This window comes from Agrobacterium tumefaciens (assembly GCA_025559845.1).
Taxonomy (GTDB): domain Bacteria; phylum Pseudomonadota; class Alphaproteobacteria; order Rhizobiales; family Rhizobiaceae; genus Agrobacterium.
In genome coordinates this window covers 114,466-172,136 of record CP048472.1, presented here as the reverse complement: position 1 = coordinate 172,136, position 57,671 = coordinate 114,466, and the positions used below count along the sequence as shown (strand labels likewise).

At 52.7% G+C, this 57,671-nt stretch carries 44 protein-coding genes and 6 pseudogenes (1 of these 50 running past the window's edge); 26 read left to right on the top strand and 24 right to left on the bottom strand.

Features of this window, described 5'->3' with window-relative positions; genetic code table 11:
- The 7 genes in view from trbJ to trbI are tightly spaced (at most 17 nt apart) and all read left to right on the top strand, a layout consistent with a single transcriptional unit that may run on beyond the window.
- Positions 1 to 470, top strand: the 3' portion of a protein-coding gene (gene trbJ, locus FY156_30040; GenBank protein UXS05782.1) for a P-type conjugative transfer protein TrbJ. It extends 340 nt beyond the left edge of the window; the window shows 470 of its 810 coding nt (coding positions 341–810); the start codon falls outside the window, past its left edge; its stop codon occupies positions 468 to 470.
- Positions 467 to 685, top strand: coding sequence for an entry exclusion protein TrbK (trbK, locus tag FY156_30035; protein ID UXS05781.1), 219 nt, complete (start codon positions 467 to 469; stop codon positions 683 to 685). Before trbJ ends, trbK begins: the two co-directional genes overlap by 4 nt.
- On the top strand, positions 679 to 1,875 hold the full coding sequence (gene trbL, locus FY156_30030) for a P-type conjugative transfer protein TrbL (protein UXS05780.1): 1,197 nt from the start codon (positions 679 to 681) through the stop codon (positions 1,873 to 1,875). The genes trbK and trbL overlap by 7 nt, the downstream gene beginning before the upstream one ends.
- A gap of 14 nt (positions 1,876 to 1,889) precedes the next feature.
- Positions 1,890 to 2,552, top strand: coding sequence for a conjugal transfer protein TrbF (locus FY156_30025; GenBank protein UXS05779.1), 663 nt, complete (start codon positions 1,890 to 1,892; stop codon positions 2,550 to 2,552).
- 17 nt (positions 2,553 to 2,569) lie between these two features.
- Positions 2,570 to 3,424 carry a P-type conjugative transfer protein TrbG gene (gene trbG, locus FY156_30020; GenBank protein UXS05778.1) on the top strand — a complete coding sequence of 285 codons (855 nt, stop codon included), beginning with the start codon at positions 2,570 to 2,572 and terminating at the stop codon, positions 3,422 to 3,424.
- Positions 3,424 to 3,900: a conjugal transfer protein TrbH gene (locus FY156_30015; protein ID UXS05777.1), complete on the top strand. Its 477-nt coding sequence runs from the start codon at positions 3,424 to 3,426 to the stop codon at positions 3,898 to 3,900. Before trbG ends, FY156_30015 begins: the two co-directional genes overlap by 1 nt.
- A 12-nt stretch (positions 3,901 to 3,912) precedes the next feature.
- Positions 3,913 to 5,226, top strand: a complete 1,314-nt coding sequence (gene trbI / locus FY156_30010) for an IncP-type conjugal transfer protein TrbI (protein ID UXS05776.1) — start codon at positions 3,913 to 3,915, stop codon at positions 5,224 to 5,226.
- 94 nt (positions 5,227 to 5,320) lie between these two features.
- On the opposite strand, the gene FY156_30005 is transcribed toward trbI, so the two are convergent.
- From FY156_30005 to FY156_29985, 5 genes are all read right to left on the bottom strand, one after another.
- Positions 5,321 to 6,643 (bottom strand): MmgE/PrpD family protein, encoded by a 1,323-nt coding sequence (locus FY156_30005; GenBank protein UXS05775.1) that lies wholly within the window; start codon positions 6,641 to 6,643, stop codon positions 5,321 to 5,323.
- Between the two features lie 83 nt (positions 6,644 to 6,726).
- Entirely contained in the window at positions 6,727 to 7,812 is a 1,086-nt protein-coding gene (locus FY156_30000; GenBank protein UXS05774.1) for an ABC transporter ATP-binding protein, read from the bottom strand.
- Entirely contained in the window at positions 7,809 to 8,615 is an 807-nt protein-coding gene (locus tag FY156_29995; GenBank protein ID UXS05773.1) for an ABC transporter permease, read from the bottom strand. The genes FY156_30000 and FY156_29995 overlap by 4 nt, the downstream gene beginning before the upstream one ends.
- A gap of 4 nt (positions 8,616 to 8,619) precedes the next feature.
- Positions 8,620 to 9,504 (bottom strand): ABC transporter permease, encoded by an 885-nt coding sequence (locus tag FY156_29990; protein ID UXS05772.1) that lies wholly within the window; start codon positions 9,502 to 9,504, stop codon positions 8,620 to 8,622.
- A gap of 12 nt (positions 9,505 to 9,516) precedes the next feature.
- Entirely contained in the window at positions 9,517 to 10,560 is a 1,044-nt protein-coding gene (locus FY156_29985) for an ABC transporter substrate-binding protein (GenBank protein UXS05771.1), read from the bottom strand.
- Positions 10,561 to 10,764: 204 nt separating this feature from the next.
- On the opposite strand from FY156_29985, the gene FY156_29980 reads away from it, so the two are divergent.
- Entirely contained in the window at positions 10,765 to 11,721 is a 957-nt protein-coding gene (locus FY156_29980) for a LysR family transcriptional regulator (GenBank protein ID UXS05770.1), read from the top strand.
- A gap of 77 nt (positions 11,722 to 11,798) precedes the next feature.
- Here the strand turns inward: FY156_29980 and FY156_29975 are convergent, their stop codons facing one another.
- The 3 genes from FY156_29975 to FY156_29965 form a co-directional block, all read right to left on the bottom strand.
- Positions 11,799 to 12,812 carry an asparaginase gene (locus FY156_29975; GenBank protein ID UXS05769.1) on the bottom strand — a complete coding sequence of 338 codons (1,014 nt, stop codon included), beginning with the start codon at positions 12,810 to 12,812 and terminating at the stop codon, positions 11,799 to 11,801.
- Positions 12,813 to 13,106: 294 nt separating this feature from the next.
- Positions 13,107 to 15,092 (bottom strand): hydantoinase B/oxoprolinase family protein, encoded by a 1,986-nt coding sequence (locus tag FY156_29970; GenBank protein UXS05768.1) that lies wholly within the window; start codon positions 15,090 to 15,092, stop codon positions 13,107 to 13,109.
- A 4-nt stretch (positions 15,093 to 15,096) separates the two neighbouring features.
- Positions 15,097 to 17,211, bottom strand: a complete 2,115-nt coding sequence (locus tag FY156_29965) for a hydantoinase/oxoprolinase family protein (GenBank protein ID UXS05767.1) — start codon at positions 17,209 to 17,211, stop codon at positions 15,097 to 15,099.
- Positions 17,212 to 17,839: 628 nt separating this feature from the next.
- On the opposite strand from FY156_29965, the gene FY156_29960 reads away from it, so the two are divergent.
- The gene (locus FY156_29960; protein UXS05766.1) at positions 17,840 to 19,399 is read left to right on the top strand and encodes a polyamine ABC transporter substrate-binding protein; all 1,560 of its coding nucleotides are present in this window, start codon (positions 17,840 to 17,842) and stop codon (positions 19,397 to 19,399) included.
- Positions 19,400 to 19,460: 61 nt separating this feature from the next.
- Here the strand turns inward: FY156_29960 and FY156_29955 are convergent, their stop codons facing one another.
- Positions 19,461 to 20,363, bottom strand: a complete 903-nt coding sequence (locus tag FY156_29955) for a LysR family transcriptional regulator (GenBank protein ID UXS05765.1) — start codon at positions 20,361 to 20,363, stop codon at positions 19,461 to 19,463.
- Positions 20,364 to 20,445: 82 nt separating this feature from the next.
- Here FY156_29955 and FY156_29950 point away from each other — a divergent pair, with 82 nt between their 5' ends.
- The 9 genes from FY156_29950 (at position 20,446) to FY156_29910 (ending at position 30,796) form a co-directional block, all read left to right on the top strand.
- Positions 20,446 to 21,567 carry an FAD-binding oxidoreductase gene (locus tag FY156_29950; protein ID UXS05793.1) on the top strand — a complete coding sequence of 374 codons (1,122 nt, stop codon included), beginning with the start codon at positions 20,446 to 20,448 and terminating at the stop codon, positions 21,565 to 21,567.
- Positions 21,548 to 21,847: a (2Fe-2S)-binding protein gene (locus FY156_29945; GenBank protein ID UXS05764.1), complete on the top strand. Its 300-nt coding sequence runs from the start codon at positions 21,548 to 21,550 to the stop codon at positions 21,845 to 21,847. Before FY156_29950 ends, FY156_29945 begins: the two co-directional genes overlap by 20 nt.
- Positions 21,844 to 23,223, top strand: a complete 1,380-nt coding sequence (locus FY156_29940; protein ID UXS05763.1) for an FAD-dependent oxidoreductase — start codon at positions 21,844 to 21,846, stop codon at positions 23,221 to 23,223. Before FY156_29945 ends, FY156_29940 begins: the two co-directional genes overlap by 4 nt.
- A complete protein-coding gene (locus FY156_29935) occupies positions 23,220 to 24,341 on the top strand; it encodes an FAD-binding oxidoreductase (protein UXS05762.1) in 1,122 nt (373 codons plus the stop codon). Before FY156_29940 ends, FY156_29935 begins: the two co-directional genes overlap by 4 nt.
- Complete coding sequence (locus tag FY156_29930) at positions 24,338 to 25,279, top strand: ABC transporter permease (GenBank protein UXS05761.1); 942 nt, start codon at positions 24,338 to 24,340, stop codon at positions 25,277 to 25,279. The genes FY156_29935 and FY156_29930 overlap by 4 nt, the downstream gene beginning before the upstream one ends.
- Positions 25,276 to 26,154: an ABC transporter permease gene (locus tag FY156_29925; GenBank protein ID UXS05760.1), complete on the top strand. Its 879-nt coding sequence runs from the start codon at positions 25,276 to 25,278 to the stop codon at positions 26,152 to 26,154. The genes FY156_29930 and FY156_29925 overlap by 4 nt, the downstream gene beginning before the upstream one ends.
- Positions 26,151 to 28,013 (top strand): ABC transporter ATP-binding protein, encoded by a 1,863-nt coding sequence (locus FY156_29920; protein ID UXS05759.1) that lies wholly within the window; start codon positions 26,151 to 26,153, stop codon positions 28,011 to 28,013. Before FY156_29925 ends, FY156_29920 begins: the two co-directional genes overlap by 4 nt.
- Positions 28,014 to 28,113: 100 nt before the next feature.
- Positions 28,114 to 29,211 (top strand): NAD(P)-binding domain-containing protein, encoded by a 1,098-nt coding sequence (locus FY156_29915; GenBank protein UXS05792.1) that lies wholly within the window; start codon positions 28,114 to 28,116, stop codon positions 29,209 to 29,211.
- A gap of 517 nt (positions 29,212 to 29,728) precedes the next feature.
- Entirely contained in the window at positions 29,729 to 30,796 is a 1,068-nt protein-coding gene (locus tag FY156_29910; protein ID UXS05758.1) for a D-lysopine dehydrogenase/D-octopine dehydrogenase, read from the top strand.
- 700 nt (positions 30,797 to 31,496) lie between these two features.
- Here the strand turns inward: FY156_29910 and FY156_29905 are convergent.
- From FY156_29905 to FY156_29895, 3 genes and pseudogenes are all read right to left on the bottom strand, one after another.
- Positions 31,497 to 32,057, bottom strand: a complete 561-nt coding sequence (locus FY156_29905) for a hypothetical protein (GenBank protein ID UXS05757.1) — start codon at positions 32,055 to 32,057, stop codon at positions 31,497 to 31,499.
- 514 nt (positions 32,058 to 32,571) lie between these two features.
- The gene (locus tag FY156_29900; GenBank protein ID UXS05756.1) at positions 32,572 to 33,294 is read right to left on the bottom strand and encodes an isopentenyl transferase; all 723 of its coding nucleotides are present in this window, start codon (positions 33,292 to 33,294) and stop codon (positions 32,572 to 32,574) included.
- A 696-nt stretch (positions 33,295 to 33,990) separates the two neighbouring features.
- A pseudogene (locus FY156_29895) lies at positions 33,991 to 36,191 on the bottom strand (NAD(P)-binding protein).
- Between the two features lie 405 nt (positions 36,192 to 36,596).
- On the opposite strand from FY156_29895, the gene iaaH reads away from it, so the two are divergent.
- Positions 36,597 to 38,000 carry an indoleacetamide hydrolase gene (gene iaaH / locus FY156_29890; GenBank protein ID UXS05755.1) on the top strand — a complete coding sequence of 468 codons (1,404 nt, stop codon included), beginning with the start codon at positions 36,597 to 36,599 and terminating at the stop codon, positions 37,998 to 38,000.
- A gap of 506 nt (positions 38,001 to 38,506) precedes the next feature.
- Here iaaH and FY156_29885 read toward each other — a convergent pair.
- The gene (locus tag FY156_29885; protein UXS05754.1) at positions 38,507 to 39,172 is read right to left on the bottom strand and encodes a hypothetical protein; all 666 of its coding nucleotides are present in this window, start codon (positions 39,170 to 39,172) and stop codon (positions 38,507 to 38,509) included.
- Between the two features lie 613 nt (positions 39,173 to 39,785).
- Here FY156_29885 and FY156_29880 point away from each other — a divergent pair.
- Positions 39,786 to 41,042 (top strand): agrocinopine synthase, encoded by a 1,257-nt coding sequence (locus tag FY156_29880; protein UXS05753.1) that lies wholly within the window; start codon positions 39,786 to 39,788, stop codon positions 41,040 to 41,042.
- Between the two features lie 461 nt (positions 41,043 to 41,503).
- On the opposite strand, the gene FY156_29875 is transcribed toward FY156_29880, so the two are convergent.
- The 3 genes from FY156_29875 to FY156_29865 form a co-directional block, all read right to left on the bottom strand.
- Positions 41,504 to 42,448 (bottom strand): E protein, encoded by a 945-nt coding sequence (locus tag FY156_29875; GenBank protein UXS05752.1) that lies wholly within the window; start codon positions 42,446 to 42,448, stop codon positions 41,504 to 41,506.
- A 478-nt stretch (positions 42,449 to 42,926) separates the two neighbouring features.
- On the bottom strand, positions 42,927 to 43,622 hold the full coding sequence (locus tag FY156_29870; GenBank protein UXS05751.1) for a D protein: 696 nt from the start codon (positions 43,620 to 43,622) through the stop codon (positions 42,927 to 42,929).
- 705 nt (positions 43,623 to 44,327) lie between these two features.
- Positions 44,328 to 45,044, bottom strand: a complete 717-nt coding sequence (locus FY156_29865) for a C' protein (protein ID UXS05750.1) — start codon at positions 45,042 to 45,044, stop codon at positions 44,328 to 44,330.
- Positions 45,045 to 46,099: 1,055 nt separating this feature from the next.
- On the opposite strand from FY156_29865, the gene FY156_29860 reads away from it, so the two are divergent.
- The 6 genes and pseudogenes from FY156_29860 (at position 46,100) to FY156_29835 (ending at position 51,455) form a co-directional block, all read left to right on the top strand.
- On the top strand, positions 46,100 to 47,677 hold the full coding sequence (locus FY156_29860; GenBank protein UXS05749.1) for a C protein: 1,578 nt from the start codon (positions 46,100 to 46,102) through the stop codon (positions 47,675 to 47,677).
- A gap of 890 nt (positions 47,678 to 48,567) precedes the next feature.
- Positions 48,568 to 48,852, top strand: coding sequence for an agrocinopine phosphodiesterase (locus FY156_29855; GenBank protein ID UXS05748.1), 285 nt, complete (start codon positions 48,568 to 48,570; stop codon positions 48,850 to 48,852).
- Positions 48,845 to 49,621 (top strand): inositol monophosphatase, encoded by a 777-nt coding sequence (locus tag FY156_29850; protein ID UXS05747.1) that lies wholly within the window; start codon positions 48,845 to 48,847, stop codon positions 49,619 to 49,621. Before FY156_29855 ends, FY156_29850 begins: the two co-directional genes overlap by 8 nt.
- Positions 49,622 to 49,824: 203 nt before the next feature.
- Positions 49,825 to 50,351, top strand: a pseudogene (locus FY156_29845) (NUDIX hydrolase).
- Positions 50,352 to 50,374: 23 nt separating this feature from the next.
- Positions 50,375 to 51,108, top strand: a pseudogene (locus tag FY156_29840) (sugar phosphate isomerase/epimerase).
- Positions 51,084 to 51,455: a hypothetical protein gene (locus tag FY156_29835; GenBank protein UXS05746.1), complete on the top strand. Its 372-nt coding sequence runs from the start codon at positions 51,084 to 51,086 to the stop codon at positions 51,453 to 51,455. The pseudogene FY156_29840 and the gene FY156_29835 overlap by 25 nt, the downstream one beginning before the upstream one ends.
- On the opposite strand, the gene FY156_29830 is transcribed toward FY156_29835, so the two are convergent.
- The 8 genes and pseudogenes from FY156_29830 to FY156_29795 form a co-directional block, all read right to left on the bottom strand.
- Entirely contained in the window at positions 51,263 to 51,520 is a 258-nt protein-coding gene (locus FY156_29830) for a transposase (protein ID UXS05745.1), read from the bottom strand. The two genes, FY156_29835 and FY156_29830, sit on opposite strands and share 193 nt — an antisense overlap.
- Positions 51,517 to 51,905: pseudogene (locus FY156_29825) on the bottom strand (IS66 family insertion sequence hypothetical protein). Before FY156_29825 ends, FY156_29830 begins: the two are co-directional and overlap by 4 nt.
- Positions 51,906 to 51,988: 83 nt before the next feature.
- Positions 51,989 to 52,063 (bottom strand): annotated as a pseudogene (locus FY156_29820) (cupin).
- A 212-nt stretch (positions 52,064 to 52,275) separates the two neighbouring features.
- A complete protein-coding gene (locus FY156_29815) occupies positions 52,276 to 54,330 on the bottom strand; it encodes a virA/G regulated protein (GenBank protein UXS05744.1) in 2,055 nt (684 codons plus the stop codon).
- Between the two features lie 66 nt (positions 54,331 to 54,396).
- Positions 54,397 to 56,067: a type IV secretion system single-stranded DNA binding effector VirE2 gene (locus tag FY156_29810; protein UXS05743.1), complete on the bottom strand. Its 1,671-nt coding sequence runs from the start codon at positions 56,065 to 56,067 to the stop codon at positions 54,397 to 54,399.
- Positions 56,068 to 56,080: 13 nt separating this feature from the next.
- Positions 56,081 to 56,272: a type IV secretion system effector chaperone VirE1 gene (locus FY156_29805; protein ID UXS05742.1), complete on the bottom strand. Its 192-nt coding sequence runs from the start codon at positions 56,270 to 56,272 to the stop codon at positions 56,081 to 56,083.
- Positions 56,273 to 56,387: 115 nt separating this feature from the next.
- Positions 56,388 to 56,638, bottom strand: a pseudogene (gene virE3, locus FY156_29800) (VirE locus virulence protein VirE3).
- A 452-nt stretch (positions 56,639 to 57,090) separates the two neighbouring features.
- Positions 57,091 to 57,657: a virA/G regulated protein gene (locus tag FY156_29795; GenBank protein UXS05741.1), complete on the bottom strand. Its 567-nt coding sequence runs from the start codon at positions 57,655 to 57,657 to the stop codon at positions 57,091 to 57,093.
- Positions 57,658 to 57,671: the final 14 nt, after the last annotated feature.

Genomic DNA, 57,671 nt, shown 5'->3' with positions numbered 1-57,671 from the left:
AGGGACAGGGCGTGGCATTTTCGATGGGCAACATCGACGACGTCCTGAAGCAGCGGTTTCAGAGCTTTGCGGACATGAAGAGTAACCTTCCGGACGGTCAAAGCTTCTCGTCGACCTACCAGAACTGGTCCGACACCAATCGCGACACCATCGCGGGCACACTGAAGGCGGCTAACCTCACGGCCGAGCAGTTTTCCAGCGAAGAATCCACCATGTCCTCGCTGCGCTCGATGTCGGAGAGCGCCGACGGCCAGATGAAGGCCCTGCAGGTGGGCCACCAGATCGCCACCCAGCAGGTGGCGCAGATGCAGAAGCTGCGCGGGCTGGTGTCACAGCAGACCACGATGATGGGAACTTGGTTCCAGTCGGAACAGGCACAGAAGGATCTTGCCCAGGCCCGGCGCGAGAAATTCTTCAACGCGCCAACCAATGACATCCGCGGCGGGCAGACTATGGAGCCCCGCTGGTGAGCCCGCGTATCATCATCGCCCTCGCAGTAGCCGGTGTCGTCGCCTTCGGAGCCGGCATGATCGTCTGGGTGGTGGTCCAACCGGATGCTGCGACTGAAACACCGGCCGGGACGTCGCGTTCTGGCGCAGCGCAGCGCGAGCACCGGGAGCGCTTCTTCGAGGGCGACCCGGATCGCGACGTGCGTGGCGGGCAGGAAATGAAGCCGCGATGGTAGTCATCCGCTCGTCCCGCAAGCTCGAAACCGCATTCATCGTCGTCGCGATCCTGGCTCTCGCGACAGCGCCGGCGCTCGCCCAACAGGGTTCCGTGCTCACCACGTTGGAGAACCAGGTCGTCACCGCCGCCAAGGGCTGGGAGACGACGATCATGAACGCGGCGCGCTCCCTGTTCTGGATCCTCGCCGGGATCGAGATCGGCATCGCCGCCGTGTGGCTGGCGATCAATGCGGCAAGCCTCGACGCCTGGTTCGCCGAGCTCGTGCGTCGGATCATGTTCATCGGTCTCTTCGCCTTCATCCTCGATCGCGGCCCTGCGCTCGCCAAGGCGGTGGTCGACAGCCTGTTCCAGATCGGCGCCGGCGGGGGCTCCGCTTCGCCGGCCAACATTTTCGATGCCGGTATCCGCGTGGCATCGAAAATGTCGGAGCAGGCGAAGTTCGGCTTGTGGGAGGACAATGCGCTGGCGATCGCCGCGGTCTTCGCGATGATAGTGGTCGTCGTCGCTTTCAGCCTCGTCGCCGCGATCTTTGTCGCCGTCATGGTCGAGATGTATGTGGGCCTCCTCGCCGGCATGATCATGCTCGGCCTCGGCGGCAGCTCCTATACCAAGGATTTCGCGGTCCGTTACCTTGTCTATGCCTTCTCGGTCGGCATGAAGCTGATGGCACTGGTGATGATCGCGAAGATCGGTTCCGACATTCTGATCGGGCTGGCTGAGGCGCCGACGGCGACCTCCGACCAGTTCATCACCACGCTCGGCATCGCCGGTATCTCCGTCGTGGTCTTCATTATCGCCATGTACGTGCCGCCGATCATCCAGGGCGTCGTCCAGGGTGCATCGGTCTCGGGCGGCATGGAGGCAATCCGCCACGGTGGTCAGACGGCCGCCTTCGCCGCCGGCGGCGCTTTCCTTGGCGCAGGCGCCGCGATGAAAGGGGCGCAATCGGCAAGTACGGCGAGGGCTGAGGGCTCATCGATGGCCGGGGCGGCGCTCCGTGGCATGGCGTCCGGCATCGGCAACGCCGGATGGGCGGCGGGCTCGGCAGCAAAGGAGAAGGCGATTGCCTCGCCCGGTGCCTATGCCGGCTCGCTGCTCGGTCTCGCCAACGCCAAGCTCGACCAGACGCGGCAATCCGGCAGGCCCTCAGCGCCTCCTCCGCCTCCACCCGTCAACGAAAACAAATAAGAGGCTGACCGCTCATGGCCGGACGTACCCCGCCCGACAATCCCTATATTGCTGCGAGAACCGAATGGAACGAGCGCTATGGCTCCTATGTGAGGGCGGCCGCGGCGTGGCGTGTCGTCGGCATCACCGCCATGCTCATGGCCGTGATCGGCTTTGCTTATGCGCTCTACCAGAGCACGCAGGTCAAGCTCATTCCCTACATCGTCGAGGTCGATAAGCTCGGCACGGCCTCGAGCGTCGGCTTCCCGCAGCAGATCGAATATGCTGACCCGCGCGTGGTTCGCGCCACGCTCGGCGGCTTTGTCTCGAACTTCCGATCGGTGACGCCGGATGCGGTCGTGCAGAAGCAGTATATCGATCGCACCTATGCGTTGCTTCGGACCTCGGATCCCGCCACCGAAAAGGTCAACGCCTGGTTCCGCTCCTCCTCGCCGTTCGAGAAGGCGAAGAACGCGACCGTCGCCGTCGAGGTCAACAACATCGTCGCGCTGTCGAACCAGAGCTACCAGATCGACTGGACGGAGTTCGAGCGCGATCGCCGCGGCAAGGAGACCGCAACACGCCGGTTCCGCAGCATCGCCACGGTAACACTCACGCCGCCGCAGGACGAGGGCGTCATCCGACTGAACCCGATCGGTCTCTATCTCCGGGATCTCGACTGGACCGCGCAGCTTTGAAAGGCATGGCCCCCAACATGAACATTCAACTCAGACGTTTTTCGGCCACGCTGACTGCTGCCACGATCGTCGCTGCTATCGTGCCGTTGTCGGCTTCACTTTCCTCCCGCGCGCTCGCGGCCGATGGCGTCACGGCCAACGAAGCGAAGGGGATGGGGATCTCCGGCCAGTGGCGCGGAAGTCGCGGCCTTGTGACGAAAGGACCGGACGGAAAGGTGATCTTCCTCTATGGCGAGGTTCAGCCCTCCGTGGTCTGCTCGCCCTTGCAGGTCTGCGATATAGAGCTTCAGGGCGGCGAGGTCGTCCGCGACGTGCTCGTCGGCGACACGGTTCGCTGGAAGGTCGAGCCGGCAACGTCGGGGGCGGCCGGAGGGCAGGCAATCCACCTGATCGTCAAGCCGTCGGAGCCGAACCTCGTCACCTCGATGGTGGTGACGACGTCGCGCCGCACTTATCACATCCAGCTCAAGTCGCATCAGACGCAATATATGGCCCGCGTCGGCTTCGAATATCCGGAAGACGTCTCGACCAGGCTCGCCGACATCAATGCTCGAATGGAGGCGAGCACCATTCCCGGCGCCGGTGTCTCGGCCGAGCAGCTCAATTTTTCCTATTCCGTCTCAGGTAGCGCCGGCTGGCGGCCGACGCGCGTCTATTCGGACGGGGAGAAGACCTACGTCCAGTTCCCGCGCTCGATCTCCGGCCAGGACGTGCCGGTCCTGTTCGTCGTCTCGGGTGGGCAGAACCGCATCGTCAATTACCGGATGAAGGGCGATATGATGGTGGTTGACTATCACGTCGACCGTGCGGTCCTCGTCTCCGGCGTCGGCTGGAAACAGGAGAAGGTGACGATCCGGCGGGGAGGGCGGTGATGCGAAGCTTCCTCACCCACCTACAGCCCTTGCACGCCCTCCCCAGCTTTGCCGCCGGCTGCACCCTCGCGCTCTTCCTTTCCGGATGCCAGTCGCTCGGAACGGACGGGCTGACTACCAGCAACGCGCCCGCCGAAATCTCGGGACCGGCGGCGAGCGCCATCGCCGGTGACATGGTGAGCAGGCTCGCCGAGCAGATCGGCCCCGGAACCGCGACCGTCTCGCTGAAGCAGGACAGCTCGCCCTTCGGGCAAGCGCTGGAAGCTGCACTGAAAGGATGGGGTTATGCCGTCGTGACTGACCAGAAGATCGATGGCGCGACCCGCACTGTGCCGCTCGCCTATGTCGTCATTCCATTCGAGGGCCAGGTTCTCGCGCGCCTGTCGACCAATAGCGTCGAGCTCGGCCGCGCCTACACCGTCACCACGACGGGTGCCCAGCCGGCGAGCGCGCTCTCGGTCATGAAACGCGGTTAGGGGAGGGCGCTCATGGTTCAATCGCTCAAGCTCGGCGGCGCCAAGAACGAGAACACAGGCGCCGGCATGCGTCGGATCAACCGTCTGCCGATCATCGTCGTGGTCGTGCTCGTCGTCGCCTTCCTCGCGGTCATCTTCTACGGCCTGACCTCGCGCGGGCTATATTTCCGCGACACCGGACCGGAGACAAGCTCCGGTGATCCGGCCTCGACCTTCGCCGACCAGTTCAAGCGCGGTGTCTCAGACGGCATCATCGGCGAGCCGCAGCAGGTGACGACGCTACAGCCGACCCCCGTCGAAACGCAGGAAGAGAAGCGCTCGGTCAATCCGTTCACAGCGCAGCCCCGTCACAGGGAAGAGGCACGGCCCGCCGAGGTGCTGGAATCCGAACAGGTCTGGCGCGCGCGCCTGGCACGCGAGCAGGAAGAGCAATATCTCCGCGAGCGGCAACGCCAGAGAATGGCCCGGCTGCAGGCCAATGACGCCGCGTATGACTCGCCGATCGCCGTCGATCGCGGCAAGTTCGACAGGCGGGCAGCGGAAACGGCCGACACGTCTGGCGCGACGACGAACGGAGTTTCCACTTCGGCGACACCTGGCGCGTCCGACTTGTACGCTGCAGCTCTTCGCTCGGGCCTCGCTGGGCAGAACAGTGATCCGAACGGCCAAAAATCCAAGGAGGATTTCTTCAATGCCGACCTCAAGGAGCTCGGCTACCTGCCCAACCGAGTTGTCCCCCAACAGTCGCTTTACGAACTCAAGCGTGGCTCTGTTATCCCCGCGACATTGATTACCGGGATTAATTCCGACCTTCCCGGCCGGATCACCGCTCAGGTGAGCCAGAACGTCTACGATTCAGCGACGGGACATCGGCTTCTGATCCCGCAGGGAACGAAGCTGTTCGGCCGTTACGACAGCAAGGTATCGTTCGGCCAGAGCCGCGTGCTCGTCGTGTGGTCCGACATCATTTTCCCGAACGGCTCGACGCTGCAGATCGGCGGCATGGCGGGAACGGACGCTGAAGGTTATGGCGGGTTTAAGGACAAGGTGGATAATCACTACCTCAAAACATTCGGTTCGGCCGTGCTGATTGCCCTCATCGGAACCGGGATCGACATGGCCGTGCCGCAGAGTTCGACACTGGCGACCCAGGACACCGCCTCGGATGCCGCAAGGCGGAATTTCGCGGAGACTTTCGGGCGTGTTGCTGACCGGACAATCCAGCGCAACATGGACGTGCAGCCAACGCTGGAAATCCGGCCCGGCTTCAAGTTCAATGTGCTAGTTGACCAGGACATCATCTTTCCCGGCACCTATAGTGGCTGACGGAGGCCTCCAAGCGGTATCACGGAGTAGACGCAACTGAGATAGCTTCCTCCACTCGCGAGGAAAAGCAAACTCTTCCCGCCCACTTCGAAAGCTATTGCATCAACAATTTGAAAATGTTCTCATATAGCTGTGCAATATCGGTTCCGACTTCAGCCTCGTCAGAACTTTCAAGGTTGAGAAGCGGAAGGATAGCGAGTTGCAGATCGGCGGGCGCCAGCCTTCGAAATTTCGCCAAAACACCATCATAGTCGAGACCATTTCCTGCTCCGTCCGATAAACTGTTCAGTCCAACTGACGCGGTCAGTTCCCGCCCCTTACGTGTATTGATCAGAACTTGTCTTTCGTCGGAGCGCATATAGTGGAAGCCACGCTCCACGAGCTGCGGCTTTTTTGCAGCCCAAAGAGGACCGGGCTCAACCCCCGCAATAAGCAACTCAAACATCGCAGGCAGGCTGAATGCGACATCGGCCGTCCCGATAAGATTTCTGTCGCAGAATTTCTCGATATCGGGGGTCGCAAAAATGACGATATCAAGCACATCGTCCTCTGCATCGACCTGGGCAAGAAGCGTGGAAAAAGTTTTGAGATATTCCTGAGTGTGCCAGCACGCAGGGTAATGCTTGAAACCCGTGCGTAGGACCGCAGGCGGCTTGCCAAGCAAATCTTCATTGAAGACCCAGCGGTCAGAACCCGCCATTCTCCAGAAACCCTTATCACCCTCAAGCGGCTGGGTAATGCCCGTCTGGCCCTCGAGTGCAAGGTTCACAGCCAACACCGCCCCGGCTGCGATCCAGCCAATATTATTCTTCATTCCAGGCACGGGCCGCTCGTACCATTTCGCCGTGTAGGGGACAATGGAGTGCGCGGCAGAGACCCCAATTATACGCTCGATCATTTCGTCATCGAGATTGAGCGCTACAGAGATCCCCAGCGCCGCAGCGATGGTATCAAGATTACCGACTGAGCGAATCTTGGCTGCGTGTTCCGGTGATGGTTTGGTCGCTTCACAGAGTATGCCATGTGTTTCATAGCCTGCGGCAATACCTCTCAATATCCGGTCGAGCGTGAAATTGCTTTCGCTGGCAACCGCCAATATCGCGCCGATAACGGGACCGCCGGGATGACCATACAAAGTATCGTCATAATCCATCGCGATCACCGCCTGTCCGTAGAGATAAGCTCGAAGAAATGGTGAGGATCGAATTTCGGCACCAGTAGAAAACAGAGTACGTTTAAAACCTGCTGTCGACTGCTTGAAATGCGTGAGAGACAACCCGCCAGAAAAACAGCCAAGACTGTCGACGAGACAAAGTTTGGTTCGTTGCAAAACGTTCGGCTGCCAAGGCCCGTCTCGGAATTGGTGAAGATGCGCGATCAGCCGCGGTGCGGACTTGCCGTCTTGTGCCATTAGCATGCCCGTTTCCTGAATGTGTTGCAGAGAGAAAACAGCGGCAGATGAAAAACCTGCCGCCGCAAAAGCGAACCAAGGAATGCCGGTTATCCAGCCAGTGGCTGAATAGCTTTCGGTTCAATTCGCAGTTTGACCATGCTGCCGACATCAACGCCCTGCAGACGGCGAACCGGGATTTGCGCTTTAATGGTGCAATCCTGGGAGACGTCTACCCATACATCGACATGGGCTCCCAGATTGACCATTTTGTCCACCCGGCCTGGTAAGAGATTCTCACTCGTCTCTTCCGGCGCAGCCAACTGCACATTTTCCGGCCGGATACAGCACAGCTCTATCCTGCCGGTTGGAGTTGAGGGCGTTTCGTCTGCCACCAGCGTCGGGCCGCCTTTGAGAGTCAGCCTGAGCTCACCACCCATCTTCTCGACGCTTGTGACAGCCAACAGATTTGATTTGCCGATAAAGTCCGCCACAAAGGCGGAGACCGGATTTTGATATATATCCGTTGGTCGGCCCTCCTGCGCAATCAGACCACCTGACATGACGACGACCCGGTCTGACATCGCCATGGCTTCTTCCTGATCGTGCGTAACATACACAAACGTCATTCCGAGCTGCTGCTGGATTTCTTTCAACTCGATGCGCATGGCTTCACGAAGCTTCAGATCAAGATTTGATAGGGGCTCGTCAAGCAGCAATACAGAGGGTTGTGGCGCGATAGCGCGTGCCAGAGCCGTTCTCTGCTGCTGACCACCCGAAAGCTCTTTGGGGTAACGTGTCTCATAGCCTTCGAGATGGACACTCTTGAGTGCACGGCGAACCCCCTCTTCGATTTCCGATTTGGATTTTCGCTTCATCTTGAGCCCAAAGGCTACATTTTCCGCGACAGTCATATGCGGGAAGAGCGCATAGTTTTGGAAGACCAGCCCAATGTTGCGCTTTTCGGGTGGAACACCGACTTGATCCTTTCCGCGGATGCGGATTTCCCCCGAACTCGGCTCAAGGAAGCCCGCAACCATGTTCAGAGTAGTGGTCTTTCCACAGCCAGATGGCCCGAGAATGCTGACGAACTCGCCTTTTGGGATGACGAGATTGATCCGATCGACGACCAGATGATTGCCATAGGTTTTCGAAACATCCACCAGTTGGATATCTGCATTGTCGATCGAACTCATTTGCTGCCTCCGTGGATTTGTGCCGAGAACCCACCAATCCGCTCGAACAGAAAGATCACTGCGAGAAGGAAGAGAAGGGAAGCGACATTGACTGCGGCCAAAACGGGATCAAGGCCATATTGGAAGTATTCGATCACCTTGATGGGCAGCGGCACTTCACCCGGACGAGCGAGAAAAAGGGACAAGGGCACATCATTGAACGAGAGGACGAAGGCAAAAGTCATGCCCGAAAAAATGCCCGGTTTGATCAGCGGCAACAGCACGTAGAAAATGCGCTGAAACTTATTCGCACCCAAAATTTGAGCAGCCCGGTCGAGGTTCTTGTCAAAATTATAGATCGATGTGACGATCATCCTTACGGCAAAGGGCATCGTCAAAATCACATGGGCGAGGACCAACCCGGGAAAGCCCAGATATCGATACAAACCAGCAGAGGAGAAAAACAAGACGATTGCCACGCCTTTGACGATCTGAGGCACCGCAAGGGGCGACAACAAAAACGACATGATGGCGGTATGACCCGGCACCCTGCGATATGCTACTGCGTAGGCGCCAAGCGACGCCAACGTTCCGGTGATCACCGCTACAAGCGCGGCTACTTTTACACTGAGGATGAAAGGATCAATCCATCTTGGCGTCCACAGTTTCCGGAACCAATCGAAAGTCCAGGTCCAGAACTCGAAAGTGACCTTGCTCGTCGGGCTGAACGAGGCGGCCACTACCACTACAAGTGGCAGTGCGATGAAGAGAACAATCAGCGAGAAAAACAGCCAATAGAGGCCAGGTAAAACGAATCTGCTCATCACCTCACCTCACATGCAATCTGCTGACAATGCGATTTTCGGCACGTGCACTGATAAAGGCGATGCACAGCACAATTGCCAGCAGAACAATTGCCATCGCAGCAGCAGCGGGCCAATCCACCACAACCATCACCTCGTGGTAAATCATCGTAGCAAGCACCCTGAACTTCATTCCACCCAAGAGCGCCGGCGTCGCATAAGCGCTCGCGGACAGGGTGAAGGCGATCAAGAAAGAGCTTATGATGCCGGGCAAGGAGAGAGGGAGAACAACATAACGCAAAACGGACAACCGGGATGCACCCAGAATTTGCGCGGCCTTTTCCAGATTACGATCAACGCCCTGTAAGCTGGTCAAAAGCGACAGGATACCAAAGGGCAGGAGCACATGGGTCAAACCAACAACCGCTCCGAACATATTGTTCATCAGAGGAAGAGGGCTCTGAATTAGACCCATCCAAATCAACGTATTGTTGATAAAGCCGTTCTTCTCGAGAATTACCAACCAGCCGTAAGTACGTAGCACCACGCCCGCAAGTTCCGGAGCGATGGCAATGCCAAATACAACGGCTCTCCAACGAGATGTCGAGCGCGCCAGGTAGTAGGCAATAGGATAGGCCATTGTGGTTACACAGAGTGCCACAATCCCCGATAAAACAAGCGTACGTCGCAATCCGTCCAGAGCCAGATCGTCAGTGAAAAAATCGTGATACTGTTGCAGACCAAAGGTGCCCGTAACTGTTGACTGCAGACTTAGTCCGATCATCATGCCGACAGGCAGCGCAAAGAAAAGAAGCAGAATTGTAACCGGCGGGATCAGCGGCAAGTAGCCGCCAAGGTGAAGGGATCTGCGGCCCTTTGTTGCCGCAGAAATTGAATGGGTTGTTACCATGGTGGAACCACCTTACCTTGCAGCGGGAACGACTTCACGTTCCCAACGATCGCCCCACTGTGGTATACGGGTCGCCATCACTGCCATATTCGGTAGTATCAGCTTCTGGATGTCTTCTCGGGTGGTGATCTGGTTCTTGCGGAATTCCGCCGGCAGCTCAACATCAGCGCGCGCCGTACCAACCTGATACGCTTGCGCCCAGTTTTCCTGGCCGGTCTTGCTGAGCCAGTAGTTGATGAATTTGTACGCTGCCTCCTTGTGCTCCGCATTGGCAGGTACATTGAGGGTGGCCACGAGCGGGACGGTGCCTTCCTTCGGTATAATAAAATCAACAGGCACGCCTTCAGCCTTCATCAGCGCAGAACGGCCGCTGTAAAAAGGCATAGCCCAGGCTTCTCCCTGGCGAATATACGGATCCATCAACGCCGATGTCTCGCCGAAAGCCAGAGCACGCGGCGCCAACTCGACCATTTTCTTGAAACCGGGATCGACATCGTTGGGGTCATTACCAGCGGCCGCAGAGAATACCTGCAGCATTTGAGCTGCCATTGCATTGCTGAAAACCGGCAAGACAATCTTGCCCTCAAGCTTGGAGTCCGCCAGCACGTTCCAGGACGTGGGGGCCGGATTGAGCTTGTCGGTGCGATACAATAGAGCGACATACTGCAGCTCGTGCACCGCCCCGCACTTCCCGGCAAGTTCGCGTACGCCGGGGTCGATAGACGCAAGATTTGGCACTTTCTCCGGTGTGATCCGCTCCAGTAGCCCGTCCTTGCACCCATCAAGGGACTGAGCCGCCGTCATCACGTTAACGTCCCAGCCTGGATAACCTCGGGAGGCCTTGATTTTAGCATAGTCTTGCGAGGCAGATCCCACCGGATCATACAGAACTTTAAGGCCGGTCTCAGCCATAAACGGCTTGATAATTGCCTCCTGGATGAGTTCTTCATACGGACCACCCTGACCATTCACGATCAGATCCTGCGACAGCGCAGCGGTACTGCCCAGCCCCATCATGAGCCCGACCAAACAAGTCGTGTATTTTGCAATTTTCATTTGAACACATTCCCCTTTTTTTGTTGCTCAAGCAGATTAGTACGCGCGTGAAAGTCGGTCTAAGTTGAAAAAGCACTGATTGAGTGGAAATATCGCATAATACGATAGTCGTTGAAGCGGCGCTATCCGCCTATGGTGGCATCCGAGACATCGCCAGATCACGGGCCGCTCCAGTTCAATCACGAAGACGCGAGAACCTTCACGATGGGAAATGATAAGATTGCCAACGGTTTTTCAGTTGATCGCAACCACCCACTCGATCTGTGGAGTGTAAAGGGATTTGTCGCCGTAGCCGAAGAATTGCATTTCGGGCGGGCGGCAGTGCGGTTGAGGCTGACCCAGTCAACCCTCAGCCAACGCATCAGGCGCCTTGAATCAGAAGTGGGCGTACCGCTTTTCCTTCGCTCCACGAGGAACGTAGAACTCACCGAAGCCGGTAAAACTTTCTTGCCTCTCGCTCGCGACATTCTGATCAAACTAGACGAAGCAACACTGCTTTCACGAATAGCAGCAGGCGGAGTGTCGCCCGGCGACGAACAGCTCAACATTGCAACGATCGGTCCGGCAGCTTACCGCTTGCTGCCTCTCATATTGAGACGATTTTGTGCAGGCCGCCCAAAAACAGGCCTTGACGTAAAGATCTGCGATTCAACGGAACTCGTCAGACTGTTGGAACATGGTGATTACCACGTCGGGTTGATGCGCGCCCCCTCTAACGTCAATTTCTTGCGCTTCAAGCCACTGATATCCGAGCGGTTTTTGGCTGTCATTCCAAAACAATCGGATCTCGCCAACGCTACGAGCTTACATCTTGAGGATTTTGTTGGGCATCGGTGTTTTACACTGAAGCGATTTGAAATTTCGGGCTTCGAAGAAGTACATCAAATGGTTCTGCATGCAGGAGTAGAGATTGACAACAGGATATCTGCCTCCACAACGTCTGCGGCACTGGCGCTGGCGTCAGCGGGGGTCGGCGTCACATTTCTTCCATCGTGGGTGAGAAACATCTCGGATGGGAATGTGGTGCTCCGGCAGGTTGAGGATTTAACGACCGAGTTGATCCTTGGAGTAGTCTGGCGTGCGGACAGTCCGGCTCCGGGCATTGCTCCGTTTATCGAATACGCCGAACTTGTCTGCCGGCCACTCGATGCCTTGGTATAAATTGCGATTCGACTGCCAAAAGAGAGCTTATTTTGGCGTAGACATTCTGATGGCCAAGATATCCTTGATTGAGAGACTCAATACTCGTTAAACATGCGTTGTATTTCTTTTAGATCTTTGGTCTTGCTCAAGGCCAACATCAGCAAGATGCGGGCTTTGTGCGGGCTCAACGTATCAGATTTAAGAAAACTTTCCTCATCCCAGCGCGGTATCGACTTGAAGACTGGCCCGGAACCAGCGCGAGAACTTCTGACAACAACCAAGCCTGCCTTTCTCGCGTCATTGAGGCCAGCTTCTGCGCGGGTTGCAATGGCTGCATTTCCTGACCCCGCGTAAATCAGACCCTCTACCCCCGCTGCAACCGCAGCATCTACAAAGAGACGATCGTCGCCAGCATGACCATAGATAATCTTGACGTAAGGCAGGCTCGTAAAATCAGACAGGCTGAACTCTGACCGGCCGGTGTGCCTCCTGGTGGTCTGTCGATAAAAGGTCGGTTGTCCGTCAACTACGTAACCCAAGCATCCCATATCAGGCGATCGGAATGTCGCAACGTTCATCGTACTCGATTTCGTAACGTCTCTGGCACCGTTGATTTCATTATTCATGACGACGAGAACACCTCTAGCTGAAGCGTTCTTGTCTGCAGCGACCTGAACAGCATTAAGGAGGTTCAACGGACCATCTGCGCTCAAAGCCGTCGCCGGCCGCATGGAGCCCACAAGCACGACAGGCTTTTCAGATTTTATAACCAGATTCAAAAAGAACGCCGTTTCCTCCAGCGTTCCAGTTCCGTGGGTAATTACAACACCATCTAGCTCTGTTTTGCCAAGCAATTCGTTGACGCGCCGGGCTAATTCGATCCAGTCCGCAGTGGTGATCTCATTGCTCCCAATCTGCAGAAACTGTTCACCATGGATGTCGGCGATTTGCCCGATTTCAGGAACCGAGGCTATCAAGTTTTCTACCATCACAGATCCTGTCTTGTAGCCAGTCATCTGCGTCCGCGTGGCACCGCTACCCGCTATTGTGCCCCCGGTGGCAACGACAACAATGCGAGGCAGCCTATCGTCGTTCTTCATTTTGATCATCTTGGTTTTGCATACTTAAGTTTATCACAGCCCAATACTCACGTCGCCTTGAGGGGTAATCGATACCCACACGCAACCCCTCGCATACAGTCACCAGAAACTCCGGTCAGAGCCGGAGTTTCGTAGCTTAAATTTCTGCATATTCCGGTACGTTGCCGTTGTCTTAGTCCTATGGCAATGCCGAGTTGGCCCGAAAGACATAGAGATCGCCGATCCAGAGCATTAACCGTGGAAGCCGGATCGTCTCGGATCTTCCCCCTCGGCTGCAATTGAGGCGACCCCCTTGAGGTAGACTCACGGACGCGCCGACTTGGAAGATGAACCACCAAGAGCAGATACTTCGGCTTCAATCGCCTCTTCGAGAGCCGGTAGCGTGACTTCCTTACCGATCGCCAACATTTTCCGTTGCACACGATCGACAATCGGCCACCGCAATCTCATGTCCAGCTTCATTGCCTTCGTGGCAAGCTCACGGCGGACCTTATACGGCCAAACCCGGTCGTGATCGTCACGGTTTTTGCCGTAGGTGATGTCAGGCACCTCTGTCTGCATGAGTTCGCGCCGATTAGCCTCAGTGGCATTCCTGTCCAGCGAGCCATCAGGCTTGAAAACAGCGCCGTATACGGCTTCCGCTCGTTCAGGACTCACCATCTCCGTTCGCACATCGGCCTCGAGAAGGTCGAGATTACGCTTCAGCGGATTGCCGAAGCCGCCCCCCGAAGGGCTGGTAATCTGAAGAACCTCACCCTTGCCCAGCTGCAGAACCGTGATTTTTCCGTCCGACCGTTCTGTTTCCTTCCCAGGATTAACCTTCGTGAAGCCAAGCCGCCCGGCCTCGCCACCGAACACCCCCCAAGGCTGAAAATGAAAGCGATTTAGATTCCGGCAACTGATCGATCCAGCCTCACCTCGATTTTCCAGTTCGATGACCTGAGACGCGCCCCCATTCCACTGACCGGCTGCGCGGCTATCGGGAAGCGAGCGATAGGCCCGCACCACCAACATGGTTTCCGCCTCGGTAATCTCCACCGGTACATTGAGCAAGGCGGCATTACGCGGTTCGAGCGCATCAACGCCGTCAGCGCCATTGCGACCGCCACTTCCTCCCGGGATTGGATTGACGACGGTAACACGGTTGGCACCCGTGCGTGGATCCGGGCCGGAGAATACGATGATGCCCGATCCAGACCCCGACGAAGCCAAACCTCCGTCGAGCGCTTGATTGAGGCATCCGATCACCGAGTCGTAGACTCGGCAGCCCGACGCGGCGCGCGAGCCACCTGATGCCGGATGGACCGCGTTGATGAGGCTTCCAAGGGGTGCATTTCCCCTTATCGAGCGGATCAGACCAGCGTTCCAGGGCGTCAGCGGCTCATGCGTCAGGACGAATGAGATCAGAGCCTGCACGATGTACGGATGGGTCTTGGAACCGGTGACAATGTTATGAGCGGCCGGCACCTGCGGATCTGTTCCCGTGTAATCGACCTCGATATTGCCGTCCTTGACGATGAGCTTGACGCTTACATGAACGAGGTTTCCTTCTCCCGCCATTTCAAGATAGTCGCTGAATGTGTATTCGCCGTTCGGAATAGTCGCGAGGACTGACCTTGCTTTCTCTTCCGAGTAGGCAATCACATCCTGCATGCCAGCCTTGACTTCCTCGACGCCATATCTGTCGCACAGACCGGTCAGCCTGCGGTCAATGCTCTTCATTGCCGAGACCATCGCCTCCAGATCACCCGCAATCTCCTTTGGTGTCCGACTGTTGTCCATGTAGAGGCCCATGACGTCTTCATTCAGCTTGTCGTCGATAAAGAGCCGCATCGGACGCACACGAAGGCCTTCCTGGAAAACCTCCGTGAAGGCAGGCGAAATACTACCGGGAACCGCCCCACCGATATCGGTTGCGTGAATGAAGGCCCAGCCAAAGGCAATCAGTTCGCCTTTGTAGAAGATGGGCCGGATCATCGTGAGGTCCATCAGATGGGTCAACAAACCTTCCGTGGCGAACGGATCGTTGGTGATGAAAATATCACCGGGCTTGAAGTTCTCCTTTCCGATCTTGTTGATCGTTGCAGCCATTGGAACGCCGATGAACTGCTTAACACCCGACTGATCCGGAAACGCGAACATGTCGCCATCGGCCGTGGCAACCGCGCATTGATAGTCCTGCACGATCTTGACGAAGGTTGTGCGGGCCGTGCGGTAAACACAAGCAGAAGCTTCTTCGACAATTGCCTTGAAGCGATTGTTCATAACCATAGTACGAATAGCGCGCATGTTTTCAGTCCTTGGAAATGATGATGTTGTCATACGCATCGATGCGCGCAGAATAGTCGGGCGGTACCACGACCGTCGCGGTAACCTGCTGGATGACAGCCGGCCCGATGATGAGACTGTCGCGACCCAGAGCGTCACGCTCATAGACTTTTGTCGCCGGATACACGGTGCCATTAAATCGCATGTCCCGGGTAGCAATATGAGCCGTGCCAGTTGCTTCCCTCGTGGATATCGACATTTGCGGAACGGCCAGGCGTCCGTTAATTCGGACACGCAGGGCAACAAACTCAATGGCACCCGTAGGATTGGCGTAGCTGAAAGTCCGCAGATGCTCGGTATGGAATGCCTCCATCATGGCGAGAAAGTCTGCATTCAGGACCGCCTGTTCAGGCAGTTCAACGTCAATCTGGAATGACTGACCAGCATAACGCATTTCGGCCCAGTGCTCGATCGAAACGCTCGCTAGCTTCTCCGACTCAATCTGCCGAGAGAGCCAGTCTTTCGCCTGCGTGGCCAGGTCAGCGAATGTCGAAGTCACGTCCTGCGCACTCAGAACGCGCCCTTGGACGCTGGCCAAGACATCTTCGCTGAGTTCCGACACCAACCCCCCGAGCGCGCAGAAGACAGCGGGAGATGCAGGCACAAGAATGCGATTAATGCCGATTTCGCTAGCAACGAGCGGCCCGTGGATCGCGCCGCCGCCGCCATAAACAAGCAGTGTCAGGTCTTCGGCATCAACGCCTTTACGGGCTAGGTATGGCAGGACCCCAGCAACCATGTTTGATGTTGCGATGGTAACCGCCATGTCGGCGACAGCTTCGACAGCGATGCCTAGATGCTCGGCAACAGGCGTGAGCGCACGGACCGAAGCATCCCGGTCGAGCTTCATGGCGCCGCCCAAAAGCGCTTCCGGCAAATAGCCCGACAGAAGATAGGCGTCGGTAAGTGCCGGCTCGGCGCCACCGCGTCTGAAGCATGCGGGGCCTGGATAGGAACCGGCACTGCGGGGGCCAACGCGCAACGCGGAGCCGTCCATGGCAATAATCGAACCACCTCCCGCACCGATTGCTTCGATCTCAGAAACCGGGAGAATCACGGGGAAATTGCCGACTTCTGCCGAATTCGATGTCTGGCCTCGACCTTCACGAATGAGCGAAATGTCGGTACTCGTTCCACCCATATCCAAGGTCAGAAGGTTATCTTCCTTGATCGAGCGGCCGAGAAATTCGGCAGCAGTCACGCCTGATGCCGGTCCGGATAACAATGTGTGGATCGGAAAGGCGCGAGCTTCTGCTGCGGACATCGCACCACCATTCGAGCGGGTGATGAACAGGTGAGAGCCCGGCAGCCGCTTTGCCACATAGCTTTCGACAGCGCCCAGATATTCGTCCATGCGCTGCTTTACAAAAGCGTTCAAAACAGCGGCGATGGTGCGCTCGTATTCCCCCATCCGCGGCCAAATCTCGCTGGACAGGCTGACACGGGTATCTTCCCCAAGTGCCTCACGGATTGCGTCACGCGCGAGAATTTCATGCTCGGGGTTGGTGTAGCTGTGGAGAAATGCCACGGCAAAACCGGTTGCCCCTGCGGCCGCGGCCTTTTTGGCGAGTTCCGAAACCTCTTCCTTGTCGAGCGGCTTGTCGAGTTCGCCTTCGCGCAGCAAGCGCTCATCAACTTCGATGACGAAATTTCTTTCAATCAACGGCACAGTCCGGCGCTCGAACAAGTTGAGCGCATTGGGAACTCTGATGCGCTGCAATTCGAGAATGTCGCGGTAGCCCTTGGTCACGAACAGCGCAATTTTCGGACCTGCGCGTTCGATCACCGCGTTTGTGCTGACCGTGGTTCCGTGCATCACCAGAGCGATTTCGTCTTCTTTCGGTTCGAGCAATTCGAGAATCCGCTCAAATCCAGCCCGAAACCCCTCTTCAAAATTGGGGGGTGTGGAAGGGACTTTGAATGAGACAACTTCGCTTCCGGCCTCGTCGCGCCAACCGCAAAAATCGGTGAATGTGCCACCAATATCTACACCAATACGAAGATACCTGGATGAGCGCGTCGATTCTGAGGACCGTAGCGGAGCGCTGGTTGGTACTTCAGGAGTTGTTTCTATAAGCATCTGGCTTCCCTACAAAGTGAACGCATCCGCCATTGCTGCAAACGGGCCAACTTCAGCGATGGCCTCGTCTATCTGACGGGGAGTTGGCCGAAAGTTCGACACTTACATCCGAAGGTAAAGGTGAGAATCGCCGACATTTAGTTATTTCTATAATCAATCTGGCTGGAAGCCGACTGATACGAAGGAGCGGCTATGGCTCCCAAAGGGATGCAAGATGGTTATGGTCTCAGTGACTTAGCGTGCGAACCATTTCAGCTTCGGAATATTTTGTAAGGGAAAAAGCGTCGTATCAAGAGCATCCGTTTTGATCAAGAAACTCGACCCAACAGATCGATAATCCATTTCCTGACCAATTTGGCACATCGTCGTGCATGCTTGGAATGATCCGCGGCAGATGTTTGTGTCCGTCGTTCTTCGGAAGACCTGAACGCCTGTGCAAAGGACCTCCACTAATCGCGATCACCACTCGTGGACACGTTCCGCGACACTCGTCCGATGCGACCAATTTGGCGCTTCGCCGTCCACTCCAACTATAACTTTTCCAGATACACCCCCCAAAATATCGACTTTGACACTTATTGTGATTTTTCAAATAATTCGGTGCGAAATCAAAAAAATGGAGTGGAACATGATCAACATAGTAAAAGCGGGAGCTGTTATCGCGATGGCGTCGTGCTTGATGGCCGGAACGTCGTTCACATCTAGCGCGTACGCAGAAACCCTGCGAGTTGGTGTCCAAGCACCGGACATCACCAATATGGATCCCGCGCGTGCCACCACGACCCAGGATCTGACCGTCGTGTCCTGGATGTTCAACGGCCTTGTCCGGTTCACTCCAGGTACGGCCGACCCATCAAAAATCGAACCCGATCTTGCAGAGAGCTGGACCAGCTCTGCCGACGGTCTCACTTGGACGTTCAAGCTTCGCAAGGATGTGAAGTTCCACGGTAACTACGGTACGCTTACCGCTGACGACGTCGTCTTTTCACTTGAACGGGCTAAAAATCCGGAAACTTCCGCTTACGCGAGCGACTATGCAGCGTTCAAAACGATCGAAGCCGTCGATCCCGCGACCGTTCGCATCGTTCTCAGCGAACCAGTTCCCGGTTTTCTCGGCCTGATCGCGAACTATCACGGCGGCAATATTGTGAGCAAAAAAGCCGTTGAAAAAATGGGGGCTAATTTCAAGAGCAGTCCGATCGGGACCGGCCCATTCACATTTGACAAAGCCGTCACGCAGCAGTCGGTATATCTGAAAGCATTTCCGGAATACTTCCGTGGGAAACCGAAAATCGACGACATTCGGGTCGATTTGATTCCATCGGATTCGAGCCGCGAGCTTGCATTCCGATCTGGCGAGCTCGATCTCATTTACGGCAAACGCGAGCAGCGTTGGGTCGATCAGGCAAAAACGTGGGACGGCGCAGTCGTCGATGTTTTTGCCCCAGGTGAATACCGTACGGTATTTTTGAATATCCAACACAAGCCACTGGACAATGTGAAAATTCGCCAGGCAATCGCCCATGCCGTGAACGTCGATCAGATCATCCAGTTTGTTGGAGCCTCCGTGGCAGTCAAAGGCTGCTCAGTTGTCCCGTCCGGCTATCTTGGCGAAGATTGCGCATGGACGTACAACTATGATCCGGATCTATCGAAAAAGCTTCTTAAAGAGGCCGGCGTTGGTAACAGCTTGAAGCTGTCAGCAATCGTATCGTCGAACACGACACAGTTACCCATCATGGAAGTTATTCAGGCGCAGCTGGCCGAAGTTGGCATTGCTCTTGAACTTAAAGTCGTAGATCATCCGACCTACCATGAGCAAATCCGAAAGGACCTCAGTGATATCGTCTTTTATGGCGCTGCGCGTTATCCAGTAGCTGATAGCTACCTCAGCCAGTTTTATCACTCCGACGCATCAGTCGGGAAGCCGACTGCCGTGACCAATTTTGCTCACTGTGATGCCGGTGACGCCGATATCACGGCAGCACGAAAGGCCGCAACCGACGAGGAACGGTTGAAGTTTTGGTCTGCCGCCCAAAAGAAAATTAGCGAACAGGTATGCAGCGTACCTCTTTTCAGCCTGATGCAGGTCTGGGTTCGCAGCAAGGCTCTCAACTACGGCTACGATCTCACGGGTTCCTTGAACCTTTCGCCGCCTATCACCGAACAAACAACCATCAGCCGCTGATCTCACTTCCCCGACTAAATCCCGGCATTGGCAACAACAGAGTTGCCATGCCGGGAGCTTTTTAAACCGAGACTTTCGGTGATTGTGCAGCGACGTGAATTTCCTCCACGAAGTCGGCAACCAAAACGCTGTTTCTTGCTCGAAGCGGGCGAATAAGCACGTAATCTGACTCAACGACCGGCCTGAAAGGCCTGACTTCGATCCGACCGGCGACATGCTCTAGGGCTAGTGGATCGGCGACAGTCACACCCAATCCGGCTGCCACCATCTCTGTAACATTTGGAGCAGTAGTCGCCTCAATCACGATATTTGGAATCACTCCGAAACGTTCGAAGACAGCATCAAGATTGCTTCGTGTCATCCCTCTCGGCGCAAACGCGATAAATGGTTCATCCTGGAGATCGGTTGGGGACAGCTCTGACTTGCCGGATAGCCTGTGACCTAGCGGCATCGCCACGACATACGGCGGACATTTCACCCGATCAATCTGCACCGACGAGTGTTCTAATCCACTCACAACAAGCGCCACATCTAACCGACGAAGCAGCACTGCTTCTGTCAAAAACTGCGAGCTACGCGCCTCGATGGAGACAAAAACATCTGGATGCCGCGCCTTGAAGCCTGCAATCGCCCGGGTGATAAACGGCCCTGATAGGGCTGGCATGGTGCCTATCAGGATATGCCCGTGCTCCTCGCGACGAATTGCATCCACGGCGCGCGCGAGTTGATTGACGCCACCAAATATCCGTTCGACCTCCTCATACAGGCGCATACCGCGGCCTGTCGGTACCAGCCGGCCACTTTCGCGCTCGAAGAGTTGCAAGCCTGTATCTGCCTCCAGATCTTGGATGAGCTTGCTTGCGGCAGGTTGTGAAATCCGAAGGACATCGGCGGCACGGCTTACCGTGCCTGACTCGACCACTGCCATGAGTGCCTCGAGCTGCCGCAAACTTGGATATCTCATTGGCTATAACCTCTACGAATACCGCACAGAAATAAACGACTTTGACTTTCTACCTCGCTTTCCTAAGCTCAGCAACAATTTGATGGAGATCAAGGTGGACGCAGAAGTAATTGTAGTGGGCGGGGCCGTTGTTGGCTCCGCGCTGGCCTACGGGATAGCCAAACTCGGGAAACGCGTCATCGTCCTGGATGGACAGGATCAGGACATGCGTGCCGCGCGTGCGAATTTCGGGCTCGTCTGGACCCAGGGAAAGGGCGCAAACGCCCCAGCTTACCAGCAGTTAACGGGTGAAAGTTCCGATCTGTGGCCGGATTTTGTTCAAGAGTTGGCTGAATCGGCGGGTGTTGGTATCGACTACTCCCGACCAGGAGGCTTTGTTTACTGTCTCAGCGAAACCGAATACGAAAATCGAGAAACACTCAATAAGCGGACACACAATTACCTGTCTGCAAGCGATTTGAGGATGGTCGATCGCTCTGAGCTAGAGCGAATGATGCCAGCAGTCGCATTCGGGCCGGAGGTCGTCGGAGCAAGTTACTGTAAGGCTGATGGTCACGTGAACCCATTACAGCTTCTTGCCGCCATGCAACGAGGTGTGACTGCTCACGGTGGAAAAATTCTGTTCCGCAACACCGTACAATCCATCACTCCCGGCGCTGACGGATTTACCGTCACCGCAGCGCTTGGAAGCTATAAAGCACCATGTGTTATCGTCGCTGCCGGGCATGCGACGCCTTCGCTTACAGACCCGCTTGGCTTCAAAATTCCGCTTAAAGCAGATCGTGGTCAGTTGCTTGTTACGGAACGCATTGAACCACTCCTTCCCTATCCTGCAAGCGGACTGAGGCAGACGTCCGATGGCACTGTAATGATCGGTGCGACGAAGGAAAATGTCACAGATCGCGGTGTTACTGTTGCTTCGGCAACGAAGCTGGCCTTGCGCGCAACGCGGATAATTCCTGCTCTGGCGTCAGCGCGTCTTGTCCGCCAGTGGAGCGGCTTCCGGGTTCTGCCACCCGACGGTACGCCGATATACGCTCAATCCGAGGAATATCCCGGCCTCTTTGCGGCCGCTTGTCACTCGGGCGTGACGTTGGCCGCTGCCCATGCCGCTATCGTGGCGCCTGCAATGATCGAAGGCCGGTTGTCTACTGACCTGTCCGCTTTTTCAAATGGAAGATTCGATGTTCAAAAGTGTGCTTGAGCGGCCGGACAAGACGGCTGACATGACCATCCTAGTCAATGGCGTCGAGACCATCGCTTGGGAAGGCGAAACCGTTGCCAGCGTGCTGCTGCGCGTTCCGGAAGCGGGACGTCGCTCTCCCGTCAGCGGCAAACCACGGCTTCCTTACTGTCAAATGGGAGTGTGTTTCGAGTGTCTCGCCATCGTTGATGGCATTGCGTCAACACAGGGGTGTCTCGTCCCAGTTCGCCACGGGATGCGTATTGAAAGTCAGCGCGGACCCCGGGAGATTTCACGATGAACTATGACGTCGCAATCGTCGGGGCCGGGCCGGCCGGAATGAGCGCCGCGATACGTTTGCGTGAGCTGGGTGCCTCTGTGGTTGTCATTGATGAACAACCATCGCCGGGAGGGCAGATATTCCGCGGTGTCGAGCGCAACGTAAAAAGCCCGGTTTTTGAAGCTCTTGGCACAGACTACCAGAAAGGTCAGGCGCTTACCGCGGCTTTTCGCGCATCCGGCGTGGAATATCTCCCGTCAACTCAAGTCTGGCAGATTGAAGACTCCTGGAGCCTTTTCCTTACATCGGAGGGCAAGGCGCGTCGTATCACGGCTCGCGCGGTGCTGCTCTCAAACGGCGCACAAGAACGACCTGTACCGTTTGAAGGTTGGACGCTGCCAGGAGTTATGACGGTGGGAGCCGCCCAGATCCTTCTGAAATCTGGTGGAATGTTGCCAGAAGGCAAGGTCTGGATCGCCGGTGCAGGACCATTGCCACTCCTCTATGCCACCCAGTTCCTGAATCTTGGTGGACGTATAGCCGGCTATCTCGATACTGCGGCATCCCCGAAATTGTCTGCCGTAAGTCGATTGCCGCGAGCCTGGAGGGACTTCGGCGGCCTGCTCAAAGGACTGCGCTGGCTCCGCGACATAAAACGTAGCGGCATGATGGTTCGGGGTTTCTCTGACCTGCGAGCCGACGGCGACCAGTGTCTGAAGTATCTCACATGGGAAGCGAAGGGAAAGCGTCATCGCGTTGAAGCGGACGTGCTGTTGGTCCATGAAGGTATCGTGCCGCGTATCCATGAGACCCTGGCGCTGAACTGTGATCACCACTGGAACGAGGAGCAGGGATATCTGGCGGCGAAGCTAGATCGATGGGGAGAAACCAGTCGCGAAGGGCTTTTCGTTGCAGGTGATGCGGGCGGAATTGGGGGCTGGCTTGCCGCGACTATCTCCGGAGAAATCGCTGCGCTTGGAATTGCCAGCAGACTTGGAATTTCTTCAGAAACAGAGAACCTTCGCCGCGCATCTAAGCTCGATCAGCGCCGTAAAAGAGCCTTCGCATTGCGTCCGTTCCTCGATGCTATGTACCCGCCTCCACGGAACCGGCTCGACGACGATGTCGTCGTATGTCGATGCGAAGAAGTCACTGCGGGGGCCATCCGAGCTGCCGCCCGTAACAGCCCCGCCGATCCGAGCGCAGTCAAAGCTGCTACGCGCTGCGGAATGGGGCCCTGTCAGGGTCGCCAATGCGGCTATACGGTCCAGGCACTACTGGCCGAGGTTCATGATCTCCCGATCAAGGACGTGAACTTCTTCCATATCCGTCCGCCGCTCAAGCCGATTACGCTTGGCGAAATCGCGTCTCTGGAAGATGTGGCAGGTGCGACATGAATGCGGACGTCCTGGTCATAGGAGGTGGTCTTCACGGTATTTCGGCCGCTCTGCAAGCAGCGCAACGAGGTGTATCTGTACACCTCGTCGAGCGACATTTTCTCGGAAGCCACGCTTCCGGCGCAACCGCCGCAGGCGTGCGAACACTTGGTCGGGATGTAGCGGAACTGCCCCTAAGCATCGAGGCTGCCGAAGCCTGGCATGGCATGGAAGCTCTCGTCGGTGACGACTGCGGTTTCGTCGCCTGCGGCCAGTTACAGGTTGCGGAAGACGAACAGTCTCTGAACGAGATCGAGGCGCGCATCAAGCGGCTGGAAGCCATGGGACATCATCACGAGAAGCTTGTCGGCCCTGAGGAAATGCAACGCCTTCTGCCCGGTCTGTCTGCCCACTGTCTGGGCGGCGCCTGGGTGTCGAGCGACGGCTCCGCCGATCCGCATCGCGCTGTCCGGGCATTCCGGGACGCAGCCATCAAGGCCGGAGTGAAGATCGCCGAAGAATGCCTGGTGATCTCCATGATCCGATCGGAAAACGGTTGGCGCGTCGAGACGACGTGCGGCGCATTCGAAGTCGAACTCGTCGTCAACGCGGCAGGCGCGTGGGCGGATCACGTCTCGGCTCTCGCGGGAGATCCGCTACAGCATGCGATCCGAACCTCAATGATGGTCGTGACGGAACGTAGCGTCCCGAAAATCAGCCCGGTCGTCAGCTCGTTCGGCAAGAAGCTTTCATTGAAGCAGACATCCCAAGGCACCCTCCTGATCGGCGGCGGATCGCAAGGCAGGCTTGCCGCCGACAGGCAGTCGGCGGCGGTCGATGTCGTCGCGTTGGCGGCGTCGGTACAAGCGGCGGTCCGGGTCTTTCCTGAACTGCAGAACGTCCGGATCGTCAGAACCTGGGCGGGCATGGAAGCCATGACGTCAGACCACCGTCCGGTCATCGGATTGTCGAAAAAAGTCGAAGGCTTGATCCATGTTTTCGGCTTCTCCGGGCATGGGTTCCAACTTGTGCCCTCTGTCGGAAGAGTTATCGCCGATCTGATCTGTCATGGTCAGACAAATTCCAATCTGGACGCCTTCTGCCCAGGTCGCGTCTCTATCGAAAGGGCCGCCGCATGATAGGTTATGCGATCCGAAGACTTCTATTGGCGATCCCCACATTGATCGCCATGCTCACCATGGTTTTTGTTCTGGTTCGACTTGTACCGGGTGACGCCGCGGTTGCCATGCTGGGTGACCGCGCCAGCGATGCGGCGCTTCAAGCGCTTCGTGCACAGCTTGGGATCGATCAACCCATCGGCGTCCAGTATTTGCGTTTCCTTTCGGACATGCTGACCGGAAATTTCGGTACGTCGATGGTGAGCGGTCGCACGGTGCTGGAAGAGGTGGCGCTGGTCCTGCCCTATACACTTGAACTCGCCGCAGCCGCGATGATCATCGGGACGTTGCTCGGAGTACCGCTAGGAGTGATAGCTGCCGTTCGCCGCGATCAATGGCCGGACTACCTCAGCCGCATCCTGTCGCTCGTTGGCTTGTCCTTCCCGGGGTTCGTCTCCGCGATCCTGATGCTCCTGGCTTTCGCGGTTTGGCTACAGTGGCTGCCGGTGATGAGCCGCGCTACCAGCGACCCGGTCGATCATCTCCGCAATCTCCTGCTCCCGGCACTGAACCTAGGGCTGATCATGACGGCTTACATCGCACGAGTCACCCGCTCCTCCATGTTGGACGTCATGGGCGAAGACTATATTCGCACCGCACGCGCCAAGGGTGTCCGATCACGGAACCTCATTCTCCGGCACGCCCTTGGCAACGCCCTCATTCCGATCGTGACGGTTGTAGGTCTGTATTTCGGCACCCTGATAGGCAATTCGGTTCTGACCGAGATCGTCTTCACCCGCCCCGGCCTTGGGAAGCTCATACTGGGCGCACTGCAGTCTCGTGATTACACGATGCTCCAGGGACTAATGGTCGTTTTTGCAACCTTCGTCATCATCGTGAATACGATCACCGATCTCATTTACGCCCTCGTCGATCCCAGAGTGAGTCTTGCCCAATGACCGACGTCGCTGTCTCCCAAGCCGCGCCAGAGCGGCAACCAAACCCGGTCCTGAAGGCATTCCGTCGAAACCGCTTTTCGTGGATCGGCATTGGCCTTCTGACCTTGATTATTTTGCTCGCCGTTTTCGCGCCGCTTATCGCGCCATACGACCCCTTGAAGCAGAATATTCTTCATCGACTGACCCCGCCCTCCGCACAATTCTGGTTGGGAACCGATAGTTATGGCCGAGATGTTCTTTCCCGCCTCCTTTACGGAGCGCGCATCTCGCTATCCATCGGATTTCTGTCCGTCATGATTGCGATGGTGGTCGGGTCTGCGCTGGGGATTCTGGCAGGCTACATCGGCGGCATATTCGATCAGATTGTGATGGGTATCGTCGATGTCATGCTGTCCTTTCCCACCCTTCTGTTGGGCTTGATGGTTGCCGCTATGCTCGGTGCCAGCTTCGAGAACCTAATCATCGCGATTGCAATCACAGAGACCGCACCGTTCGCTCGCGTCGCCCGGGCACCAACGATTGCTATGAAACGGCGTGATTTCGTTGAGGCGGGACGGTCGCTGGGTTTCTCGCCACTCCGGATCATGGGCGTTCATATACTCCCGAACATTCTATCGGACATTGTGGTCGTCGCATCGCTCTGGATGGCCTCCGCCATTCGAACGGAAGCATCGCTGGCCTTCATCGGCCTTGGCGTTCTGCCGCCAACCGCCACGTGGGGCGGCATGATCCGTGAGGGTTTCGAAAACATCCTGAGCGGATGGTGGCTCGTTGTGTTTCCTTCGCTTGCCATTCTCCTTACCGTACTCGCCCTCAACATACTTGGTGACGCGCTCCGTGACGCGATCGATCCGAAAACAAGGAGCGCGCAATGACCGTGCCAATTCAAGAAAGCGTCGCCGGCCGAACTCCGGCCCACTTTGCCCCGGTGCTCTCCGTCCAGGATCTGACGACCTCATTCAAGATCGAGAACGGCTGGAAAGAGGTCATTCGTAATATCTCGTTCGATATCGCGCCCGGTGAGACTGTGGCGATCGTCGGAGAGTCCGGCTCCGGCAAATCCGTCACTTCGCTTTCCATCATGCGGCTTCTGGCGGCACGGTCGAGCAAAGTGGAAGGGAAGGTCATTCTTGCCGGAAGAAATCTCCTTTCGCTCCCGGAAGAGGAAATGCGTCAGGTCCGCGGCAATGAGATCTCAATGATCTTTCAGGAGCCAATGACCTCGCTCAATCCGATCATCCCGATCGGCAAGCAGATCGCTGAAGCGCTGACCGTTCATACAGAAATTTCCGCAGCTGAAGCCAAGGGCGAAGTCCTGAGATTGCTTGAAAAGGTTCGGATTCCCAACGCCAAGGGCCGGTACGACGAATATCCGCATCAGTTCTCTGGGGGCATGCGTCAGCGCGTCATGATCGCCATGGCGCTCGCCTCCAAACCGAAGCTGCTGATCGCCGACGAGCCCACAACAGCGTTGGATGTGACCATCCAGGGTCAGATTCTTGATCTCATCAAGACCCTGCAGGAAGAGGAAGGTACTTCGGTCCTTTTCATTACCCACGATATGGGTGTCGTGGCGGAAGTGGCGGACCGAACGATCGTCATGTTTCGCGGGGATGCGGTGGAAACAGGAGCGACTGACGACATCTTCCATCGGGGTAGACATCCGTACACGCGTGCGCTGCTTTCGGCTGTACCGCGCCTTGGCTCCATGGCGGACCGGAAACTGCCATTGCGGTTCCCGATCGTCGACAGCAAGACTGGCGAAGAACAGCCGCTCGCCGAGGTGAACGATACTGTCGCCCGGCACAAGGCGCCGATCCTCGATGTCAAAGACCTGACAATGCGGTTCAACATACGTTCCGGCTTTTTCAGCCGAAAAGCAGGCGCCGTGCACGCGGTCGAGAAGGTGTCCTTCAACCTCTTCCAAGGAGAAACCCTCTCACTCGTCGGGGAATCGGGTTGTGGCAAATCGACGACCGGCCGATCAATCACACGTCTCCTGAATCCGACTAGCGGCAACGTCGTCATTGATGGTCACGATGTCATGAAGCTCGATCATTCCTCGCTTCGTAAAATGCGTCGCTCGATCCAGATGGTGTTTCAGGATCCATATGCTTCACTCAATCCGCGACTGAGCATCGGCAGCGCCCTTGTCGAGCCATTTATTCAGCATCGGCTTGGAACGGCATCGCAAGCGCGCGACAAGGCCGCCGCACTGATGGAAAAAGTTGGGCTATCGCCCGAGATGATGAGGCGTTTTCCCCACGAGTTTTCCGGTGGTCAGCGGCAGCGCGTCGCCATCGCCCGCGCGCTGATGCTCGACCCAAAGATCATCGTTGCCGACGAGGCGGTTTCCGCGCTTGACGTATCGATCAAAGCGCAGGTTTGTAACCTGTTGCTTGATCTGCAACAGAGCCTCGACCTCGCCTTCCTCTTCATCTCTCACGATATGGCGGTCGTGGAGCGGGTGAGCCATCGCGTGGCGGTCATGTATCTCGGCGAGATCGTCGAAATCGGACCTCGCGCCGCCGTGTTCGAAAATCCCCAGCATCCGTACACCAAGAAGCTTATGGCGGCGGTACCTGTGCCGGATCCTGCGCGACGCAGGATCCGGCGGGGCATCGCAAGCGACGAACTGAAAAGCCCGGTCCGGCCGATTGGCTATGAGCCCCCTGCAAGACAGTACCGTGAAGTTTCGGAAGGGCATCTAGTCAGGATGGATGAGACAAACTGATGCACCGCACGCCCACGACAGGGCGCAACATCACGAAAATCATAAACCTACACCGACCGCGACATCTCGTGGTCGGCCTCTTTTTGAAAGGCCATCGCCAATGAAGGCAACAATAGCAGGGGCAGGCGCAATCGCAATGGGATATGCAGCCTTTCTGCTGCAGCGCGGCCACGACGTCAGCGTCTGGTCTCCGTCCGGCCAACGGACGAAAGCGCTTGTCGAGGGTGCCCCGTTAAAGGTCACCGGTGTGATTACCGGAGAATTTCATCCAGGCGTTTGCCGGAATGCAAAAGACTTGGCGGAGGGCGACGTCATTGTGTTGGCCCTACCTGCTTACGGCCATCGCTTCGTTCTAGACAGCCTGATCCCTCACCTGGAGCAACGACACACAATCATAATCAGTGCACACCTATCGTTTTCAGCCCTTTATCTGTCGAAGAAACTGGCGGAACGTGGAACTGTGATCCCGATCGTCGTCTGGAACACCACCGTTTTGACATCGAAAGCCCAGTCTCCGACCGAGGTTAAAATCGGGGCGATAAGAGGTAAAGTCGACATCGCGGCGGTCCCAGTATCTTGCTCCGTCTCCTCTCAGGAGACATGTGCACAACTGTTCGGCGACCGCTTCGCCGTCAAGGACGACATTCTCACAATCGTTCTTAGCAACACCAATCCTGAAAGCCATCTCGCAACGGCATTATGCAATCTCACTCGTATCGAGCGAAAAGAAAGCTGGGGCCAGAGAACCAACGTAACGCCCACCGTTGGCAGGCTCGTGGAGGCCATTGATAGGGAACGTCTCGCAATTGCGTCGGCCTATGGAAAGTTGGTCCCGTCTATTCTTGATCATTTCGCCAAATCTTTCGGGATCACGGCTGACAGTGTCGCGGAGGCCTCTGCCATTCTTGTGGAACGCGGTAACGACCCTTTGGGACCGGCAGACACTGAAACAAGGTATGTCCTCGAGGATGTTCCATTTGGTCTTGTTCCTGCGATTCAACTTGCAGAACTCGCGGATGTTGACGTTCCCTTGCACCGAAGCGGCGTTGAAATTCTGAATGCTTGTTATGGGCGGTCCCTTTCCGGCGATAACAACTTACTCGGAGAGCTGGATTTCGACACCATGGCGGCAGTGCAGTGTCTGGTTCCGAACGGATACAACGCCAAAGGCAAAATTGCTCAAACGAGCTACACGTAGTTTCTAACGCAAATGCACATTGCGTTCATATTAACGAGTTCACCCAGAGAGGAATAACCGACCATATGGACGTACAAATGCACAGACGTACGCTACAGCTTGATATATCCTGTCACCTGGCCATCATGAAGCTAGACAATAGGGGCAAATTCATTGGCATCATACATCTTTCCTTATATCACTGGAGTTTCTTCCGATGCAGTTTTTCCACGTACGACAAACATACGCGGACCCACGAAAGAAAATTAAAGCTTGGTCGGGACCACAAAAATTGAAGATTTCCTGATAAAACAAATGCACCCGTCATTCTGCGACATTTGAAGATAAGCTCACCTCAATTTTCAAAGGTTGAGGCCCATGCTCCTAGACTTTTAGCGTCAGTTGGCAGCCATTCCTGACTTTGCAGATCGAACCGTAGTCGCACCTCACGATTTATAAATAAGAAGTTGGCTTTGGTTGTCGAAGTATCCCATCATCAAAAACGATCAAACACAACAATTGCCAATATTTTCACCAAATGGCTGTACTCATCATCGGTGCTGGCACCTTGGGCTGTGCTTTAACTGCTGACCTTTGCAATCGAGACCGCGAAGTCTCGTTGTGGACACATCCTCATCACTCCGGCAACAGCGCCAACCTCCGCGATCAAGGGCTGAAAGCCAAGGGCGCTGTTTCTGGGCATTTCTGGCCTACAGTACACAGTGACCTTGGTGCTGCACTCAAAAGCGCTCGATCTGTATTTGTAACCATTCCTTCAAAAGCGGGAGCGCGTGAAGAACTGAGCTCTTATCTGAATCACTATGACCTAACCGAGAAACTGCTCTTCTGGTTGCCCGGGCACATGTCGAGCCTGTTAGGAAACCCTATTGCAACTGCTGCAACCATCGAGGCCTCCACAGCACCATATGGCTGCAGATGGGAGGACGGGGCTATCTATGTAAAAGCGATAAAAAATATAATTGAAATAGCGTCGCTCAATCCCCTCTCTGAAGAGACTCGTGACGAGGTTAGCTCCTTGTTTCCCCGGGGTGTTGAGTGGCGCGCCAATATTCTTGATGTAGCCCTTCTGAACACCAACGTTATATTCCACCCTGCTACCGTCATCATGAACGCCGACAGGATCAGAAATCAGGAGGATTTCTATTTCTACAAGGGTGGAATGACAAAAGAGGTTTGCGATAAAATGGAATTACTCGATGAGGTCAGAATTAAAATCGTGGAACGTTTCGGTTTTCAGGTTCTGCGTACCATTGATCTCGACAACCGCTGGTACGGGATGAACGAGCCGGATCTTGAATCATTTGCTTGCAACTCCCCGTCGCACAATGCCACGAAAGGGGTGCCGAAGGACATGAAGCACCGATACCTCACGGAAGACTGTCGCATCCTGCCTCTTTTCAAGGAACTAGCCCTGATGTTCGACATCGACACCAGTGCAATTGATTGGGTCCTCGACAATGCCTCTGAGCTCGCGAATGAAGACTTCAACGAGACAGGCATAACTCTGGAGAAATTGGGCATGGGTGAACTTTCTCCGGAGCATCTGACCGCAAAATGGGGAGCCTTATACCTGAAGATGTGTTGAACCCATAGCTATTATCGCGTGTGAGATTAAAGGGAACCTTTAGATAGTCGTGTGTTTTCTATGCCCGGGGCGGAAATTACACCGAGGAAGGGGGAGGTGGCGACGATGAGATGGACGATGAAGACGAGACTGCCGGAGCGGAAACAAGAGATTCTCAGACAGGTAACCTTATCAATTATCCGATCATTGCTTTAGGGTCATGCCATCTTTCGGCATAATTCCCGTCGACGACTCCTAATAAAGTCGCATAATCTATGAGAGTGTGCTTTGGATCTCTGTTATTTTTCGTGTTTCCAATGTCATCTAGTAACGAAATAAATACGTTATCTTCGTCTAAAAGCAGGGAATTTTTTCGGAAAACATCACCACCCATCATGGGTGTTTCTTGCAGTTTTCGAATCTAGCCTGGTAACAATCTAACGGGCGTCTATTTCTAACCATACCGTGAGATTGTGATTTAAATTAATTCAATGAACAACTTAACATCATTACTCTTAAATAAGAATATAATTATCTCTAAGTTTTACCGGGTTCGATTGAATATGACAAGAACTACAAGTTCAATACTATTGCCTTATTCCTTTAATACTTAATACAACGAGGTTCTCAGACACACCTTGACATAATAATAGATTTTATAAGCACCTCTATGATGCAACTACTAGAATGACATAGACTTCGAAACCCGGCGCCATTAAAACTAGACAGCACCATCTGACTCCACGTCATCAAGAGCAGCCTCAGGGAGGAAAGCTGAACAGCCCACAGCGATCAAGTGATAATCCAACGGTTGGCTGGCGTCTGGCATTCTCCTTTTCCAAATGTCCTTGCTTTGACCAAGTGTGTTCCGGACGGCTCCTACGTGCTTGAACTCGTTGCTGGCCTGAATTGTTAGAAAGTACGAGGACGAGTGTTCATTTCTGCTGTAGTTGATCCGACCACCGTCTCCGCTGAAGGCTTGCAGTTGCTCCCTCACCTGCCGGAATGTATAACTGTCAGAATAGGGCTCCAACGTCGTGGCAATCAATCCATCAGGAGCATTTGAAACTAGAACCATGCTTTGCCGGCATATCCGATAATTCTCTTCATCGAGATAGACGTACAGAAATTCCCCGCTAGGATCGATGATGTCGCCAGACTTAGTGTGCAGATCGGTTTGGAACTTTTTTCGATAAGCTTTTGAAAGCTCCGAGAGTTCATCCTGCAGTTGATCATCTTTGCCATGAGAAAGGCATGGTACAAGCCAACCTTGCCGAGTCATGCTCTTTCGATCCTGCGTTTTTAAGAAAAGAAACAGCTGAGCTTGGCTGCAATGGTAACAATTAGTGTCAAACTAAATATTAATAGGCAAACTGAAGACACTCCCCGCAAATTTCGCAGTTTTTGTCGCTTTCACGAATATCCGTGACTTTTTGCGCGAATAATGGAAATGATTCCCGGTGTATAAACAACGTATAAGAACTTATTTATAATGTTAAAAAAGGTGTATTTACTCTTATTCGTTCGATGACGAAAATGGAAGAACATTCATAAAACTTATGTTCTAAATGAACACTTAAATAGGTTATTTTACAATCATATCTATATCCAGACATCGTAATTTTAAGACGCAGTCTAGTATTTCCAAAGGAATTAAGAAGCTGTTCGCCAGCATAAATTTTGAAAACAGGATGATGTCTGAAGCACTTGCCGCCCTGCCACAACAAGACAAAGCTAAAAACAATTGCGAACATCTTATTCAAATGAAGACAGGTGTGACGCGGAGCTGGTGCAAACTAATACATTCCGAATGGATGACCTTCGAATCCGTCGTAAGCGGCTGCGTTAACTCGAGGGAATTTCTGTTCTTGTCGGCGTGCATGGATGAGATACTCCTGAGCGATCCCATGAATCAACTTATCCTCCATATCTGCGTCAAGCTGCAATAGCATATCGGATGTGATCTGGTTCTGGCTAGCAAACAACATGGCATATCGATATCCATCGATCTCTTTCAGTATGGGCCTCAGCCGAGGCTCTTTCCAAAGATCAACCAACTCTTGGATAATAGAAAGGCCTGCAGCGGGGCGTAACATCTGCTTAACTCTGGCCTTGGCCACTTTCATGAAGGTCTCCTCGTCTGCTAACTCGTGGCGAATAATATGCCAACGAAAATCCGCACTCCAATAACTGCTTTGCGCCATGCACTTGAGCAACGAGATAGATCCTCCCTCAAGAATAAGCCCGCCGTGGGCCTCATAATTATACACCTCCCCCATCAGCCTTTCATGAGCTTGCTTGGCTGCGATGATACCCTTCACCAGAGGCCGATCATCAAGGTATAGACGGCTCGTTCCTTTCAGTTCTTCCACTGTTGGTCGTCCGCTTCCGGTTGACAGCTGAGGACAACATTGGACCCGATCGAGCGAAAGGACTGGAAGCCCAGTCTGCTGGGCAAGAGCTACCGCGGTCGACGTCTTTCCTGTGCAAGTTGGACCGAAAATTAGACGCAGATCCATAAGTTTTTTGCGGTATCTTGAATACAAATTGATTTTTGGATTAGAGAAGTGTACTACCAGAGGCGGTTATATTGCCTCCTCGAGATTCCTTATTGAAGAGCAACTGGCTTTACCGTCTCCCCAAAGGGCAATTTGTTTTTCAACAAAGTGTGGGGCATGGCTGTCTCCTTGAAAGCAATTTGTCACTAACGAGGGCACCCTTAAGTCAAATAAGGCTGACTAAATCAGCAATACAGAGGCAGCTATTCATGCCACTCGGGGACGTTTTTCCGCGCTTTACTGCCATTTGTCTGCGCTGATTACACCATTGCTGGCGACAGAGTGAGATCTTTTGTAATATTTGATTAGGTGAGACGTCAAAATAAGGGCGACTATTTCACAATTGACGTAAATTTCCCTCTAGTTAGGCACATATGATAGCAATTCTTTAACAACGGCGTCTATTATTTACTTCTTGCAGTCGTTGTCATTGTAACAGAATCAAAGATATGGTTGAAATAACAGTGCCATTTCAATAAATGCGACAGTTAATATTTTAATTATTCATCATCATATTATGGCACGCTTCAACATCATGAAAGATCAATACAATAACATACATTTTTTCTTTTACGCCATTACCTTCGTTGTTGAAAATCAAGATTGCATTAATATGCAATTTATAAAACGTGCAATACTTGTAACAGGATCCGTAGATTAATTTCTATTGCGGTAGTTATATCTCTTCCAAGAGTGTTCGAGAGGATTGTCCTTTGCCAAAATACCTCCACAATTGTGGATAATTGCACAGACGGCGTTACACGCGGTCTGAATAGCGCCCTCCACCCATCCACCGGTGAAGGAACAACTGCAACCCGCCAAGTAAACTCCGGTATCATTAGTCATGTCCAGCGCTTGAAAGAAAAGTTCTTCAGAATAAAAATCCTCGCCACGCCGGTTGAGTTTGAAAGCTCCCCCGGCATTCTCGTCTGTAAGCCAATCATGTTGAACAACATTTTGGTCGTAATCAGCGCAGGCGGGAACTAGATGCTGGGCAAACTCCGGGAAAGATCTCGAAATTGCGTCCCGCAGCAGACAGAATCGCTCTTTTTTGTCGGGAACCGCCAACAGCTTGTGGGAGTCGTCCTCCCATGTATAACTGATGAGCACCAGACCTTTACCATTCGGATCCTGCGGCTCATAGTCCAGGCAGTACACTGCTTTTGCGATCCCGTCCATGAGGACACAGGACGGGAGGATATGGTCTAACCAAAATTTTCGTTCAGTCAGCAGGAAGAGTTTTGACGAGCCTGTCATATGGCTGTTATCAACCGCTTGGTTCACTGGTGCACGAAAAATGGTGGTATCGCATGTCAGACAATGCCTGAGTTGGATATTTGCGAGTCCAGATGTAACCACCACCTTATCATAAAGTTCAGATATCCCGCTCTTAAGCCTTATCTTTATTTTTGTCTTTTCCTTCTCAATCGCCCTGACTTGAACATGGCGTATACGCTGGCTTACAGACACACCGTTAACCACTTGAGTGGCTATTCGACGTGGAAGTTCTGAGATTCCTTCAGAGCACATCCGCTGATTTTCTTCATATCCGTTTATGACCAAGCGAAGGATCTCAATAAACCCGCTTTCAAAAACTGGACCAAACCCGCCAGATCCTATTCCCATTAGCTTGAATAGGTCCCAATCATGAGGGAAACTCCATGTTTCACCACCAGGAGGATGCGTGCCCAGAAAGATCCTCTCTATCGCTGAAGAGAAGGACTCCCTCCCGAAACGGTTCAGCCAAGTTTGCCAGGAGTCATGAGCCCGCCTAATGTCTCCTGATTTCAAGGCTTGAGTAATAGCAACAGGCGAAGCCAACACAATATCTCCCTCATGGAAACCGTCCTTCAAGAACGCACGCCAACCGCTGTAAACGCGATGGAACAGCTTCGGTGGCTGCTGCCCGGCTTTCCACATGTATCGGAGGCCTTGGTAGACCAAGTTAGTGTCGACTGTGCCGGGATTTGGGAACGGCCTCATCGAAGACAGGCCGTACCGCTCGAGGAAGAAAAACAAGCACGATGCAGCAGGAGGAAATCGCATCGCCCCCATTTCGGCCACCACGCTGGGAGCGTCCTGAAAGCATGTGACCAAAGCTTGCCTCCAACCCGATCACTTGCTTCATATATTGTAACATCGTCTACAGCAGCATGAAGCAGTTCGCTTGCCACCACGAGTCCGGAAATGCCAGCGCCAATGATCGCCACTTTTGGCTTAGGAACATCTTCCGGAAAGAAGCCGATCCGTCCACTATCGGAACATTGGTCAAAAAACGATCTGTAGTCATAGAGCAAGTCAATTGTTGGAAAGGAACCTGCCGAAGCCTTCAGCATCAGGTTTCGACCATAAGCTACCATGTCAAATGGTACGGCCTCTTCAAGGGTCAGGGTAAACCCGGTAACGCGTTTCGTCGTGCCTTTCTCGTACGGCGGCATTTGCAGGGTTCGGGAGCGGGCAGTCTTAGAGATTGAAATGGCCACGAAATGACTAAGATCGCTGGATGCACATCTTTTACCGCTCAGCAAAAACAGGGTTTGGAGAAGTTGTGCTTCGGAGAAATCCATACAAAATGGTGCAAGGTCGATGGCAACGAGACCACTCACTCTTGCTCGCGCCCAAGGTTCCGATTCAAGTATCCGCCCCAGAATTTCCTTGCCAACATAGATGTAAGCGGAGAGGGCTGCTACCTTCTCACCAGCTGAGATCTCGGGAAAGCGACCGTCGGCCAGCCTTTTGCAAGCTAACCCAGCGCTGCACTCGCCGGAGATTTGAGTAATCCTCCTTCCCCTAGAAGCTTCACGTTCTGAGAAGGCATCGGAAACCCTGCGGTCCAATTCATCAGCCTTATCGACCATTATCAGATCCACCATTTTGGTAGAGAAATGATCGCACTGGTTATCAAGGAGAGCTGAAGCTGACATTGCTAGAAAAGATTGGTCTTTGTGTAGATAACTAACGACATCAACCGTTTCTATTTAAGTTGCAAATCGGGGAACATACTGTTCATTGACATCCCAATGGAAAGCGACAATTTGGGCATTTTTTAATACAATATTCACGCAGGTCCACCTCGCCGCTCAATCAAGTTGAATATTGATTGATACAATACTGTTTCCGTTTGAAAAAGCGACCTTAGTGCCTCCAATGATTAGTATCATACGCCGTGATTGCGGAATTCCCTCCAATAATCGCGCAATTTGGGTCAAAGCGCGGTATATTTATTTAATCTGAAATGGCCCTGAAATCCCCAAACCAGAAAAATGGTGCCCATTACCTCGTTAGCACAAACCCTAGAACGCCTGAGACGGAAAGACTACTCCTGCTTAGAACTAGTAGAAACTCTGATAGCGCGTTGCCAAGCTGCAAAACCATTAAATGCCCTTCTGGCTACAGACTGGGATGGCTTGCGGCGAAGCGCCAAAAAAATTGATCGTCATGGAAACGCCGGATTAGGTCTTTGCGGCATTCCACTCTGTTTTAAGGCGAACATCGCGACCGGCATATTTCCTACAAGCGCTGCTACTCCGGCGCTGATAAACCACTTGCCAAAGATACCATCCCGCGTCGCAGAAAGACTTTTTTCAGCTGGAGCACTGCCGGGTGCCTCGGGAAACATGCATGAGTTATCGTTTGGAATTACGAGCAACAACTATGCCACCGGTGCGGTGCGGAACCCGTGGAATCCAAGTCTGATACCAGGAGGCTCAAGCGGTGGTGTGGCTGCTGCGGTGGCAAGCCGATTGATGTTAGGCGGCATAGGCACCGATACCGGTGCATCTGTTCGCCTACCCGCAGCCCTGTGTGGCGTAGTAGGATTTCGACCGACGCTTGCTCGATATCCAAGAGATCGGATAATACCGGTCAGCCCCACCCGGGACACCGCCGGAATCATAGCGCAGTGCGTAGCCGATGTTATAATCCTCGATCAGGTGATTTCCGGACGGTCGGCGAAAATTTCACCCATGCCGCTGAAGGGGCTTCGGATCGGCCTCCCCACTACCTACTTTTACGATGACCTTGATGCTGATGTGGCCTTCGCAGCTGAAACGACGATTCGCTTGCTAGCCAACAGAGGCGTAACCTTTGTTGAAGCCGACATCCCCCACCTAGAGGAACTGAATAGTGGGGCAAGTTTGCCAATTGCGCTTTACGAATTTCCACACGCTCTAAAAAAGTATCTCGACGATTTTGTGGGAACAGTTTCTTTTTCTGACGTTATCAAAGGAATTCGTAGCCCCGATGTAGCGAACATTGTCAGTGCGCAAATTGATGGGCATCAAATTTCCAACGATGAATATGAACTGGCGCGTCAATCCTTCAGGCCAAGGCTCCAGGCCACTTATCGGAATTACTTCAGACTCTATCAGTTAGATGCAATCCTTTTCCCAACTGCACCCTTAGCGGCCAAAGCCATAGGTCAGGAGTCGTCAGTCATCCACAATGGCTCAATGATGAACACTTTCAAGATCTACGTGCGAAATGTGGACCCAAGCAGCAACGCAGGCCTACCTGGGTTGAGCCTTCCTGCCTGCCTTACACCTGATCGCTTGCCTGTTGGAATGGAAATTGACGGATTAGCGGGGTCAGACCACCGTCTGTTAGCAATCGGGGCAGCATTAGAAAAAGCCATAAATTTTCCTTCCTTTCCCGATGCTTTTAATTAGCTGTATGCCACGCCACTTATTGTCTAATAAATCTGCACTTCAGTTAGCATTATCTGAATGTGATAGAAATTTCTTCAGACAGGCTTGTCGTTCCCGAAATCAAAACAGCTACTTGATATATATATTCTACAGTTATTGCGTCTCCACGGAACAGAATACGCATTATCTTTTGACTCAATAGTGAATTAGATTCCCAAATAAAATTAAAGTAGAGAATTTCGTAGGCTGCACCTACAATTTGTTTTGAGCGCCAGAACGGCTCAAAGATTAGACAGGGGCCCCAAGCCAAAAATATTAACCATATATATCTTTAGCAAATAATTTATCACTCATAAAGCACGCAACAATACAACATAGAATTCATAGTACATATGGGAAATACGCTGATTATCTTAATGCTGGCTACAGCATTTTATTATCATTACATAGGATCGATACATTTCGTTACAATCGGACACTGTTGCTTCATCCCCGCTGACACACCTCTGCGCATTAGACCAAGCGCTTCAACAAGAAGGTGGGAGCCATTGACCACCACACCTTGGGTTCTTTTTCAGCCCGTTATCATGAAAGAGGGCTTTGCCGACCGCGATTATTTCAACACAGAAAGGATCAACCCGGGATGGCGCTAAGAAGCTATCGCAGCCGATCTTCATATGCGAGAAACTTGGATTTTGAAGCGAAGTAGGAAGGAAAGCAATATAAGCATCCAAATCATGTGTTTCATTGCTTGTATTCTGACAGACGTTGTTGTGCCACGACCTCATAGTTTCTTTTGTTATTCCTTCCGCATAGGGTGGAACGGTGGAGATGACTACGCCTTCGTCGGAAACGCCGTCATAAAATCGCTTGTGTGCGTACTTTCGCATTGCTTGAAACGAACAATAAACGTACATTAGTGAATCATTGAGTATAATATACAGGGGTATACCTGCTGGGCCTGGCAAGCAAGCAACTTCGCAAAAGCGCTTGACCACTTCATCTATAGCTGGATCAATGGGAACATCAGTATTAATGATGGAATTCATCCAGGAACGTTGAGCAGGTATGAGATCCTCTTGTGCAAAGCTGCGATAAGCAATCTCTGTGTGACGTAGGACGAGTTTAAGTTCACGCCGATCTTGTATATTCGAGCTGTCGATAATGTTGAATATCGGTCGACTGTGATACATATCGAACTAGTTACTTATTTTTGAATGTAAATTTCAGTCACAGTCAATAATTAAACGCGCTTCAGTGCCCCTTATATTGGGCGACTCTATAGCATCAATCACGGGATTGGTTTGAAATTAATTGAGTCGAATCTCAACGCCGAAGTATTTCGTCCTTTTACCCTATTAAACTATTTATCTTGATGGAGGATTTTTCAAAAATGGGGCCTGCCTTTCGCTGAAAACACCGACAAAGGTGTGATGTTAGGTCGAAAATTTGAAGATTTGCGCAACTAATCGGATAGTGGCCGACAAATTGACGCCGAAAATAACAATGACTGATTATCCGTGGAGTGATTCCAGCTAAGTTATGCCCCACAATAAAATATTAGCTAAAACTGTCAGCATTTGTGCATTATTTAAGTACTCCATTTGGCAATATCTATATACTCCACGACAAATTTTGCTTGTCACTTTTAGATCGAAATCGCTGCAATTCCCGCCGTGCACCCGGCAATTCGCTTTAGCTCGCAAATGGCTGTGAATGTAAGAGTACTTTATATTTTACTCACCATGTCGTGTCGTAACCTCCCGTTTTTTTGCGCAGGTCCTTTGTCAACGTAAGCCACTCAAGGTGGAAGGAACCGTTTGGCCGGCTTGGACACTCCATTGGGATCTACCAGAAAACGTTACTCCCCCCGAGGTTCTCGCACGCCATTCTGTCCCAAGGCTTCTAGAGCGGCTCGAGGAAGACCTGCCCTTACAGGTCATTGAGCACAGAGGAATGTTCAATTTAGGGAAACGAATTCAAGAATGCACCGCGAGCTCATTGTTGGCCGCGCTCGGGCAAGGAGGACGCAATCTGAGCGAGTTGGACGTCTGTTTAACTTCAGATAATGTAGCTATCGTTTCTCATGATCTTAACACTTGGCGAGTGTCTGAAAAGTTGGGAGATAAGCTTTTCAATGAAATTCACTCATCAAAAATCAAGGATGTACCTGTTATTATTCGAGAGGTATCAAATGGGATAATACAAGACAAGTATCTTGAAACCATTGATCATATTCCTTTGTTAACTGAAATATTCAGCAAGGTATTTTTGGCTAATCCAGATGCCACCATTTTCCTAGACGGTAGGAACTACGAGGCTCACGTGATTGTGGCTTGGCTTAGCCACCGGCCGGAATACCATCAAAGAGTTGTTGTACTTTTCTATACATTTGAATACCCACACGGCGGTGCCTTCGTTGATGCAGTTTTAAATGCCCAGCCCGCATCTGCTTGGAGGAAATCAATCGCCCTGATGCCCGCTCTTTTTCCTGAAGAACTGTGCCGACTGGCCCGTCTGCGTCAAGTTACTGAACCCACAGTCGATGATTTGTATTTGGCAGGCAAAGCCTGGTTTGATTCCATGCTAATGCAAGACATGAGGATCGTGGCGGCACATGTTGTTTTCTCCGGGGTGACCAGAAATTTGCTGGGCCAAGTTGTCGATAAAGATGTCTTGTTGGCTTTCGATTCAGATCAAGCCGCAGTGAGACTCGCGTATTACCTCAAGGAGGATACGATGATTAGAGCTAAACGCCCTCACCTGAAGTTTGCTGCGGTCACTAGATGCTATGACTTCGCAGCCCTCCTGGATTCCGGCGAGCGGGGTGAGTTCTCCATCGACATTAAAACAGGCAGGGCCCGACGTCATGAGACAGACGAGCGGAAACACATACGTTGGAGAAAAGGAACACCAGGAAATTCGGCAACAATTGCGGACTGGGTAATCTCAGATCGACCTGAAGATGAAATGGCTATCTGGGAATGGCGAAATCAAGGAATCGATCGTGAAGTTTCTCATCTAAGTCCACACTTGGATCTTAATATAGAAACGTCAAAATAAAAGTCTCGTAATTGAAACAATATGTTTATTAATTTCGATATATCAATGTGTTCACGCGTATTCTAAATTGCAGTGGCATAATTGGAGACCAGGTTTCTATTTTTGCGGCACGCCGCACTCGGTGACCCTTGGCCACGTCCATTTGTCTTTACGATTTTTTCAAAAATGCGATAATTTCGGGAAATCACTTCAAACTTAGTCGCTCGGATTCTCGATATTCAATAATTGAACTGCGAAATTATCGGGTTTGTGTTCGACAAATAATACCTATTAAATACCTATCTGATTACCTGTAGCAAACAACCATGTTCTATCAATATAGCATGATCGCTATTTTAAAATTTTTATTGATGGCCATATCAGCCAATAAAACATTTGTTTCAACAACATCACAAGGACCGCACTCGAACATAGATAATTATTTAAGCGAAAGCACAACCAGACAGCAAATTAATACAGATTCAGCGATTAAAGTAGAAATGCTTTGAAACAGATCGGAGCTTCTTGAAGAAGCGCTTCCAAGGTCTATGACGTTCATTCGGCACTCGATTTCCCGAAAGCAAGGGTTTGCAAGGATGATCTTGCGTCGGGGTCAGATTTGGAGGCCGCACGGGGTACACGGCGTCGGCTCCTAAAGCCGCTTCGGCCCAATTATCAGTTGTCTCCGCCGTTGGAACGTTGCGTGACAATTCGACACTGGCCCGAACATGATTCAAACGAGAACTCTCCCCGACGCTTTTCCAGTCCCAGGACGAGCCATCAGCTAGTATTTCGCTGAACAACGCTCTACCGAACGCGATGATGTGGCAAGGGAGTTCCAACCCTCCTTCTCGTAGAAAGAATTGGACATTTTCGCCACCCAGGTAAAACCGCGGCCCTCGCCGGAAAGCCGTGGTGGGAAGGAAGGCCACAAAATGACTCAAGTCTTCTTCGCCGGTTCCAGCTTCGACGCGATTTCCATCGCGTAAACGCTTGAACAAACATCGCACCATTTCGATTGTAACTCCGGTTCGGTAAGGAGCTAACGTGCATGCGAGAAGGTTCGCCCTTCCGAATTGGCAAAGATCCTTAGACTGCACATGACTCAGCATAGCTTCCCGGGAACAATAAACATAGATTGGCGCCGCGTCTTTACAGATCACCTCCTGCTCTGCGATGGACTGAAGCGTCGGCGGACGAGGAAATGGGAGACGAAGATATAACGCGGAAATTTCGTTTTTTAGCGCGCTCTCTGCCAATCGTCCCCGCCAGTATTTCGTCCAAATCTCCTGATAAATCAGGAGATTATCGCGGATATAGATATGATATAGGATGCATGCACTGGTCAAAAATAGATGCATTTCCATTCTGTCATTAATAGATTCAAGACTAAGCGGAGCGAAGCCTGGACGTGGTGGAACCATCATATCTATTTGCAGAAATGGTCTTCACCTCATCCGCTCAAAAGGCTTTAAATAGACCCTGAATCCAATTACACAGTTCGTCACACACAAGATAACTTTCGCTTACGACTATTTCCCGCTATTCATTGACTTTGTGTGGCATCAAAACGTATATGTCGTTATATGTATGGTATTCTTTTAAAACTATAGGTATCCGAGGTAATTGCCTGGGAATAAGAACTTTGAACAGCATGTTTACTATTTTACGACATATCGCACTGTTCTGTATGAATATTTGTTTCAAAAACACAAACAAACGAGATAATTTATTTCGCTTAGAAAGATGCTACAGTGCTTGAAAACAGAACGTAGTACATAGTGGCAATAGCCCACGATCTGCTGCCGACGTGCAACAGCAGATTATCATAACTTAAAAGATATTTCACAATAAACCGGTAAACGGCGATGCGGACCTTCTGGCTTCATTCCAACGCTTAGTTTCTTACAGGCAGGTGTTTGTCTTTCCGGTGAAGCAACAACGCAGAATTCCAAGACCAGAAGGCCTTTTTTTGGCAGCGGGATAGGCCAAACCAACCGCTACGACTTCAAAATGAAAGCGGGATCCTGGGAGCAGCGCAAAGAACTTATGAACATAACGATCATTGTGAACCTCATAAACGCTATATGGCAATTTCAGAAACGACTTGCTCGGGAGAAAGGCGACATAGGCTTCCAAAGCATCCGGAAGGAGGCAAGACCCTGGGGATATCAGGTTATGCCCATAGCGGACCTTCTCACGCGTCACGCCTGCATCGAAGGGTGACATGGAGCACACGACCGAGCCGATCTCTGAATGAAAAGACACAATACGTTCTTTTGCATATTCCTCAAGCTTCCTGCGAGGACAGTAAATGTAGAGCGGATTATCATTCACGGCGATTGTGTCCAACGGCCCCAACCTCGGTCCGTGCAAGCATGCACACCTGCTGAACCATGTCAGGATTCCGGTCACAGCATCACCCGGATCGTCGTAGAGTACGAGTGACTTGACCCAATTTTTTTGGGCATCAGCCAAGGTTTGTTCCACAAAATTGCGATAAACCACGACTGCTCCGATCAGCACGAGCTTGGCCTCTTCGCGGTTCCGGATCCGCAGCAGGCTAATCACCCTGAAAACAGGACGCTGATATACCATCATTAAGCTTTATGAGGGGTGTAGCATCCGGAGCTCTTTGGAGCCCCAGAGATTGAATCTTGCTTTATAGCTGAAAAACGCATGTGCAGGGAACGTGATCATGGTAATTTTACGGCTTTATACTGTTGAAATGCCTTCTGGAAACAGCATTCCTGTCTGTTAAACTACAAACAGGACCCGTTACTTAACTATTGGATGAGCGTAGGGCCGTTTTTTCGATAATTGACATGTGAATGACATAAAGCAGGTTTCGAGCTTATCGAGGTGATCCTTATCGCCACATTGTCAAAAAGCATCCACCATAGTCCTATAATTGCTGACAGACACGTAGCGTGCCTCCCTGGCTCATCGCAAAATTGAGGCTTGGGCCTTCGCTTGGCTCGTGACGAAGCCAGCTTTCGATGCCCGAAAACGATGGCCCACATTGTCTCACGAATCATTACGATTCTGTCAAAAAAATACGCTGTTTCACCAGGATGAATTTTCAATTTGTGTAAAATCTGTTCAATAAATAATACTTCCTCAAAGATGTTTCAGAAAAGCATCAAGGACTTATTTTTATTAAATTATTTTTATCACATTCTTATCCTTGCATGAAACATGCATCCATATCATTACATGTCTCATCGGGAGATACACAGTGGCACTAGCATGGTTATATTGATCCCATACACTAGGGTTGTTTTCTATCCATGAATAGAAAACAGATTAAGTGCTGATAAGGTTCTGTAGTTCATCGAAGCTGAGATTTGGCAAACCAAATTCCTCGTCCGACTGGGAGAACAGCGTCTTCCCCACTGCGACGATGTCGTATGGGATTATGTCGTTCTCTTCTCTACTGAAAACGACAAAATGCTCCTCCGCGCCACCACGGGTGGTGATTTTGGACATGCTGATCGTGAATTTCTTACTGGGCAAAATGGCCACGAAGCAGCTTACGGCATGCGGCATGCTATAGGCGCCTGGCAAGATACTGTTGAGTACGTTCTTGAGCTCCTCTGCTGGAATATCCGTTCGGTATGGTGGGAGTGATGAAGCCAGCACAAATTTGCGATAGCACCGCAATAGGGTTTTTCCTTCGACGTATTGCGATAATAAATTCAGGGAGGTGTAGATGTAGATTGGTGAGTCATGTTGGCAAATTCTATCTGGCTGGACGGCGCCAGGAATGCTGCAACACGGCGTGAAGACACAGCTTTTGATTGCGCGCAGAGTCTCTTCGTCTAGGCCGGATTCGGACAGGACTCGGACAACCCAAGATTGCTGGAAGGGGAGAATCTTTCGAGTGAGGAAATCCCTATAATTTGCGACCGCCGCGCATAGGCTCTGCTGAAGTTCTTCCAGGGAGGTGTTTGCGAACAAATCAATTGTCGGAAAGACGGGGCGATCATCCCCTGAGGGTATCATATTTTGATTGTAAGACATTAGTGAGGTGTGCATGGCCGAAGGCTAGTGGCCCTCTATTATAACACTCACCTGCCCAGTGATTGTCAAACATCGCAATAAAGAAAGTTTAGGTTACTATTTCGCTCGTGCCGCACTTGTCAAAGTGGGAAGTGAGCATATCAACATTTTCAAACGCTTGTTCCCAGAACACCGACGAATTCATTTGACCGTCACCAGAGCTTTGATGCTACTCAGATATTTGGGCACCGCGATGGGACCCGTGAAACAGCCTGGGTCCACTTTTGAATTGCGTTGCTCCTGAACATCATACCAACTGCCACGATAAGGACTTGTTTTTCACACTTTCGTGTAAATCAATAGTCAGCAATCGAACCTGCCGACAAATTTGAAAATCTCTCAACAAGTCTCGCAATGAGGTGAAACTGCTGTGTTCGAAACACGGAAGCAACCATGTTTCGGTTGGGTTGGAGAGGTTTATCTTAGCGACTCTCTTTCAAGAACGCGTCCCATGCCATACAGCCAGTCATTCAGGCAACGTCGCGCAGTTTGTCATTTCGCCCTACAATCACAGCGGCGCTAGAGGAAGCGACAGATTTTCGAATGATAGCTGGCTTTCCGAGAGTCGAGTTAAACTGTTGATGTGGGTTCTGCGTGCCAGATTGAATATTTCAATTTCATTGATACAGTTAAATATTCCGCGTATATGCCTCCCCTTTCCTTTAACGTTATGAACGTGCTGTTATACCATTCCAAATGGAAAAATACAAATTCGCTGAAATACCAACAATTGAAATTCATTGAATCGCACTTGGCTCTATAATATTACACGATCCGTCGTACAGATTAAGTCATTGGCATCATTATTAGGCGAACGGCACATTTTCTTTCCGAATAGAAAACTCGTTTTCCTTTAAAAAAACAACTGACTATCGTCTAGTCGACGCCGCTGCTTTGACTTATAGGCCAAAACAGGACCGAGACCCACGCGGTGCATTTTTATTCGGTGGATTCGAGCACAATTAATAAAGGAGCTTTTGCATTCCCTGGATGCCTCAAGCTGTGCCAAGTTATCAATGGAGAACCAGAACACTCCGGTTGAGGCGATAGAAAGAAAGCTCAAAAGCAGCTGGCTTCACTCCCTCCATGTCAGAAAAATCCTCCCTTCACCCTTCTTGGGAGGACCTTACTCTTACATCACTGAGGAAACCGATGTCGGCCAAGAAGCAGACTGCATTCGAGGCCATTCCGTCACTCCACTGCCAGAAGATGAAGGCATGGTATCACATCATATGCAGCAGATCTTTTGTTCAACGCACCAGCCAGCGGCCCATGACCATGTAGATGCGTTTGCTTTAAGAGCAGCACCGGAACCGGCCGTCATTCCTGATGAAGATATTGCCGACAAATCTTATCGTCCATTCGCCAGTTCGGAGAACAGCTTGACGGATATCCTCATGCGCATGCCCCTATCCACGCGAAACGCTTGGGCCACTCAAGCGCGCAAGGAAAGAGACGACGCCTTTCGAGTTATTCTTGAACTCCCCAGCCTGCCCAAAGAAGTTAAAAAGTACCTGCGTCGAAGCGCGCAATCCATTCAAACGCAAGAAATGAGGTGGCAACTAAAATGCCACCTACCCCTTTCGGAGAGGGGTCTGTTCTGGCTTTGGTTGGTCATAATGCAGTTGGCGGTTGTCCTGCCCGACATAGTATCTGCCTCACTTGGAGCGGAAGTTGCCGTCTTGCGCTCTGGGCCTATTACTCTGCAAACACAGCTTATGGTGCTTGCGATTTTTGATTATCCTTGGGCGGACACGAGGCTCGCCGCTCACCTGGCTTGCGAAGTCTTCCTCGGAGGATTGCCAGTTTTAATTTTTGGCTTATTCGCCATTGCTATGCCCCAACATGAGGGAACCACATTTCACACCGCCAAAGATGTAGCATGGAAGGCGTCACTATGCATTCTGTGGCAAATGCTGATGCAGAACAGGAAGAACATCCGGGATTTATTAAAATACTCTTTCTTGCGGATGAAAAGGATTTCTACAGCTCAGAGTTCCGATTTCACTTCTGAATACACAAGATTGAGGAATTCCAGCGCCATCATCTATTCCTGGCTCGACACCTTTGAGGTGAGTAACCGTCTCCGTATTCAGATCGGTTACCACAAACAAGACCATGAAGATGCCCTGAGGGTTCTCCGGTGGGTCGGCCATATTGCCGACGATAAAGACCGCAATCCTCGGGGAGGCAAAGCAGGCATACTAGTAGCAATCCTGACGATGGCTGGCCTGATATGCCTCTCTACGTTTCCAACCGATGCCTATTCAGGCCTTATTGCGGCGGCCAATCTTGTGCCGTTAGCTGCGCGGGCCGCTGTTGACGTTATGGATAATTCGCAAAGCTCGCACGATCTGTTGCGCCTTTTCACCGCAACCGCCGGCGTAAGTTTTCCAAGCACTTTATTCGTGCTGGGCAATTCGAGTTACTGGCTTCTGACGAAAAAAACTTTTCTTGCTGGGTTCGCCAACATTCATTTCTGGATAGCCTTCGTACTGATCTTTTTCCTGAGCCTTTTTCCCAAACTTTGGGGGAGACTATTCATGCACGTTGGCTCGAGACTCCTCAATGATCGTTCAGAGCCGACGTTATAGAGCAAGATGGAAAATCTGTACCGTGATATTATTATAGAATCCTGTATATCAGACATAGGAAGCAATTTATGTTATCTATCTATTCTCTGTAATATTGAATTACTTATATAAGTTTCATATTTTATAATAGTCTATATATCTTGGTATATAAATGTATTTATAACTTTAAATAACTCGTAAAATAATTATAACTGTAATGACTCCGCGCAATATTTACACATAGACACACACATCATCTCATTGATGCTTGGTAATAATTGTCATTAGATTGTTTTAATGCATAGATGCACTCGAAATCAGCCAATTTTAGACAAGTATCAAACGGATGTGAATTCAGTACATTAAAAACGTCCGCAATGTGTTATTAAGTTGTCTAAGCGTCAATTTGTTTACACCACAATATATCCTGCCACCAGCCAGCCAACAGCTCCCCGACCGGCAGCTCGGCACAAAATCACCACTCGATACAGGCAGCCCATCAGTCCGGGACGGCGTCAGCGGGAGAGCCGTTGTAAGGCGGCAGACTTTGCTCATGTTACCGATGCTATTCGGAAGAACGGCAACCAAGCTGCCGGGTTTGAAACACGGATGATCTCGCGGAGGGTAGCATGTTGATTGTAACGATGACAGAGCGTTGCTGCCTGTGATCAAATATCATCTCCCTCGCAGAGATCCGAATTATCAGCCTTCTTATTCATTTCTCGCTTAACCGTGACAGGCTGTCGATCTTGAGAACTATGCCGACATAATAGGAAATCGCTGGATAAAGCCGCTGAGGAAGCTGAGTGGCGCTATTTCTTTAGAAGTGAACGGTTGACGATATCAACTCCCCTATCCATTGCTCACCGAATGGTACAGGTCGGGGACCCGAAGTTCCGACTGTCGGCCTGATGCATTCCCGGCTGATCGACCCTGCCGCTATTGCCCGCCAGGCCGACCTCGATGCGATGAACATCGAGATATACCACTTCGCCAGCGGCGAGGCGCGCCAGCTTCGAGACAAGGGCTTCGCGGCATTCTGCTACCTGCCAGCCGGACATCATGAAAAGCTGATGCAGTACGGCATCAATGTCGAAGCTCAGGTTATCCAGGGAACCCGCGACGGGGAGCTCGACCAGTTTCTCGGAGATGATGTCGCACAGGTTGCAAGGCTGAAAGAAGAAGCAAATGGCTGATCAGAATATGCCAAAGTCTGCCGAGCAGGATACCGCTGCCATTGTCGAGAAGATCGCCCGCAAAGCCGGCGAGCGTGCCCTCGATCACTTTCGTTCCCTGTCGAGCCTTCCCGTCGAGACAAAGGGACACCTCGACCTCGTTACCGAGGCCGACAAGGACGTTGAGGCATTCCTGATTGGCAGCTTGCGGGAGGCGTTCCCCGATGATGGCATCATGGGTGAAGAAAGTGGCGAGATTCCTGGCGCCTCCGGGCGCGTGTGGGTCATCGATCCGATCGACGGAACATTCAACTTCGTCCGCGGCGGCCAGAATTGGGCGATCTCGATTGGTCTGTACGAGAACCGTCGTCCGTCATTCGGCGTGATTTATGCACCTGTTCGAGATCTGATTCTGGTCGGCGGCAAGACCGTTCCAACACGGTTGAACGGTCAACCGATCAAGCCGCTGCCAGCGCTTGATATGTCGCGTGCCTCGACCGGTTTCAGCCGCTTTATTTCGGATGATCTGAAGATCAGCTTCCGGTTCTGCGGCGCCGCGACCTTGTCGATGATCGAAGTGGCGATGGGCGAGACCGACGGCTACGTGTCGCTCGGGGATTTGACCTGGGATGTGATGGCGGCACTGCCGATACTCGGCCATCTCGGTATCTCCAATACGATCGACTGGGACAGGATCGATCTCTCGTCGAAGCTCCGTTTTGCGTGCGGAAGCGAGGAATTCCTCAGCAAGGTGCGCCCACTGATCGAAAAGGTCTCAGCGGCCGCGTAGTCGAAGCCCCGGCGCTTTGATTGAACACTTCTTCGCAATCGTGGCGCAGCGCCTTTACAGGCCGCGGCGCCGCTCAAAAGCCGGATGCGGTTCTTGTTTCGAAGGAATCCTGCATCGGAAAGGAATATTCAGTTCGTTGAACGCGTCGGCACCCGCGCCAGGGATGACCGCTACGCTTTCTCAATTCGAGGGTGGATCACGCCATGCCCGGTGAACCTGCAGGACAAACAGCTTTAGCACGACTGGCAATGGTAGCTGACAAGCTCTGGACCGGCGAAATCAGGACCCAGTACGCCGCTATTTGCTATCGGCGAACCGATGACAGTTCAGGCCCAATCGAGGTTCTCCTTATTACCAGCCGGGGTACCGGGCGCTGGGTATACCCAAAGGTTGGCCAATGGCGAAAAAGAAGCCGCATGAGGTCGCAAGCCAGGAAGCCTGGGAGGAGGCTGGTGTCCGGGGACGCGTCCGAAAAAAGGCTTGGGGTCATTACACCTACGTGAAGAGGCTTGGTGACGGCGAGTTCATTCCGGCAATGGTCCAGGTCCATCTTCTCGATGTCCAGCGGATGGAAGACGACTTTCCGGAACGCCATCAACGCGAGCTTCAATGGTTCAGTCCCCGTCTGGCGGCATCGGCGGTCGGCGAGCCGGAGCTACGCGGCCTCTTTGCGAGGCTCGAAGAACGAGAAATCCAACGGGCCGCCGCCGTCGCCTCCAAAGCGGGTTAAGCGCCTCAGAACTGGAAATCATTATGAACGATATTATCGCAACGGGCTTCAATACGGCATCGACGGACGGCGAGCTTGACAACCTCGAGAGAGAGAGCTGCGCCGCCTTGAGGCAATCGGCGTCGACACGGTCGAACTCGCCCTTTCCAGCCTCGATCTGATCGCGGGTGGCCGCATCGTCAAAGAGCGTGCCGATCGGCTCAGAACCCTTCTTGAGACGTTTTCCTTCCGCTATACCGTGCACGGCCTCGTGTCCTCGAACTTCATGGACCCGGCAACGCGCCGGCACCAGGTCGATGCTGCAAAGGCACTGGTCGAGCTTTGCGACAGCATCGACGCCCGCGTTCTCGTCCAGCACGCGGGCTTTCTGCGCGCCGATCAGATCGCTCAACGCGCCGGCGCTGACGAGCGTCAATGCGAAGCGCTGCTCGAATTGGGCGAGCATGCCAAAGCGTACGGTATTCGCATCGCCTTTGAGAATATTTTCACAACGGAGCCGGGCCAGTATCGTCAGACTCCGGCCGAAGTTGCCGCAACGGTGAAAGCCGTCAATCATCCGGATGTCGTAGCCCTGATTGACTTCAGCCACGCCTACCTGGAATCCAACTATCGCGGCCTCGATTTCCGCGATCAGTTGCGCGCCATGGCCCCGGTCCTTGGGGCTCCCGGTCGCCGACTGTCGAGGCGGACCGCGACGACAAGGATAGTTGTAATCACAGATGGGGGTATGGAATGCAGCACTGGCTGGACAAGTTGACCGATCTTGCCGCAATCGAGGGCGATGAATGCATCCTGAAGACCGGGCTCGCGGACTTCGCCGAGCATTTCGGCTTCACCGGTTTTGCCTACCTTCACATCCAGCACAAGCATATCATCGCGGTGACCAACTATCACCGCGAGTGGCAATCAACCTATTTCGACAAGAAATTCGACGCCCTCGATCCGGTCGTCAAACGCGCAAGATCCAGGAAGCATGTCTTCGCATGGTCGGGGAGCAGGAACGGCCGGGGCTGTCGAAGGAAGAGCGCACCTTCTATGCGCATGCGGCCGATTACGGCATCTTTGCGCAGCTCATTCTTGACCAATGCCGCCAATCCATCATGACCTTTACGGAAGTCGACCGGCTTGGTCGCGACCATGATCCGTACGCGGTTCGACGGAAAGATCATGCCGGAACCGCGCAGGCACGCGCAATAGCGGCAATGCGGGCGGCAGACGCACCTTCTTCCAGGCGGATGGTGACAGCGCCGACGATGATCTCAGGGCGGCTAGTTTTATTGATCAGCGGCTCCGCAACGGGTGGATCGATGACTACCGCTGCGAACTCCACTGGGTCATCGGGTGCAGGTAGAACAAGCTTGCCCTGCCGCGCCATCGTTCGCCAAGTCGAAAGGCGGTTCGCCCGCAATCCATAGCGCTCGGCGCCCTCATTCACCATCGCGCGCCAGGTCTCAAGCTTTCCGAAACGATCTGCGCCTTGACCTCGTCCGGCCAATGCCGGTGAATCTCACGTCCAGACTTCCTGGTTGTGAGAAACTCCAATGTACTCTCCATGGAGAAACTCCCGTTGCTCGTCCATGGAAAGCCGATCACAGATTAGGGCGGCGAGAACAACGGGGGGGTAGGACATCGGTTACGCTGAAGCCCTGTTTTCCGGCATAGGTATCGCGGGGCCGCACGACACGGCAGGTGGGCTTTGATGAGACACTCACGGCATTGCTCCTATGGGCTGGCGGTTCAACATAGCTACATTGCAAGCTACACAAACGTTCTCGCAGAGTCATCTAATATGCGTAGAGGCTGCGCAGCGGGATGTCACAACTCTGAACTATTCCTCGAGCACCACCTCGAAGTGGTGTGTTCCGCACATCTTGGCCTGTTTCAATCAAGCCACTGGGTGGACACTTGAATCGGTAATTTCATTCTAAAGTGAAAGCCCTCCTGACATGGAGCGCTCTCGGCTCCGTGAGCTTTCCAAAACCCTCGGTCGCTCATGATCCGCCTTCGGCAAAGGACCCGGTAATGGCACACTAAGCAGTTCATTCAGTAACGCTTGCTGTTCCGAATTTGTCAAATGGTCGCCTTGCATCGAGAGTTCTGGTCGTGTTTCTGAGACGCGCGACAAGCCCGGTTCGCCAAACAAAGCCTGCGGATCAAAGCGCTCACTTGTCGCATTGGTCGAGTGATCGCGTTCCAAAGGCCCTTGCGAATGTTCATCGAACACACTCTCCGACACTGAACTCGTTCGCACCAGGCTGTCTCCGGAAGCTCCACGGAGGCTGTCCTCAACACGCCCGCCTGGTGCGCCATGTACTTCCAAAGGCGGCGGGACTGGCACGCTATGCAGGAAACTCAAGAGCTCTTGCTCGTTTGGATCCGACTGATGATTATTGATCGGAAATAAGGACATCGGCGGCGCTTGGGAATCCGTTCTGCCGACCGGCGATTGCGGATCGGCGGATGGGTTTATCGAGGCCCGCCGCGAACCTAACATCGTTATTCTTTCCGGCGATCCGGGAAACGACATCTCTGTTATTGACCGGCTTGACCGGAAGAGATTTCCCCGCCTCTCACTGAGGTTTTTTTCCTCTTGCTTTTCCCTTTCATTATCACGCTGGAGATTGACCGCCACTGGCCCTTTTTCCGACTTAGCGCCTTCCCTTGGAAAAACTGGATCTGAGGCACGCACATTTGACGATGGAGGTAGTGTTTGGGAACCGACCCGTCGCTCGGAGTTCGGTTGCCGAAACAAGGGTGAATTTTGTATAACGCCATCAAATCGTCGGTCTTTTGCAGGCACAACCCTAGGCTCAGCCTCATCACGACGGCCGTCTCTAAGAGAGTTGACCAGATGCGACTGCGGCGCCGAATCCACATTTGCCGTCTCCCGTGGAGGCGATCTAGGGATAACTGCGCGCTCTTGCCAAGCCTTCCTATGCTCAATGGATTCCGAATTTCGCAGCTTCTGAGCGTCGTGTTCTTGTTCACTTAGCGTCGTCAGTTTCCGACGAACCGTCACGCCGAGTATCTTTTTTGAGACTTTTTTGATATCAGCGTTCAAATACGCTGTTTCACTCTTGTAGATCTTACCGAACGTATGCTTGGTGCTCGTCAATTGCCCGCTAGCCTCATCGTAGACAGCCGATCGCTTGTTGAAGAGCCGTCGATGACTCGATATATCTCGGCCAAGTTCGTTGCCCTCTGTGTCTAGCAGGGATCTATAAGATTTGCTGAATGCGCCACCAAGTTTTCGAATTGTCGTCTGAGAGGTCTGACGATCCACGGCTTTCGTCGAATTCTTGGAAAAGCCGAGACGTTTGCTGCCGATGAGCTCGAGGTTGCCTTTTTCGTCCCGCTCAAAAGTTTCCTGCTTGGAACCTTTTCGACGGGTTAGTTCACGAAAGAGCCGGTTTTCCGGTCCGCTCCGGTAGGGTGTGCTGACCTTCTCGGAAATAGGTTGAAATAGCCGATTTCGGTTGACAAACTGCGTGCGGAACAGCAGGCCATTTTCGTCTCGTTCCCATTTTTCTTCAAAGCGTCCGTCTTTGTATTTCACATGCTTCGCGCGAAGTGTACCGTCCTCGGCATAAAGATGGCTGCTAACGCTCCTCCAGGTCTTCTTTTCGTGGAGACCCAAGTAAACATTGCCAGTCTCTGCGTTACGCTTCAGAACCTTTCTTGTTTTTCTTATTATACCATGCTCGCGCGTTAATTCTTTTGGGCTGTCGACCCGAAGCTGTTTATTTCCAAGCATTTTATAGCTTATTTCGCCTCGAAAGCCGTCTTCCAGCTTGTCGATTGTCTGCATATCGGCGACATATTTTCGCTTCTGGTCCGGCGTTTCGAGCCGGGCTAGATTCCTTGTTGCCTCCTCTTCAGTAAGCGAGGCTTTACGCATTTGCTTAGAAAGCCGCTTAGCAGAACGGCGCATGTCAGCCGTAAGCGACTTCGCGACACTCTTCTTCGTCGTGTCGACCATTGTTGAATCCTTTCAAATGCATATTTTGAACTAAAGGGCTTCGTCACTGACGCGGTATCAGGAAATCTACAGACTGTTTACGGTTGGGCCGCGCGGTCGGCTTTCATAAGTCCGCCGGCTGTCACTGATGGGGGGCAATGCTGGCTCCGGCCGGACAAAAGCACGTGAATATCTATCGGACGGTTCAGCGAGAAGCTGCGCTGCGTCGCTCGGTAATTTCATCATCAGGCGCTCATATTCCACAACATTAGTGTAAGTGCCGGTTCTTTGCCCCTTTTCATTGCGATCCGCTATCAGGACATCTTTTTGAGACAGTTGTTGCAACTTTTCCGGGGACAAATCTGGAACCTCACGTAAGTTCGGGCCATCCGCAACAATAACCGCTGCCTGTCTGTCAAACTGCTCAAACTTGACACTATTCGCATGACTTTGCCGACCCATCGACACGGGCAGACCAACTTTATCCATCAGTTGGGTAAAGTGTTCGGGGTCGGAATATTCCAGTCTTGAAGGTGACATGTAACGGTTTCCGTCGCGAGCAAGGACCTGAACTCGATCCCACAACTTTCCCTCTTTCAAGGCTTGCGTCCAAGGGGAGTTGGGTAGGTTTTGCAATAGGTAGTCAACGCTTACATGGCGATCGCGAGTCATGCCTCCCTGGCCATCTGGCTGCCTTCCCATATTCACAGTCGCAGCCGGAAACTGCTTGTTGTGAGCTCGATTCTCGCCGGCGAACTCTGCGAAACGGATATCCGCACTGCCCCGCTCCCATGATTCCAAATATTTGGAGTCATGCATAATCCCAGATTTGGATTTGAGCTTGATCTCGGTATCGCTACCGTATTTAGTTTTGATTGCGCGTTCGAATTCCTCAAATCGCTTGTTAGCGTAAGCGTCGCCCGCAAACCTGTACGAGAAATGTATATCATTTTGCGGGGTCTTGATTAAGATATCCGGCAGCAGTGAACCAGCTTGAAACTGGTGCTCATAGCGTTTTTGAATTTCTCTGCGCCCGTATTTCTCTGTTTGTATATATCTATCCTCAGGCCTCAATTTATAATTTCGGTCGAGCTTAATATTCTTGTCTGTTTGATAGAAGATGTCGGTGCCAGTGATGCCCATCTCTGCGTGAGCGCGATTCCAGACTTCCAACTTGTACTGAAAACACTGTTTACTCTGTTCTCTTGGCTCCAGGTTATGCAATTGTGCAGCCAATTGCTCCGGGATATCGATCCTCTCGAATGCGAGGGGCGGGGGATAGTAGTTGCCGACTCCATCCCTATAGAGCCGGCAGCTCGCATTGAATTCCGCCTTGGTGGGCAGATGATCGAGGTTACCTTTAGTAGTACCTGCGAACTTGTCTTGTCCGGTTTGCCGCACAAGAATATACTCGTCGGTACGCCGATCATGGCCTGGTAAAGCCATCTTCGCGAATAAGTTGGATAGCTCATTTTCAACCTCAGACCGATTGCCTTGAGCGCTGCTAGAAACATGACTTGACTGAGAATCGAGCATGTCCGCATCCAACCGCGGGCCGAGATCATCCGTGTGAGTCGGGCTTCCGTGCATGTTGTGTTCGGGAGTTTCTTGGCTACCCGTCATATCAATTTCGGACATCCCGGTGGAATTTACGCCCTCCCTCTTCTGGCGCTTCAAATTCACGAAATCAGAAGTTTCGACATTGCCTGCTGCGGTCTCAGTGATATTTTCACCATTGCCTTCGGCCTTCGGATCCATCGTCTAACTCCTTTTAGCCGGCTAGGTTTTCTTCGGGGAGCGGGCAGTGAAGGACAAAATTCTCCAGTTCAATCATTTCGAGATCCAAACTCGTAAAGCCATTTGACTGGTGATGGTCGCTCAACTCCTCTTTGTGAATTTCTTGCGGCTTCTCAACCGCCAAGACAGGCATGTTTTTATTCGCATTTAGCTTGATGATCACCATATCATTGTTTCTCCTACAGAAATTACGCTTTTCCTAGTGCCTTCCGCTCCGATCCTGCCCAGCCCAACTCCATCGAACGGAAAATTATCGGTGCAAATTAAGGTTTGCTCCATCTTCATGGCCCCGAATGGCCCGGTGCGAGTGTAGGGCCTCCTGCACAACTCTCTTCAGACGTGGCGCATGCTTTGCCGGAAGCCCACAATCGTCGACGGTTTTCATCTTTCTCTTGAACCAAAAGTCGCTCAAAACAAGTCACACAGTGAGGTTGTCGGTTTGCCGCCAGGTCAACTTGACTATCGACGTAAGCGGCTTCAGCCGGTAGCCTGGCGGGACGAAAGCCGTCCGATCAACATCATCACCGTGCATTGCTTTCTAGGCTGCTGCAGCGGCAGTCACTCTTCGGACACAATCAAGACTCCTAATAGAATTGAGCCTTCGGTGAATCTACCATCCGAGCCTCCGTCATTAAACGAATATCGCGTTTCATATGTAATTCTTGCCAAGTCACGGAGTTAGCACGACTTTATCGAATAAGGCCGCAGGAGATAGTGATCGAGTAACCGGTGCCGTGTGAATGTAATTCTTTCGGAATGCCACAATGACTGGTCATTCGGGATCCCGCCGTTAGCGTTTACGGTGTTCTGCACGGCCTCGACCCCACGGATCAGACTCTTCGCTTGTCGAGGGGGATAGTATTCCTCGACGCGCCTCGACAATCTCAAAGCGCCCAGCAAATCCCTCATCATCCGCCATGCCAAATCTCCAGCTCTTGCCGGAGACGTATTGGCACGGACCTCAATGCTCAGGAATATCCGTATTCAATGGGATGGAGACGGCGGATACGTTGTACGGTCGCAAATTTCGGCTCTCGGCGAACTCAAGTTTGCCCTATCATCCGACGATGGCGAGTTGTGCAGTTCATTCAAGGTCGATCGAGCGGCATCAAGAGCTTGGCGATCCTCGCCAACGGAGACGGAAGCGGCTTGATGCGCGATCGTCATCTCCGACTCTAGCCGCTCATCGCGTTCGTTTCGAAGATGACTATTGGCATCTCCTCGTTGCGACCGGGAGGGGTTAACGGGAGGATTCTGCCAGACTTGTTTATCGAGGGCGCGTTCCGCGGCGCGTAATCTTTGAGCGTCAAGCTCGCGTTTGCTTAAAGTCTTCAATTCTTTACCGACCGTGACGCCCAGGATTTTCCTGGAGACCCATGGCGGACCCGCGAGAACTTCATCTTTGCTGAGAGAGGTTGCGCGGCCCCTCGAAAAATCGACCATAACGGGAATATGCCATGAGATCGATCGCACGGGGCTTGGCAATAGAAGCTGTCGTGCGTTTCTCCGCCGATTATTTTCCAGGGACGAGACAAGCAGATGGTGGATCAAAAGTTGAATGGCAC

Bases quoted from the DNA above. Each gene is read 5' to 3' on its own strand.
- FY156_29970 (UXS05768.1), bottom strand. From the start codon at position 15,092: ATGCGCGCTATTCGTACTATGGTTATGAACAATCGCTTCAAGGCAATT.
- FY156_29850 (UXS05747.1), top strand. From the start codon at position 48,845: ATGGCTGATCAGAATATGCCAAAGTCTGCCGAGCAGGATACCGCTGCC.
- FY156_29865 (UXS05750.1), bottom strand. From the start codon at position 45,044: ATGTCTTACAATCAAAATATGATACCCTCAGGGGATGATCGCCCCGTC.
- FY156_29950 (UXS05793.1), top strand. From the start codon at position 20,446: ATGGAGATCAAGGTGGACGCAGAAGTAATTGTAGTGGGCGGGGCCGTT.
- FY156_29935 (UXS05762.1), top strand. From the start codon at position 23,220: ATGAATGCGGACGTCCTGGTCATAGGAGGTGGTCTTCACGGTATTTCG.
- FY156_29925 (UXS05760.1), top strand. From the start codon at position 25,276: ATGACCGACGTCGCTGTCTCCCAAGCCGCGCCAGAGCGGCAACCAAAC.
- FY156_29995 (UXS05773.1), bottom strand. From the start codon at position 8,615: ATGAGCAGATTCGTTTTACCTGGCCTCTATTGGCTGTTTTTCTCGCTG.
- iaaH (UXS05755.1), top strand. From the start codon at position 36,597: ATGGTGCCCATTACCTCGTTAGCACAAACCCTAGAACGCCTGAGACGG.
- FY156_29940 (UXS05763.1), top strand. From the start codon at position 21,844: ATGAACTATGACGTCGCAATCGTCGGGGCCGGGCCGGCCGGAATGAGC.
- trbI (UXS05776.1), top strand. From the start codon at position 3,913: ATGGTTCAATCGCTCAAGCTCGGCGGCGCCAAGAACGAGAACACAGGC.
- trbG (UXS05778.1), top strand. From the start codon at position 2,570: ATGAACATTCAACTCAGACGTTTTTCGGCCACGCTGACTGCTGCCACG.
- FY156_30025 (UXS05779.1), top strand. From the start codon at position 1,890: ATGGCCGGACGTACCCCGCCCGACAATCCCTATATTGCTGCGAGAACC.
- FY156_29990 (UXS05772.1), bottom strand. From the start codon at position 9,504: ATGGTAACAACCCATTCAATTTCTGCGGCAACAAAGGGCCGCAGATCC.
- FY156_29885 (UXS05754.1), bottom strand. From the start codon at position 39,172: ATGTATCACAGTCGACCGATATTCAACATTATCGACAGCTCGAATATA.
- FY156_29870 (UXS05751.1), bottom strand. From the start codon at position 43,622: ATGATGGTATATCAGCGTCCTGTTTTCAGGGTGATTAGCCTGCTGCGG.
- FY156_29815 (UXS05744.1), bottom strand. From the start codon at position 54,330: ATGGTCGACACGACGAAGAAGAGTGTCGCGAAGTCGCTTACGGCTGAC.
- FY156_29965 (UXS05767.1), bottom strand. From the start codon at position 17,211: ATGCTTATAGAAACAACTCCTGAAGTACCAACCAGCGCTCCGCTACGG.
- FY156_29910 (UXS05758.1), top strand. From the start codon at position 29,729: ATGGCTGTACTCATCATCGGTGCTGGCACCTTGGGCTGTGCTTTAACT.
- FY156_29805 (UXS05742.1), bottom strand. From the start codon at position 56,272: ATGGTGATCATCAAGCTAAATGCGAATAAAAACATGCCTGTCTTGGCG.
- FY156_29855 (UXS05748.1), top strand. From the start codon at position 48,568: ATGCATTCCCGGCTGATCGACCCTGCCGCTATTGCCCGCCAGGCCGAC.
- FY156_29810 (UXS05743.1), bottom strand. From the start codon at position 56,067: ATGGATCCGAAGGCCGAAGGCAATGGTGAAAATATCACTGAGACCGCA.
- FY156_29900 (UXS05756.1), bottom strand. From the start codon at position 33,294: ATGGATCTGCGTCTAATTTTCGGTCCAACTTGCACAGGAAAGACGTCG.
- FY156_29955 (UXS05765.1), bottom strand. From the start codon at position 20,363: ATGAGATATCCAAGTTTGCGGCAGCTCGAGGCACTCATGGCAGTGGTC.
- FY156_29915 (UXS05792.1), top strand. From the start codon at position 28,114: ATGAAGGCAACAATAGCAGGGGCAGGCGCAATCGCAATGGGATATGCA.
- FY156_29930 (UXS05761.1), top strand. From the start codon at position 24,338: ATGATAGGTTATGCGATCCGAAGACTTCTATTGGCGATCCCCACATTG.
- FY156_29905 (UXS05757.1), bottom strand. From the start codon at position 32,057: ATGACTCGGCAAGGTTGGCTTGTACCATGCCTTTCTCATGGCAAAGAT.
- FY156_30015 (UXS05777.1), top strand. From the start codon at position 3,424: ATGCGAAGCTTCCTCACCCACCTACAGCCCTTGCACGCCCTCCCCAGC.
- trbL (UXS05780.1), top strand. From the start codon at position 679: ATGGTAGTCATCCGCTCGTCCCGCAAGCTCGAAACCGCATTCATCGTC.
- FY156_29980 (UXS05770.1), top strand. From the start codon at position 10,765: ATGGGAAATGATAAGATTGCCAACGGTTTTTCAGTTGATCGCAACCAC.
- FY156_29875 (UXS05752.1), bottom strand. From the start codon at position 42,448: ATGATGGTTCCACCACGTCCAGGCTTCGCTCCGCTTAGTCTTGAATCT.
- FY156_30005 (UXS05775.1), bottom strand. From the start codon at position 6,643: ATGCTAATGGCACAAGACGGCAAGTCCGCACCGCGGCTGATCGCGCAT.
- FY156_29960 (UXS05766.1), top strand. From the start codon at position 17,840: ATGATCAACATAGTAAAAGCGGGAGCTGTTATCGCGATGGCGTCGTGC.
- FY156_29945 (UXS05764.1), top strand. From the start codon at position 21,548: ATGTTCAAAAGTGTGCTTGAGCGGCCGGACAAGACGGCTGACATGACC.
- FY156_29985 (UXS05771.1), bottom strand. From the start codon at position 10,560: ATGAAAATTGCAAAATACACGACTTGTTTGGTCGGGCTCATGATGGGG.
- FY156_29860 (UXS05749.1), top strand. From the start codon at position 46,100: ATGGAGAACCAGAACACTCCGGTTGAGGCGATAGAAAGAAAGCTCAAA.
- FY156_29920 (UXS05759.1), top strand. From the start codon at position 26,151: ATGACCGTGCCAATTCAAGAAAGCGTCGCCGGCCGAACTCCGGCCCAC.
- FY156_29975 (UXS05769.1), bottom strand. From the start codon at position 12,812: ATGATCAAAATGAAGAACGACGATAGGCTGCCTCGCATTGTTGTCGTT.
- FY156_29835 (UXS05746.1), top strand. From the start codon at position 51,084: ATGCAGCACTGGCTGGACAAGTTGACCGATCTTGCCGCAATCGAGGGC.
- FY156_29830 (UXS05745.1), bottom strand. From the start codon at position 51,520: ATGATCTTTCCGTCGAACCGCGTACGGATCATGGTCGCGACCAAGCCG.
- FY156_30000 (UXS05774.1), bottom strand. From the start codon at position 7,812: ATGAGTTCGATCGACAATGCAGATATCCAACTGGTGGATGTTTCGAAA.